The 57,671-nt window shown below is 47.3% G+C and carries 53 protein-coding genes and 1 pseudogene (2 of these 54 cut by a window edge); 24 read left to right on the forward strand and 30 right to left on the reverse strand.

Annotated features, from left to right (window positions below; all coding sequences use genetic code 11):
* The 8 genes from ACO6UX_RS13885 to ACO6UX_RS13920 form a co-directional block, all read right to left on the reverse strand.
* Nucleotides 1–823, reverse strand: the 5' portion of a protein-coding gene (locus tag ACO6UX_RS13885) for a TerB family tellurite resistance protein (RefSeq protein WP_422448503.1). Its footprint begins 392 nt before the window's first position; 823 of the gene's 1,215 nt are visible here — the first part of the coding sequence; the start codon lies at nucleotides 821–823; its stop codon lies beyond the left edge, outside the window.
* Between the two features lie 56 nt (nucleotides 824–879).
* Nucleotides 880–2,028: a TerB family tellurite resistance protein gene (locus ACO6UX_RS13890; protein WP_422448505.1), complete on the reverse strand. Its 1,149-nt coding sequence runs from the start codon at nucleotides 2,026–2,028 to the stop codon at nucleotides 880–882.
* Between the two features lie 35 nt (nucleotides 2,029–2,063).
* Nucleotides 2,064–3,710, reverse strand: a complete 1,647-nt coding sequence (locus tag ACO6UX_RS13895) for a dynamin family protein (RefSeq protein ID WP_422448507.1) — start codon at nucleotides 3,708–3,710, stop codon at nucleotides 2,064–2,066.
* A complete protein-coding gene (locus ACO6UX_RS13900) occupies nucleotides 3,710–7,252 on the reverse strand; it encodes a patatin-like phospholipase family protein (RefSeq protein WP_422448509.1) in 3,543 nt (1,180 codons plus the stop codon). The genes ACO6UX_RS13895 and ACO6UX_RS13900 overlap by 1 nt, the downstream gene beginning before the upstream one ends.
* A gap of 184 nt (nucleotides 7,253–7,436) precedes the next feature.
* On the reverse strand, nucleotides 7,437–7,622 hold the full coding sequence (locus ACO6UX_RS13905; RefSeq protein WP_422448511.1) for a hypothetical protein: 186 nt from the start codon (nucleotides 7,620–7,622) through the stop codon (nucleotides 7,437–7,439).
* 83 nt (nucleotides 7,623–7,705) lie between these two features.
* Entirely contained in the window at nucleotides 7,706–7,978 is a 273-nt protein-coding gene (locus tag ACO6UX_RS13910) for a hypothetical protein (RefSeq protein WP_422448513.1), read from the reverse strand.
* A gap of 251 nt (nucleotides 7,979–8,229) precedes the next feature.
* Nucleotides 8,230–9,549 carry a PD-(D/E)XK nuclease family protein gene (locus ACO6UX_RS13915; protein WP_422448515.1) on the reverse strand — a complete coding sequence of 440 codons (1,320 nt, stop codon included), beginning with the start codon at nucleotides 9,547–9,549 and terminating at the stop codon, nucleotides 8,230–8,232.
* Between the two features lie 247 nt (nucleotides 9,550–9,796).
* Nucleotides 9,797–10,843, reverse strand: coding sequence for a restriction endonuclease (locus ACO6UX_RS13920; protein WP_422448517.1), 1,047 nt, complete (start codon nucleotides 10,841–10,843; stop codon nucleotides 9,797–9,799).
* A 345-nt stretch (nucleotides 10,844–11,188) separates the two neighbouring features.
* On the opposite strand from ACO6UX_RS13920, the gene ACO6UX_RS13925 reads away from it, so the two are divergent.
* From ACO6UX_RS13925 to ACO6UX_RS13955, 7 genes are all read left to right on the forward strand, one after another.
* Nucleotides 11,189–14,569 (forward strand): DEAD/DEAH box helicase family protein, encoded by a 3,381-nt coding sequence (locus ACO6UX_RS13925; RefSeq protein WP_422448519.1) that lies wholly within the window; start codon nucleotides 11,189–11,191, stop codon nucleotides 14,567–14,569.
* Nucleotides 14,570–14,583: 14 nt separating this feature from the next.
* Complete coding sequence (locus ACO6UX_RS13930; protein WP_422448521.1) at nucleotides 14,584–16,161, forward strand: type I restriction-modification system subunit M; 1,578 nt, start codon at nucleotides 14,584–14,586, stop codon at nucleotides 16,159–16,161.
* A complete protein-coding gene (locus ACO6UX_RS13935; RefSeq protein WP_422448523.1) occupies nucleotides 16,158–17,321 on the forward strand; it encodes a restriction endonuclease subunit S in 1,164 nt (387 codons plus the stop codon). The genes ACO6UX_RS13930 and ACO6UX_RS13935 overlap by 4 nt, the downstream gene beginning before the upstream one ends.
* A gap of 115 nt (nucleotides 17,322–17,436) precedes the next feature.
* Nucleotides 17,437–20,616 (forward strand): DEAD/DEAH box helicase, encoded by a 3,180-nt coding sequence (locus tag ACO6UX_RS13940; RefSeq protein ID WP_422448525.1) that lies wholly within the window; start codon nucleotides 17,437–17,439, stop codon nucleotides 20,614–20,616.
* A gap of 11 nt (nucleotides 20,617–20,627) precedes the next feature.
* Nucleotides 20,628–22,268 carry a DUF3696 domain-containing protein gene (locus ACO6UX_RS13945; protein ID WP_422448527.1) on the forward strand — a complete coding sequence of 547 codons (1,641 nt, stop codon included), beginning with the start codon at nucleotides 20,628–20,630 and terminating at the stop codon, nucleotides 22,266–22,268.
* Nucleotides 22,268–23,170 (forward strand): hypothetical protein, encoded by a 903-nt coding sequence (locus tag ACO6UX_RS13950; RefSeq protein WP_422448529.1) that lies wholly within the window; start codon nucleotides 22,268–22,270, stop codon nucleotides 23,168–23,170. Before ACO6UX_RS13945 ends, ACO6UX_RS13950 begins: the two co-directional genes overlap by 1 nt.
* A gap of 148 nt (nucleotides 23,171–23,318) precedes the next feature.
* Nucleotides 23,319–24,524, forward strand: a complete 1,206-nt coding sequence (locus ACO6UX_RS13955; protein WP_422448531.1) for a PcfJ domain-containing protein — start codon at nucleotides 23,319–23,321, stop codon at nucleotides 24,522–24,524.
* Between the two features lie 5 nt (nucleotides 24,525–24,529).
* Here the strand turns inward: ACO6UX_RS13955 and ACO6UX_RS13960 are convergent, their stop codons facing one another.
* The 8 genes and pseudogenes from ACO6UX_RS13960 to ACO6UX_RS13995 form a co-directional block, all read right to left on the reverse strand.
* Complete coding sequence (locus ACO6UX_RS13960) at nucleotides 24,530–24,661, reverse strand: hypothetical protein (RefSeq protein ID WP_422449575.1); 132 nt, start codon at nucleotides 24,659–24,661, stop codon at nucleotides 24,530–24,532.
* A 69-nt stretch (nucleotides 24,662–24,730) separates the two neighbouring features.
* Nucleotides 24,731–25,164: pseudogene (locus ACO6UX_RS13965) on the reverse strand (PolC-type DNA polymerase III); the annotation flags it as partial.
* Nucleotides 25,165–25,854: 690 nt separating this feature from the next.
* Nucleotides 25,855–26,364: a hypothetical protein gene (locus tag ACO6UX_RS13970; RefSeq protein ID WP_422448533.1), complete on the reverse strand. Its 510-nt coding sequence runs from the start codon at nucleotides 26,362–26,364 to the stop codon at nucleotides 25,855–25,857.
* Entirely contained in the window at nucleotides 26,365–27,123 is a 759-nt protein-coding gene (locus tag ACO6UX_RS13975; protein ID WP_422448535.1) for a TniQ family protein, read from the reverse strand.
* Nucleotides 27,124–27,138: 15 nt separating this feature from the next.
* Complete coding sequence (locus ACO6UX_RS13980) at nucleotides 27,139–27,453, reverse strand: hypothetical protein (protein WP_422448537.1); 315 nt, start codon at nucleotides 27,451–27,453, stop codon at nucleotides 27,139–27,141.
* Nucleotides 27,454–27,582: 129 nt separating this feature from the next.
* A complete protein-coding gene (locus ACO6UX_RS13985) occupies nucleotides 27,583–28,266 on the reverse strand; it encodes an ATP-binding protein (RefSeq protein ID WP_422448539.1) in 684 nt (227 codons plus the stop codon).
* Entirely contained in the window at nucleotides 28,266–29,687 is a 1,422-nt protein-coding gene (locus ACO6UX_RS13990; RefSeq protein WP_422448541.1) for a DDE-type integrase/transposase/recombinase, read from the reverse strand. The genes ACO6UX_RS13985 and ACO6UX_RS13990 overlap by 1 nt, the downstream gene beginning before the upstream one ends.
* Nucleotides 29,688–29,713: 26 nt before the next feature.
* The gene (locus ACO6UX_RS13995; RefSeq protein WP_422448543.1) at nucleotides 29,714–30,772 is read right to left on the reverse strand and encodes a Tn7 transposase TnsA N-terminal domain-containing protein; all 1,059 of its coding nucleotides are present in this window, start codon (nucleotides 30,770–30,772) and stop codon (nucleotides 29,714–29,716) included.
* Nucleotides 30,773–31,148: 376 nt separating this feature from the next.
* On the opposite strand from ACO6UX_RS13995, the gene ACO6UX_RS14000 reads away from it, so the two are divergent.
* On the forward strand, nucleotides 31,149–31,367 hold the full coding sequence (locus ACO6UX_RS14000; protein ID WP_422449558.1) for a helix-turn-helix domain-containing protein: 219 nt from the start codon (nucleotides 31,149–31,151) through the stop codon (nucleotides 31,365–31,367).
* An 88-nt stretch (nucleotides 31,368–31,455) separates the two neighbouring features.
* Nucleotides 31,456–32,664, forward strand: a complete 1,209-nt coding sequence (locus ACO6UX_RS14005) for an NYN domain-containing protein (RefSeq protein WP_422448545.1) — start codon at nucleotides 31,456–31,458, stop codon at nucleotides 32,662–32,664.
* A gap of 106 nt (nucleotides 32,665–32,770) precedes the next feature.
* Here ACO6UX_RS14005 and ACO6UX_RS14010 read toward each other — a convergent pair whose 3' ends face one another.
* Genes ACO6UX_RS14010 through ACO6UX_RS14025 form a run of 4 tightly spaced genes read right to left on the reverse strand, consistent with a single transcriptional unit; the run spans nucleotide 32,771 to nucleotide 35,094 of the window.
* Entirely contained in the window at nucleotides 32,771–33,421 is a 651-nt protein-coding gene (locus ACO6UX_RS14010) for a DUF799 domain-containing protein (protein ID WP_422448547.1), read from the reverse strand.
* Between the two features lie 2 nt (nucleotides 33,422–33,423).
* Nucleotides 33,424–33,798, reverse strand: coding sequence for a DUF4810 domain-containing protein (locus tag ACO6UX_RS14015; protein ID WP_422448549.1), 375 nt, complete (start codon nucleotides 33,796–33,798; stop codon nucleotides 33,424–33,426).
* The gene (locus ACO6UX_RS14020) at nucleotides 33,799–34,119 is read right to left on the reverse strand and encodes a hypothetical protein (protein WP_422448551.1); all 321 of its coding nucleotides are present in this window, start codon (nucleotides 34,117–34,119) and stop codon (nucleotides 33,799–33,801) included.
* Nucleotides 34,120–34,134: 15 nt separating this feature from the next.
* Entirely contained in the window at nucleotides 34,135–35,094 is a 960-nt protein-coding gene (locus ACO6UX_RS14025; protein ID WP_422448553.1) for a CsgG/HfaB family protein, read from the reverse strand.
* Between the two features lie 560 nt (nucleotides 35,095–35,654).
* Here ACO6UX_RS14025 and ACO6UX_RS14030 point away from each other — a divergent pair.
* Together ACO6UX_RS14030 and ACO6UX_RS14035 are read left to right on the forward strand one after the other, a co-directional pair.
* Nucleotides 35,655–35,933 (forward strand): hypothetical protein, encoded by a 279-nt coding sequence (locus ACO6UX_RS14030; protein ID WP_422448555.1) that lies wholly within the window; start codon nucleotides 35,655–35,657, stop codon nucleotides 35,931–35,933.
* Nucleotides 35,930–36,214 (forward strand): CopG family antitoxin, encoded by a 285-nt coding sequence (locus tag ACO6UX_RS14035; RefSeq protein ID WP_422448557.1) that lies wholly within the window; start codon nucleotides 35,930–35,932, stop codon nucleotides 36,212–36,214. Before ACO6UX_RS14030 ends, ACO6UX_RS14035 begins: the two co-directional genes overlap by 4 nt.
* Nucleotides 36,215–36,346: 132 nt before the next feature.
* Here ACO6UX_RS14035 and ACO6UX_RS14040 read toward each other — a convergent pair.
* Together ACO6UX_RS14040 and ACO6UX_RS14045 are read right to left on the reverse strand one after the other, a co-directional pair.
* Nucleotides 36,347–37,464, reverse strand: a protein-coding gene (locus tag ACO6UX_RS14040; protein ID WP_422449559.1) for an IS3 family transposase whose coding sequence is annotated in 2 segments (ribosomal slippage) — nucleotides 36,347–37,233 and nucleotides 37,233–37,464 — 1,119 coding nt in all. Because the reading frame shifts where the segments join, the coding sequence is not laid out codon by codon here.
* Between the two features lie 107 nt (nucleotides 37,465–37,571).
* Nucleotides 37,572–37,748 carry a hypothetical protein gene (locus tag ACO6UX_RS14045; RefSeq protein ID WP_422448559.1) on the reverse strand — a complete coding sequence of 59 codons (177 nt, stop codon included), beginning with the start codon at nucleotides 37,746–37,748 and terminating at the stop codon, nucleotides 37,572–37,574.
* Nucleotides 37,749–37,833: 85 nt separating this feature from the next.
* On the opposite strand from ACO6UX_RS14045, the gene tnpA reads away from it, so the two are divergent.
* The 6 genes from tnpA (at nucleotide 37,834) to ACO6UX_RS14075 (ending at nucleotide 42,539) form a co-directional block, all read left to right on the forward strand.
* Complete coding sequence (gene tnpA / locus ACO6UX_RS14050; protein WP_422448561.1) at nucleotides 37,834–38,166, forward strand: IS66 family insertion sequence element accessory protein TnpA; 333 nt, start codon at nucleotides 37,834–37,836, stop codon at nucleotides 38,164–38,166.
* Nucleotides 38,163–38,531 (forward strand): IS66 family insertion sequence element accessory protein TnpB, encoded by a 369-nt coding sequence (tnpB, locus tag ACO6UX_RS14055; RefSeq protein WP_422448563.1) that lies wholly within the window; start codon nucleotides 38,163–38,165, stop codon nucleotides 38,529–38,531. The genes tnpA and tnpB overlap by 4 nt, the downstream gene beginning before the upstream one ends.
* A 36-nt stretch (nucleotides 38,532–38,567) precedes the next feature.
* Entirely contained in the window at nucleotides 38,568–39,401 is an 834-nt protein-coding gene (locus ACO6UX_RS14060; RefSeq protein ID WP_422448565.1) for a hypothetical protein, read from the forward strand.
* Entirely contained in the window at nucleotides 39,299–40,300 is a 1,002-nt protein-coding gene (gene tnpC / locus ACO6UX_RS14065) for an IS66 family transposase (RefSeq protein ID WP_422448567.1), read from the forward strand. Before ACO6UX_RS14060 ends, tnpC begins: the two co-directional genes overlap by 103 nt.
* A 453-nt stretch (nucleotides 40,301–40,753) precedes the next feature.
* Entirely contained in the window at nucleotides 40,754–41,641 is an 888-nt protein-coding gene (locus ACO6UX_RS14070) for a hypothetical protein (RefSeq protein WP_422448569.1), read from the forward strand.
* A gap of 337 nt (nucleotides 41,642–41,978) precedes the next feature.
* Nucleotides 41,979–42,539, forward strand: a complete 561-nt coding sequence (locus ACO6UX_RS14075) for a Smr/MutS family protein (RefSeq protein WP_422448571.1) — start codon at nucleotides 41,979–41,981, stop codon at nucleotides 42,537–42,539.
* Between the two features lie 4 nt (nucleotides 42,540–42,543).
* On the opposite strand, the gene ACO6UX_RS14080 is transcribed toward ACO6UX_RS14075, so the two are convergent.
* Nucleotides 42,544–44,238 carry an amidase family protein gene (locus ACO6UX_RS14080; RefSeq protein WP_422448573.1) on the reverse strand — a complete coding sequence of 565 codons (1,695 nt, stop codon included), beginning with the start codon at nucleotides 44,236–44,238 and terminating at the stop codon, nucleotides 42,544–42,546.
* A gap of 500 nt (nucleotides 44,239–44,738) precedes the next feature.
* Entirely contained in the window at nucleotides 44,739–45,347 is a 609-nt protein-coding gene (locus ACO6UX_RS14085) for an acyl-CoA thioesterase (protein ID WP_422448575.1), read from the reverse strand.
* A 461-nt stretch (nucleotides 45,348–45,808) separates the two neighbouring features.
* Here ACO6UX_RS14085 and ACO6UX_RS14090 point away from each other — a divergent pair, with 461 nt between their 5' ends.
* Complete coding sequence (locus ACO6UX_RS14090; RefSeq protein WP_422448577.1) at nucleotides 45,809–47,497, forward strand: hypothetical protein; 1,689 nt, start codon at nucleotides 45,809–45,811, stop codon at nucleotides 47,495–47,497.
* A 331-nt stretch (nucleotides 47,498–47,828) separates the two neighbouring features.
* Here the strand turns inward: ACO6UX_RS14090 and ACO6UX_RS14095 are convergent, their stop codons facing one another.
* The gene (locus ACO6UX_RS14095) at nucleotides 47,829–48,062 is read right to left on the reverse strand and encodes a hypothetical protein (RefSeq protein WP_422448579.1); all 234 of its coding nucleotides are present in this window, start codon (nucleotides 48,060–48,062) and stop codon (nucleotides 47,829–47,831) included.
* Nucleotides 48,063–48,119: 57 nt separating this feature from the next.
* Between ACO6UX_RS14095 and ACO6UX_RS14100 the strand changes: the two genes are divergently transcribed.
* Together ACO6UX_RS14100 and ACO6UX_RS14105 are read left to right on the forward strand one after the other, a co-directional pair.
* A complete protein-coding gene (locus ACO6UX_RS14100; RefSeq protein WP_422448581.1) occupies nucleotides 48,120–50,612 on the forward strand; it encodes a hypothetical protein in 2,493 nt (830 codons plus the stop codon).
* A gap of 78 nt (nucleotides 50,613–50,690) precedes the next feature.
* Nucleotides 50,691–51,773 carry an ankyrin repeat domain-containing protein gene (locus ACO6UX_RS14105; RefSeq protein ID WP_422448583.1) on the forward strand — a complete coding sequence of 361 codons (1,083 nt, stop codon included), beginning with the start codon at nucleotides 50,691–50,693 and terminating at the stop codon, nucleotides 51,771–51,773.
* 61 nt (nucleotides 51,774–51,834) lie between these two features.
* Here the strand turns inward: ACO6UX_RS14105 and ACO6UX_RS14110 are convergent, their stop codons facing one another.
* Together ACO6UX_RS14110 and ACO6UX_RS14115 are read right to left on the reverse strand one after the other, a co-directional pair.
* A complete protein-coding gene (locus tag ACO6UX_RS14110) occupies nucleotides 51,835–52,149 on the reverse strand; it encodes a DUF4286 family protein (RefSeq protein ID WP_422448585.1) in 315 nt (104 codons plus the stop codon).
* Nucleotides 52,150–52,220: 71 nt separating this feature from the next.
* Nucleotides 52,221–52,859, reverse strand: coding sequence for an O-methyltransferase (locus ACO6UX_RS14115; RefSeq protein WP_209203402.1), 639 nt, complete (start codon nucleotides 52,857–52,859; stop codon nucleotides 52,221–52,223).
* Nucleotides 52,860–52,988: 129 nt separating this feature from the next.
* On the opposite strand from ACO6UX_RS14115, the gene ACO6UX_RS14120 reads away from it, so the two are divergent.
* Nucleotides 52,989–53,267, forward strand: a complete 279-nt coding sequence (locus ACO6UX_RS14120; protein WP_163373176.1) for a SelT/SelW/SelH family protein — start codon at nucleotides 52,989–52,991, stop codon at nucleotides 53,265–53,267.
* A gap of 49 nt (nucleotides 53,268–53,316) precedes the next feature.
* Here the strand turns inward: ACO6UX_RS14120 and ACO6UX_RS14125 are convergent, their stop codons facing one another.
* From ACO6UX_RS14125 to ACO6UX_RS14135, 3 genes are read right to left on the reverse strand one after another with little or no spacing between them, the layout of a single operon-like run.
* A complete protein-coding gene (locus tag ACO6UX_RS14125) occupies nucleotides 53,317–54,000 on the reverse strand; it encodes a TIGR04211 family SH3 domain-containing protein (protein WP_422448588.1) in 684 nt (227 codons plus the stop codon).
* A gap of 6 nt (nucleotides 54,001–54,006) precedes the next feature.
* Entirely contained in the window at nucleotides 54,007–54,306 is a 300-nt protein-coding gene (locus ACO6UX_RS14130; protein WP_209203405.1) for a YciI family protein, read from the reverse strand.
* On the reverse strand, nucleotides 54,307–54,882 hold the full coding sequence (locus ACO6UX_RS14135; RefSeq protein WP_422448590.1) for a septation protein A: 576 nt from the start codon (nucleotides 54,880–54,882) through the stop codon (nucleotides 54,307–54,309).
* A 301-nt stretch (nucleotides 54,883–55,183) separates the two neighbouring features.
* On the opposite strand from ACO6UX_RS14135, the gene ACO6UX_RS14140 reads away from it, so the two are divergent.
* The 3 genes from ACO6UX_RS14140 to ACO6UX_RS14150 form a co-directional block, all read left to right on the forward strand.
* Nucleotides 55,184–56,074: a PHP domain-containing protein gene (locus ACO6UX_RS14140; protein ID WP_422448592.1), complete on the forward strand. Its 891-nt coding sequence runs from the start codon at nucleotides 55,184–55,186 to the stop codon at nucleotides 56,072–56,074.
* A 551-nt stretch (nucleotides 56,075–56,625) separates the two neighbouring features.
* Entirely contained in the window at nucleotides 56,626–57,252 is a 627-nt protein-coding gene (locus ACO6UX_RS14145; protein ID WP_269676060.1) for an L-threonylcarbamoyladenylate synthase, read from the forward strand.
* Nucleotides 57,253–57,476: 224 nt separating this feature from the next.
* Nucleotides 57,477–57,671 carry the start of a MutS-related protein gene (locus tag ACO6UX_RS14150; protein ID WP_422448594.1) on the forward strand. 1,755 nt of this gene lie beyond the right edge of the window, so only the first 195 of its 1,950 coding nucleotides appear in the window; the start codon lies at nucleotides 57,477–57,479; its stop codon lies off the right edge, out of view.

Genomic DNA, 57,671 nt, shown 5'->3' on the forward strand with positions numbered 1-57,671 from the left:
AATAAACCACCCTTATCTCACCACCACCATCAACAACTTTATAGAATTTGCTATTACTAAATAGTATTTCCCCACGATCTAATTTTGACTGTAGAAACGGTACAAGCATCTCATTCGTAATTACAGGACTAACAAATTCCTCTGTAATTTCTGCTTTACCGTGTGGATGCTCTATACGATGACGATAGCCATACTCTATGGGTATCCATTTTAAATTTAGAAAATCTTGCAGCTTTTCTTTCAACCAACTCTCTCTAAACTTTGATGTTCTCTGTAACAATTCATCCAAATCCACCTCATAATATTCCAACAGGTGCTTAAAGTACTCAGGATTTAACAGATGCGAACTAAAGTAGAGGCTGCTTTCTTCCCAATCTTTATGCTTGATATGACAAAAAAGATCAAAAACATCCCGTCGGGTACCATTTAGCACTTCCAATTGCTCGGTAATTTTATCAATAACTGCCTGTTCTTTTTCATGAATATCTTCATCCCGCATAGCCATCATATAGGCATCGAACAGGAAAAGTTGCGCCAATGGGTTTCGGCGGAAGGCGCGAAAAAAAGCCAGAGCCGTATCTTTATCCGGTGACTGGGCAAATGCCACCAAATCATTGACCAGCGATTGATCCAGATCAAAGGATTTAATCAAAATGGTTAAATACTCTTTTTCACTGTCAGTGATCTGACCATCGGCATTCATCACTAGTGCCAGACCATTCAAATATAAAAGACGATCTTCCAGAGAGAGTTCCTTTACCGGATGATGGGTAAAAGCATTAGATTCTTTCGTGACATCTTGGATGAAGTTGAGGATATCCATTTCATTAAGCCTTTAAGGATAAAGGCTCCCATGCATAACATGAGAACCAAAATTATTTACCTAACAAACCGGTACTTGCCCGTCACAAGAACTTCTTCAAAACTCACCCTAACAAGAGCGGCTCTATTGTCCTTTTCTTGCCTCCACAATCTCCCAAAGAACCTATCTTGAACAACTTCATCAGTAATATATCCATCATGAAGAATTAGACTTGTAGAGTAATAACTGGGATTCTCTTCACACAAAGGAAGATTATCTTTAGAAACACACCAAAAATCTGCTAATATCTCACCTGGTACATTTGCGTTAAGTTCACCCTTGCCAAGAGAGCAATTAAAAATCCTTGTCAGTGCGTCATACTCAATATCAGATGTAGAAATATCAAAAAAAGCATTTTCAATAGATTCTTCTACATTTTGTTTTTTGTAGATTAAACCATCTACAACTCTAAGCTCTCCGCGATCTAACTTAGATTGCAGATAGGGAACCAACATTTCGTTGGAAATCTTGAGCTGAATAATTGTTTCAGTTATTTCTTTATGCGGTATTTTCTCATCCAAGTCTGAATAATATCGTAGTGGAATCCACTTAAGCCCTAGGAAAGACTGCATCTTTTGCTCTAGCCATACCCTCTTTCTTTTTTCTGCTCCCTTTAATATTTCTTCAAATTCGACTTCAAAATATTCCAATAGGTGCCCAAAATATTCAGGATTCAAAAGGTGAGCCGTAAAATATACGCTTGCCTCTGACCAATCTTTATTCTGAAGGTAGCAAAATAGTTCAAAAATATCTTTTCGCAATCCCTTTAGAACCTCTAGTTGCTCACCTATTTTATCAATAACAATTCGCTCTTTGTCCTGCAACTGACCATCCCGCATACCCATCATATAGGCATCAAACAGAAAGAGTTGCGCCAGCGGCTTGCGGCGAAAAGTTCGGAAAAATGCCTGAATAGTGTCTTTATCTGGAGCCTGGGCAAAGGCAACAAAATCATTCAGGCAGGATTCGTCCAGATCAAAGGACTTGATCAGGATTCGCAGGTATTCCTTCTCTTCCTCATCAATCTCGGCATCGGAGTTCATAACCAGCGCCAGGCCATTCAGGTAGCTCAGACGCTCTTCCAGTGGCAGCGCCTTGGCTGGATGGTTTTCAAAGGAGTTCGCCTCTTTAGTGGCGTCGTGGATCATATCCAAAATATCAAACATGGTTCTTCCTTAATGTTCCCTTAACAATGTGTTTATCAGGAAAGGTTAATGGTGAGATGCACCAGACATTTATTGTCACTGGTGATCTGCAGTTCAACGGGTGCTCCGAAGGTAAAGACTTCATTTAATGCCAACCCTCCAAGAACGGAATTGGCATGGGTGCGGGTGATCATAATTTCCATCTCCAGATCTGAATCAATCACCACACCCACCGGGCTGATTTTCTGCACCTGTGCCGGAATGCGCTTGAGATCGGCATAGCTTGCCAGCTGTCGCTTATCTCCCTGCAACATGGCGGTAAATACCAGAGTTTGCTGGTGTGTTTCGCCCTGCTTCTGATATTGTGCCAATGGTTGCAATGCGGGCTGGTAATCAATAGACAGTTGCAGTGTTTCCAGCAGGGTTTCCAGTGTTTCTTCCAGCTCCTGCTGACTGAGTTTTGCCTGTTGCTGAGCTTGCATCAGCCTGTCCAGCTGCTGACGGGTTTTCTGCTGCATATCTCGCAGATGCTGCTGCTGACTTTCTGACAGCTGGTTATCAAATAGCAACTCGTTCAAAGTACCCAGAGTCAGTTTCTGGGTATGAGTGCTGCTCTGAATATCGCTGATGTACTGGCTGATCTGCCGGGTGATCTGACTATAAAGTGCCGTCCCCGGCTTGTGACTATTGATTGCTGAAAGCATATCGGTAAGCACATTGCCACTATCTGACACTTCCTCACCACTTTGAGCCGAATAGCCAATCACATCGTAATAAGCCAGCTCTGCCCGCTCCAGATCTTTGCGGGCATTGGCAATCACTTCCCGCACCTGGGATTCCGGCTTTTTATCCGCCTTGCTGAAGATAAACAACACCGGCTGACGGGATTCCAGACTGGCAATAAATTCAATATCCTGTTTCGGGATGGTGCCGTTCTGAATATCCACCAGCCAGATCAGATAATCTGCTTTCCGTAGCTGCTGACGGGCAATGTTCTCGTCGGTATTATCACTGCGATGGCTGATATTATCCGCTTTGCTGTAACCGGGAGTATCCAGAAAGGCCAGGGATGCATAGTTCAGCGACTGCCGTTCAATAGAGACCAGTTGCAGCAGATGACTGAAGGTGACACCAAAGCGATCATTAAAAGCGTGACAGATAGCTGCCAGGGCATCTTCATCAATCTCGGTCTTTTTGCCATAGCGGTTCAGGGCGGTAATACAATTTTCGGTACCCTGACTGATATAGGTGGGAATCGACGTAGTGGGTGTGGTATCTGTTGGCAATAACGACGGGCAGCCCAAAACCGAATTCAGAAAACGGGATTTACCGGCACTGAAGGCACCACCTACCGCCACGGTATAGCAACGCTCCAGCAGGGGAAAACAGGCTACTTCGGTTAGCCGGTCTTCCAACTGCTGCATACGGTTATAGAAACCGGCACCAGCTACGTGAATATTATCTTCTACCAGTTTCAACAGATCGTTGTCGATCAGCTCCCGGATACGGTCAAGATGATCCTGCCAGGGTTCCCGATGGCTGTTCTGGCTGATCAGTTTGGCGCACAGTTGTAGCCCTGCCAGCGGATTGTGCAGGTAGGGGTTTCCGCCGGGTTCATTAGCGACTGTCAATACTGGCTCTGAAGCTGCCACGGGGTCAATGTCCTGATGGCCATTCATCAGGGCTTCAAGGTCTAATTCCATTATGCGATCTCTGGTAGCTGTTGTTGCCACTTTGTCAGTTGCTGAGCCTGAACTTCCCGCTGTTCCTGCGACTGTTGCAACTCATCACGCAGGGCTTGTAACTGCTGCTGTCGGCTTTGCTGCTCATCGGCCAGTGCCTGCTGCAGATTTTGCGATAGCTGGCTGACAGCTCGGTGTAATTCAGTTTCCAACAAGGTTGAGACTTTATTCAGGGTCTCCGGGATAACCTGGTTATCAATAGCACTGCGAATCTGCTGTTCCCGCTCGGCTGCGTTATCTTTTCTGCCCAGCAACCCGCCAATAATGCCGGTGATAATGCCACCCATCGGCCCGGTCAGCAGCCAGGCCACGCCGGTACCAATGACCGACCAGGTTTTGGAAAACTGCTCTTTCTCCAGGGGCGGAATGGTCAGGTGAATGGCAAAATCCCCCTCAGCAGCGGCGAAGTTATCCAGTTTGGCCTGCAGTCGTTCCACTTCCTGCTGGATCAGCTGAACCAACTGTATTTGCACTACGGGGCGAACGCATTCTTGAACCACAGCACTGACCTGACCAGAACCCGCTGCCCGCACAAGTTCACCGTGGGCACTGTTCAGTGCCTGTCGAGCTTCTGCCAATAGTTGCTCTCGCCCGACGCTGCACAGGTTGTAACGCAGTTCTGAAAGATCCCGTTCCAGCTGTTGTCGGGCGCGGTGATCAACGGCTTCTGCTTCGGTAATCTGCTGTATCAGCTCAGGTTCGCTGGCACCGAGGGCATGGAGGGTTTGGTCAATCTGCTGCCGCACTTGTGCAGTGCAGTCCGCCACTGCCTGGCCATAACGGGCAGATAACAGGGACTCTTTATTGACCAATGCCTGATCCAGCAGGTCAGCAAAGGGCTGGATGGTACCATCCCCATCCCTGGCCTCAATCGCGGCGGGAGTATCGCAGATCAGCGCACGCTCTGCCAGTGTGGCATTTAACTGTTGTTGCAGTTCAGTAATTTGTGTTGGTGTTCGACGCCCCGCCTTAGAGATCAGACAGGCAATGGATTTCTGGTAATCAAACTGAATTTCTTCCAGCTGACGGATCACCGAATCGTCAAATGGCACATCAGCGGGCATCAGGTTTATAAAGGTATCACCCCGCCCCAGATACCAGGCAATGGCTTTCTGATGACCGTCGTTTTTCGAGTCAAAGCCCGGCATATCCACCAGCACCAGGTCAGTACGATGTTGCAGCTTCGGAATATTCAGAAACAGCTGGATATGGGTCAGGTCGTCAGTAATGCTCAGACTTGCCAATGTCTCCAGTGACTGTTCTACCTGTCGACCATCCAGATAGTTAAGTACCAGATACTCTTTCGGGTTGTAGGCAATTTCAGTGGCGATGGCGGTTTCCGGCGTAATATCGCTGGCCAGCAGTGATCGCCCCAGGTAGCGGTTAATCAGGGCACTTTTACCAGCGGAAAATTTACCGATTACCGGCACGATGACTTTAAAGTTGCTAATTCTGTCCGTCAGGTAATCCAGAGAGCTGTGGAAGGTATCGCTCATGCCCAGTGCCGTGCCGATTTCACGCAACTGTTCCAGAGTGGTCAGGTAACGCTGTGACGGTGTTTGCTGACCATTGGCTAACAATGCCATGGATTGACGACGGTCATTACGGCGCAGAGAGTAGAGCAGCTCCAGTCCGAGGTGTAGGCCAGTCACTGGTGTTTGCCCAGGCGAATGTTCGGCAATAAGCTGGTTTTCACCTTCAAGGGTTCGCTGAATGCCTTTTAACAGGCTGTGAAAGTCGTTATCACTTTTGATAACCGGGAATATCTGTTGCACTGCCAGCGGTTGAGCAAAAAGGCGGGCATGTTCTGGCTCAAACAGTTGTGCAGGTAAAACTTCAGCATCAGCCAGGTGCAGATCAGCCAGTGCGCTTTTGTAGCGATTGATTTCCGGCTGTGCCCAGCTACGGCCACTGGCCTCGTAAAAACTGGCTGTGGCATAAAGCAGGTTATTCAATGGCTGGTCGGCGGGGAGATTACGCACTTCATGGAACCAGTCATCCAGTGCCTGCTTCTGTTCAATACGGTCCAGCCGCTGATCAACCAATCGGAAGCGTTGTTCTACTTCTTGAGTCAGCGCCTGAAGACCATCGGCAAACAGCTTAAAGGTGGCCATGGTCTTCTGGTTCTGATCCTGCACAGCACCATAGAGCATATTAATATGCCCCATCAGGTACTGGGTTTTGTTGCTTAATGTGACCATCGCTTCCATGGTCAGCATCTGTTTATGGTTAAGTTTCTGGATCAGCGATTGGGTGGCATACAGGCTGGCATTGAGAGCATGATTAACTTCCGCCTGCTGTTGCCAGTTGCTGCCGGTAACGGTGCCCAGTATTCGTCCGAACCAGCTCTGTTCCAGCTGGTTGTTAATGCGGCCATCGGTTGAGGCCAGAGTGGTGATGGCTGTAAATGCTTCTTCGAGCAGCTCATCGGAGTTGGCTTTCATCTCGTCAATCATCTGATCCAGCTGGTGACTGATGATCTGTTGTTCCTGCTCCTTCAGGGTCACTGCCAACTGAGACATGATTTCCTGATAGTTCACCTGCTTATCAGCACTCTCAGGACCTCGCAGTTGCTGGTTCAGTTCAATCTGGTCACAAAAAACCTGATGACTGTCGCTAAACTCGCTGACAGCAGTAAAGAAACGCGCTTCATCCTCCAGAAACGGCTGAAAGCGCTTAAGAATGGTAACCGTATCTTCATAGCCTAAATCTATAAGCTTTCGGGCATTCTCTGGCGTGAAATTCAGGGCAGCAATCAAACCATCAAAAGCCTCGCTGGGAATGATGTTCCAGAATTTTATCTCGGGGTAATCACGCTGGGCAGTCGCCACTTCCGGTGAGCGGCTGAGGTAGATATTGATGATATGCGTGCACTGCTCTTGTTCGATCAGCGGCTGGAACGGCGTATTGTTACTGAACCTGCCCGGAAGCACACCGCCATCCCAATAGTTTTCACCCTCAATAGTCACCGGACTGAATACCCCCGGAATGGCTGAAGATGCCGTCAACCAGAGGGGAATATTGCTCTCTTCCACCGAGTTAAGGAGGGGTAACACCAACTGACCGTTACTCTGCTGTAGGGCACAGACATAAAACGGCATTGCTGAACAGGTAACAGCGCCACAGGCACCACTTTCATCAATCAGGCGCTTCAGGCCATCCTGAGAGAACCAGCCTTTGCCTTTGAGCATGTGGGCCAACTGGATAATGGTTTTGGCCTGAGCACCCGGAATCGCAAAACTGGCAGCCATGGTCGCCAGTTTTTGCGCCAGCTGTTCAAAATCAAATTGGAGGATTTTATCAGTAGCAATATCCAGCCAGAGCTGCTCTGCCCGTTCAAGATCTCCCTGAACAAACAGTGCACCGTTCAGAGAGCCAACGGAGGTACCGGCAACGGCCTGGATATTCTGATCCATGCCAAACTCGCGGAGGGCTTTCCATACGCCTATAGCGTAGGCACCTTTGCCACCGCCGCCTGAAAATACAATGCCGGTTTTTGACATAAACCCTGAAACCTTTATTCCCTGATTAATCGAGGGGCGGATTGTATATGAGGATGGATGTACAAGTTTTGATCTGGATTAATCTTGTGATGCAAGCCGCAGAAAAATAAACACTTTTTTACTTACATTGGGAAAGAGAATGGGCATACTTTGGTAAATTGATAAGCCCACAGTGAAAGCAGATTCAGCAGGCGAAAATCAGAAATTCATCAAACCCCATAAAAAAATGGCCGCTATCAAAGCGGCCTTTTGAGGATTTCTCTTTACGGTAATATTTGGTTTTATCCCTGCACACCTTCATACGGTACTTCGGGTTCCATAGTTCTTGTGCGGCGGTATCCCGTCGTGCCGGTTTTCGTTTTTTGGGCATGTTTTTCTCCTTTCATCACCTTTTCCGTGCCTGCAATGCAGACACGGGGAGAGCACTTTATCAAATAATACCGCCGCAGCAAATCACAGATCAGCCCGCTCTCTGGTGAACACACAAACCACACCCGCGCTGTTGTAAATCACCTCATGATTTAAATCACAATAAGTGGCAGCCACATTCAAGGGGAGTTGCTCACTGCCCCAGGAAGACGGCCGGAAATAGGATAGCTGTCCGTTTTTACACTGTTTAGCTTCTTCATCCGTCCGGTACACACAGATCGACGATTGATCAACCTTTTCTGGGCCACAACCCGCCAACATTGCCACCACTAACAGAAGAAAACTTACTCTCTTCATGATCCCCCCAAACCAGAAACAATACCTGCTGCCAAAAGCAACGTTACAGGCTGCAAGTCAATAATCAGGGCAAGACACGTTCTTTCTGATTTTCTGAACGTTTACCCACAATATCTTCCAAACCACTAACAGGCCATTACTCTATGTCGCTGAGCCTTTGATGTTGGCAAACAGCTTATGGCCAACGGTATTTTGGCCAAACTGTGAAGAAAAAGAAGAATTTCAGCACAGCCAGATTCCTTTTGACAGGATTAGTGCAACCCTGCCAGCACTGAATTTATCCAATCCAGCCTGCCCACTAATTCCTGAAGCAGGTTTTCCCTGATATTGGATTTGTCATCAACCCTCAATTTAAAGAGCGTCGTATATTGCCAGTTACTTTTCACCCGTCGACCAAAGGCGTCAACGATTGACCAGGCAAGCTCATCATTACGTACTCCAGATCGCTGTAGAATGAACTTAATGAGAATTTCTTCGCCATCCTCCTGCCGGTGCTGCTCAACAGTTAGATAAAAAGGCCATAATGGCTGATCCGTTTTTTGAAACTTGGCCCAACTGAACTGAAAGATATCCAGCATAGCGATTTTTTTATCAGAAGGCCTACAATCAAGCTGCCCCGGAAAACGCTTGTCAAGCAGCTCTTGCAACCACTCCAGCCGGGCATACTGAGCCAGGGTAGACAGCAAGGTAGCATTGGTTTTGAAAAACTTGCGAAGGAGCACTACCTGATCAAACGGCCCTGGTTCTAACTGCTTGTTCAGTCCAATCAAGCCAATATCATCCAGTTCCCAGATATTAAGCTCATTTTCACCTGTAGCCAGCACTACTTCACTGTATTGATCCACCAAATCCTGATGCCTGCTGGCCATACCTGCCATATGCCCAATGGCACTGTTGTAAACGTTGTCCAGTTCATAACAGCTGCTCAAATGAACCAAGAGATCTTTCAAAATCCATTGACAGGCATCCGAGCCGGTATCCTTTTCTACAGCTTGAGTCAGTGCATCAATCAGCCAGGAATGGGAAACAATAGCCCATTTATCCTGTTGGCTGGCAGCCAGTTTATTCCTATCTGTTTTTTCCTGGCCATCCATCAGAATACGGATAACCCGATACCCAGGGTCAGATTCAATTTTCTTCTCAACCCTCTCAGAATACGCGGCCAGCTGATTGTTTGTTTCGCCACTACCATATTTATACTCAATCACAACCACCAGCTTGTTATCGATATCGGTGGCCAGAATATCAATTCTCCGTTCATAGCCATCAAGTCCATACTCTTTATGTACGCTCAAGCCATGGAGATTCATACTCTCCAGCTCAAGTATTGAGACCGGGCTGGTATATCCCTCACTGGTAATCGCTCCCCGCAGCATGGATTTGATAAAAAAGTCATTTAAACCATGCCCTTCAGCGGGGTTCAGCAACCAGGCAATTACCGCTGAAAGTCCCGTCTCATTTAAATCAAGCACATCGAAAATCTGACGATTCTGATTATAACGGGCAACAATCGGGTAACTTTCATCGTTAACAAATTGTTCTGCCAGCGTTACTGCTTTTTGTAAGTCCATCACGATACCAATACGACACGGTTAGTAAGATTAATATTGTAAGTACATGACCAAATGAAATCATATATTTCCCTGTTCCCAGGCCACAGAAGACCTGGCGGCGTCCTGAAAAGCAAACGGTCATGTACTTAGTAGAGATATCAGCACTGATCGTCAGGCTAAATCACTATGATTTTTATTACGGGTTAGGAATGAGGAAAAAGAACAAGTTTAGGGACTTTTCAAAAAGAAGAACCCTCAATATATCTCAGTCCACTGTCGCAACTGTCCAGATACGTTTCAATGGCAACTCCGCCTTGATCTCGTCATCCAGCTTATCGTAATGGAGAAAAAGCTGTTCCAGCAGATCCTGCTGAGACCAGAGGCGGACACGGAAGAAGCTGGAAGCCAGCTCTTTCTGCACATTACTTTTAAAACCTCCCCAGGCGATAAACAGTCCACGGGTTGCATTAAACTTGGTCATAGCCCCCATCAGCTTGTCCACAGTAGGACGATCAATCAACCCTCCACCGGACTTCACTTCTACACAGATACTCTGTTCCCCAAAACCCATAGGCCCATCGCCTGCAAGGATATCTACACCGCCATCAGCACCTTCCGGACTTTGCCAGCAGGTGTAACCCTGGGCTTCCAGAATAGCTTTCACCAGCCGTGTCAGGTTATGGCCTTTGAACTTGGCTTCGATCAATTTGATTATCTGACCATGCCCCAACTCTTCCAGATCGGAATCCACCCGTTCATCACTGGCATCTTCATCGTCGGTACTGCTTGTCACACTGGTAACAATCTGTTTTTGACTTTCCGGCTGCCAGCCCGAGGCAGCCATTTTGCTCAACCGCTCTTCTGCATTATTGCGTTTGATCTGGCAGATAGTCAGAAAGGCCCCAAAACTGTACAGCAAATCCTGAGAAAAATGTAATCGAGGAACCCCTTCCGGCTCCCATTGAACAGAACGCCAGTGGAAGTAGGGATTTTCGGCATCCATCTGGTGCTGATAGTCCGAGCTAATCACACCCACATAGATCACCGGCTGCTGTTTTGAGGGGAGAATCACCCGGTCTCCCTGTTTCATTACATGGGCGAAGGGCCAGATCTGGCCCACATTATTACTTAGCCTTCGGGGTTTCTCATCACCATAGGTCTGCTGCAGCTGCGTCATCAGCTCACTGCGCTCCTGCAACTGATCCAGAGGGATATTAAGATCATCCCAGGTCAGGTAGATCCGTTTATCCTGAAGAAATTTCTGTTCATACTGCCCTTGGGAACCAGCCCTTACCAGCCAGACTGTCATCATATCTCCTTATGCTTGTTTCTGGTTGCCTTTATCTACTTATAACAAAACAGATAGCTCAAGTGTTGAAAAACCTCATTTTAGGGCTCTCGATGTCTACATACTTTGCTCTACGTCTAATTTCGAAATGGTTAATCGTGATTAACTCTGGCCATTTTTTCATTCTCTTACTGGAATACTGAAGCCAAATTATTCGTCGACAGCAATAGTCATCAAGTGTCGTGAACAGTAGAATATTCTGGTTTAAGGATTTACAGGGTTTGCAAATGAACAGCACAAAAAAGCGTTTTTTCATTAGCTGTATTGGTGGAAATGATTATCTGTGCTGTCATGGAAGGAATTAATTGCATGAAATCAGTGAACTTCGAGTTTCTACGCCCCGGCAATGAATCGCTGGCCATGCTTGCCGGTTTAGCAGAAGCAGTTCTTCATATTGACCCAGGCAGTACACTGACTCGACTACGCAGCTTTGTCGAAGAGATGACAAAGGCTATCTACAAGGAAGAGAATCTTCCAAGAATGCCCCGATCAAGTTTTTACGACCTTGTCTCCGACCCTGTATTTGTGGATTGCGTCAGCAAGTCACTATTACATCAGATTAATTTCATACGCATTCAGGGAAATGAACCCGCCCATGGCGGTAAGGGTGATGCCCGCACTGCTGTAATGGCACTCAGTACTGCCCATCAACTGGCTATGTATATGGCCATTAAGTACTATGGCAAGAGCAAAGATGATATTCCTCCTCTGAAAGAAATTCCTGACCCAAAAGACAATTTGGCTCAGTTAAAGAAGTCAGTATCCAGTTATGAGAAAGAGCTGGAAAAGCAGCAAGAAGAGCTACAACGGGTGATGGATCAGCTTGACCGTGAACGTATTCAATACGCTGGCAAATTGAACCCACCCGCCACACCTGGCATACAACAGCGTCAGCAGCAAAGCCAGTCTGTGGCAAACAGCCTGCAATGGGATGAAGCAAAAACCCGCAAATTACTGATCGACGTAATGCTCCTGCAAGCAGGCTGGGATGTTAAAGATACCGACCAGGTTGGTATTGAGCATAAAGTTGACTTTCCCAATAACCCCAAGGGGTATGGCAAAGCTGATTATGTTCTCTGGGACGACAATGGGCAACCTCTGGCCGTCGTAGAAGCAAAAAGAAGCAGTAATGAAAACCTGCAGGCAGGCCGTGAGCAAGCTCGGCTTTATGCCGATGCACTGGAACGAATGGGTCACCAGCGCCCGGTCATTTTCTATTCTAATGGCTATGAAACTTATATCTGGGATGATCAGCAGTACAATACCTATCGCCCCATATATGGTTTTTACAGCAAAGACAGTCTTCAAGGGCTGATCTTTCAACGCAACTACCGTAAGAAAGATCTGGAGCAGCACAATCCTGACCTGAAAATTGTTGACCGCCCTTACCAGATAGAAGCCATCAAAACCGTTGCCGAGCACTTCCAAAACCAACGTCGTAAGGCGTTAATCATTCAGGCAACCGGCACTGGAAAAACCCGGGTTGCCATTGCTCTGGCCGAGTTACTCATTCGCGCAGGATGGGCCAAGCGCACGCTTTTTCTCTGTGATCGAAAAGAACTGAGAACCCAGGCTGACGAGGCGTTTAAACAAAATCTGCCCTCTGAACCTCGATGTATTATTGGGGAAACCAACAAGATCGACCAGTCAACTCGTATTCATATCGCCACATATCCTGGCATGATGAATCGGTTTGCCCAGCTGGATGTCGGATTCTATGACCTGATCATTGCCGACGAATCCCATCGGAGTATTTACAACAAATACCGGGACCTGTTCGATTATTTTGATGCCCTGCAGGTTGGCCTGACAGCGACCCCGGTAAAGTTTGTCAGCCGTGACACCTTTACCATGTTTGGCTGTGATCAAACTGACCCCACCTTTGAATTTGGCCTGGATGCGGCCATCGAGAATGAACCACCCTACCTGGTACCTTTTCGGGCAAAAGATTTGACCACCGAGTTCCTGCGCGAAGGCATTCATTACAATGATCTTACTGACGAGCAGAAACGGCAACTGGAAGAAGACCTGGGCGAAGAAGAAGCGAAAAACACCCGGATTGCCGGCAAAGATATCGGGCGAAAAATCTTCAGCAAAGATACCGACCGCATCATTCTGGAAAACCTGATTGATAACGGTATCAAAGACGAAACCGGTTCACTGGTGGGTAAAACCATTATTTTTGCCCAGCGCCAGGATCATGCAGAACACCTGGAGGAGTTATTTTGTGAACTCTACCCCCAATATGGAAGCAAAGTCTGCAAGGTGATCCATAACAAAATCCCCCATGTTGACAGCCTGATTAAAGAGTTCAAAAAACCGGACAATGATTTTCGCATTGCCATCTCCGTCGATATGCTGGACACCGGCATCGACGTACCGGAAATTGTTAACCTGGTCTTTGCCAAACCCGTCAAATCCTGGGTTAAATTCTGGCAGATGATCGGTCGAGGCACTCGATTGCGTCCCAACCTGTTTGGCCCGGATAAGCACAAAACCGAATTTCTTATTTTCGATCATTATGGCAATTTTGAATTCTTTGATCAGGTATACAAAGAGCCACAGGATACGGGCGGAAAGTCATTGCTTCAAACAACCTTTGAGGCCCGGCTGGAACTGGCTCAGCAGGCACTGAAGAAAAATCATGTTGCAGCTTTTGATACAGCTATTGAGTTACTGCGAGCCGATATTAACGATCTTCCGGATGACAGTATCGCCGTCCGACGTGAACTGCGCCTGGTCCACCAGCTGCAGCAGACTGACCTGCTACAAAAACTGGATGCCAGAACACAACATATCCTCGCAGATACCATTGCGCCCCTGATGGCATCACGCCCCCTGCGGGATAAATTTGCCATTCAGCTGGACAAGCTGATCGCTACTATTGAACGCTGTCTTGTTGATCAAGCCAGCTGTTTTGAAGATGGACGAGATCAATTGCTGGCAGAGCTGGATACATTAGCGGTAAATATTCAGGCGGTTCGCCAGAAGGATAGCGTGATTGCCGAGGTACGTAGCGCTCAGTTCTGGCAGGCACCGAGTATCGATAAACTTGAGAACGCTCGCCGGGAGTTACGCGGGATTATGAAATACCGTCAGTCCGGTGGCGGTGGTGGCCTCTATTCCAAGCCATCAACCAGTACCAGGGATGGTAGCGTCAGAGAAGAAACCAGAGAATACAAGGTGACTGGCGCCAATGAAGCCATGATGTACCGTCGACGTTTAAAAGCCATTCTCGACGATATGATCTCCGCGAACCCGACGTTACAGAAAATACATCGAGGTGAGACCATTGCCGAAGGTGAGCTGAAAACCCTCACCTCAACCATACTGACCAGTCATCCCGGAGTTGACCCGCAAGTACTGAACGAGTTTTATGGTCGCACCGCTGATAAACTACAGATAACCATTCGTGAACTGATCGGGCTGGATCCAAAAGCCATAGAAGAGCACTTCAAGAGCTTTCTCCATGATCACCCGGAACTCACAGCAAAGCAGGTTCGCTTTATGAACCTGTTGAAAAATTACATTGCCCAGCACGGCAGTATTGTTGTAGACAAACTCTATGACGCTCCATTTACCACGGTATCCCATGAAGGTATTGATGGGGTCTTTAAACCAGACGATGTGGGCACCTTAATCTCTGTGTTGAAACCTTTTATACAATCTGACCCCACTCAGACCACTTAACGAAGAAAGACTGCATGCTAATCAAAAGTATCCGTAACGATATCGACATACTCTGGTCCAAGTTCTGGACTGGAGGTATCACCAACCCATTAACGGTCATTGAGCAGATCAGTTACCTGATCTTTGCCCGCATGCTCGATATGCAGGAAGATGTGGCCGAGCGAAAGGCTGCCCGAACTGGCAAAGACTTCCCCTTGCTATTTCCACTTTCCCCGCAAGGACAACTTCTGCGCTGGAAGAACTTCAAGAACCTCTCTGGAAGAGACTTACACAAACACCTGAAAGGCAAGGTTTACCCTTTTTTCAGCGAGCTGGGTAAAGACGGTGAGACCGGTTTTGGGCATATTGCCGAGTACATGGAAGATGCAGACCTTGAAATCAAGAACGAATCCGTACTGGTCAGTGCAGTGGCCATGGTTGATAAACTGCCCCTGACTCAAAGTGATGTAAAAGGCGATATCTACGAATATCTCCTCAGCAAGCTGACCACAGCTGGCATCAATGGGCAGTTTCGAACTCCGCGACATATTATCGATGCCATGATCAAAATGGTGGATCCTCAGCCAACAGAAACCGTTTGTGACCCGGCCTGTGGTACGGCTGGATTCCTTGCCCGAACCATGGAATACCTGAATCAGGAACATTCAAGTTCTGAAGAAGAAGGTGGTCGCTGGCAGGATGAGGAAGGCAACTGGCATTTCTCTGGTGATATGTTGGAACCCTTCCGCGCCCATATCAACAGCCAGATGTTCTGGGGCTTTGACTTTGATACCACCATGCTGCGTGTTTCCAGCATGAACATGGCTCTGCATGGCGTGAATGGTGCCAATATTCTCTACCAGGACAGCCTGAGCAAATCCATTAAGGAGAGCTTTCCTCAACAGGAAGAGAACTTCTTTGATGTGATTCTCGCCAATCCACCATTCAAGGGCAGCCTGGATGAAAGTAATACTAACCCGGATGTACTGGGTATGGTGAAAACCAAAAAGACCGAGCTGCTGTTTGTTGCCCATATTCTGCGGGCTCTGAAGCTGGGTGGCCGTGCCGCTGTGATTGTGCCCGACGGTGTGCTTTTTGGCTCCAGTAAGGCCCACCAGCAGCTGCGCCAGGGGCTGATTCAGAATAATCAGCTGGAAGGGATTGTTAGTCTGCCATCCGGTGTCTTTAAGCCCTATGCCGGCGTCTCTACCGCCATTCTGATATTTACCAAGGGTGGCTCAACCGAGCGCGTCTGGTTCTATGACCTGAAAGCGGATGGTTATTCTCTGGACGATAAACGGAATGAGTTGAAGGGTGAAGACAGCAATGACCTGCCGGATGCTATTGCTCAATGGAAGGAATACCGCAAGCTACTGGAAGCTAATGCTTCTGCTGAGGATATCAATCGGGTCTTTGGCGATAAGACTAAAAAGGCTTTTGTGGTTGACGCAGCAGATATTATCGATAACCGCTATGACCTCTCCATTAATCGTTACAAGAAAGAGGTTTATGAAGAGCAGAAGTACGATGAACCTGAAGATATTTTGAAAGCCTTAATTTCTCTGGAAGGAGAAATTTTGGCTGACCTGAAAAAGCTGGAGGGCATGCTGTGAGTGCCTTACTGGGAAATTTAGTTGATATCATTGGCGGCGGAACACCCAGCAAAAGCAACCCTGGGTATTGGGGAGGGGATATACCCTGGGCCTCGGTCAAGGATTTCAAAACCACCAGATTGGAAGTTACTGCTGATTATATTACAGAGCTTGGTGTATCCAAGTCTGCGACCAATGTAATACCAGCTGGAAACATCATTATCCCTACTCGAATGGCGCTTGGAAAAGTCGCATTAAACATTGTTGACATGGCAATCAACCAAGACCTCAAAGCTCTGATTGCTAAGGACGAAACCGTAATATTCAAACCGTATTTGTTGCGTTTTTTAGAGTCAAAAGCAAAATATCTTGAAGAGCAAGGTAAGGGGGCCACTGTTAAGGGCATCACCTTAGATGTTCTTCGTCATTTAGAAGTTCCTCTCCCGCACATAGACGAGCAAAAACGCATCGCCGCCATCCTCGATGAGGCCGATGAAGTTCGCCGCAAGCGCCAGAAAGCGATTAACCTTGCTGATGACTTCCTTCGAGCAGTGTTTTTGAAGATGTTTGGTGACCCTATAAGCAATCCTAAGAGCTACCCAGTCGGCTCTATCCGGGATCTGCTAGAGGAGGCCAAGTACGGAACCTCAGCCAAAGCTTCAGAGACAGAAGGCGAATACCCCGTTCTCAGAATGGGCAATATCACTTATCAAGGTCGGTGGAATCTTGATGATCTTAAATATGTAGACTTGTCTGAAAAAGAACAGCCAAAGTACCTTGCTCATAAAGGAGATCTAGTGTTCAACCGCACCAACTCACGCGAGTTAGTGGGCAAGACTGCTGTTTACTCTTTTGACTACCCAATGGCTCTGGCAGGCTATTTGATTCGTGCACGCGTCAATGAAAAGGGCAACCCCTACTACATTTCCGCATACCTGAACTCCAAACATGGCAAACGCACATTGATGAACATGTGCAAGAGCATTGTGGGTATGGCAAATATCAATGCCCAAGAGATGCAGGATATAAAAATCCTGATTCCTCCCATTGAGGAACAAGTAAAGTATCAGGAGATTGAGCTGACCATTCTTAACAGATTAGGTCAAATGAATAGCAGCTCTGATCAAATTGATGAACTCTTTAAATCACTAAGCCAAAAAGCCTTTTCCGGCCAGCTGTAAGTTAGGACATTAACCACAAATGGATTTGTTTGCGCCATTACAAGTCACAATCATGCTCCCCGCAAAATTTTCACCTAAGCAAAAAATTGGTGATAACGCTGTTGTACAGCAGCTTGTGCGACAAGTCTCCCTGACTGTTCAGGTTCAGGTTTCTGAGTACCCAGGCTACTTCAAACTTACCAGCCAGCTTGCCGGGACTCTGAATCAGTTATACCTGAAAAACCCGAAACTCAAGGGGCGCTGTCCCGAAGGTGTTGCAGTTCTCAAAGCAAAGCGGCCTTTTAACCTTGAAGACTTAACAGAAGATACCCAACTGGTATGGGAACACTTCCCGGATCGTGAAGTGGCTTCTAACCCTGATGATATACGCCAATCCTGGCGAGGTCAGTTTCAGTTCAAAGAGGAAAATCAGGAACACCATGAAATGGGGTTACGCAGACCTCAGTTAGGCGCCCTCCATGCCATCTCTGCCTGGTCTGCAACCGATCGTCAACTTGAACCTGCAACCATTGTTTTGCCAACCGGAACCGGTAAAACAGAAACCATGCTGGCTACTTTGGTCTATCAGCGCTGTGAAAAGGTTCTGGTTATCGTCCCTTCCAAATCATTGCGCCACCAGACAGCCCGTAAGTTTTTTTCTCTGGGATTTCTGCCTGAAATGGGAGTTATTCCCGGTAATATTCAGCTACCTTCTGTTGCGATTATAGAATCAGGCATAAGGAGCATTGAACATGCCCACCAACTGGCAGACAGTGCCAATGTAATTATTGCGCTTCCCAATGTTTTCTCAGCCAGTGATCCGGATGCCGTTGACCAGCTCTGCCAGCGGTGTTCTCACCTTTTTGTCGATGAAGCCCACCATATTTCTGCAAAATCCTGGCGGGATATCCGTGACCGTTTTGACGGTAAGCGGGTTATTCAGTTCACGGCCACCCCTTTTCGGAATGACAGGCAAGCCCTGGGCGGGCGAATTATTTATAGTTACACCATGGGAGAAGCCCAACGTGCTGGCTACTTTACCCATGTAGAACTTATCCCTGTTGAAGAGTATTACGAAGAACGTATCGACAGGAAAATCGCAGAAATCGCCGTTAATCGGTTACGGGAAGATATCAGCCAGAACCTTGATCACCTGATGATGGCTCGCACTGCCAAAAAAGCAAGAGCGGAGTCATTACAGGCTCTATACCAGGAGATAGCTCCTGAGTTTAACCCCATCGTTATCCACTCTGACTATGGAAAAACAGAGGTCTCCAAACGGCTCGACAATCTGCTATCTCGCCATGCCCGAATTGTGATCTGTGTGGATATGCTTGGTGAAGGTTATGACCTGCCTAACCTGAAAATTGCTGCTCTGCACGATCATCATAAAAGCCTTGCAATCACACTGCAGTTTATTGGCCGATTTACTCGTACCAGCAATCAGTCAATTCGTCATGCCAGTGTGGTTATGAATGTTGCCGATCCGGCCGTGGAGGGTGACCTTCAAAACCTTTATGCCATAGGCGCTGACTGGGATAGTGTACTGCGCCGCTTATCGGAAAGACGAATTGAACGGGAAGTGATACTGCAAGAAGTTGTTGAATCACTGAAGCATAAAGGAGATCTTCATAACCAGATTTCCCTGTGGAACCTGGAGCCCTCCTTTACCTCTATGTTCTTTCATACCCACTGTGAACAATGGAAGCCTGAGCTGTTTACAGAACACCTGCCCAAACTTGAGCAGTACTGGCATGCCATTTCCGAGGAGAAGAAGCTGCTGGTGATTCTTGCCATACAGGCAGCGCCGGTCAAGTGGGGCTCTTTCAAAGAGTTAAAAGACACTAATTATAAACTTCTGATTGCCCACTGGGATCAAGATCGACAGGCACTATTTGTATTTTCCAATGATTATAAGCTGTTTAGGGTTGAAAAAATGGCAGAGTCGCTGTGTGAAGGCCATTGTCGACTCGTAAATGGTGAACAAATTTTCAACGTCTTCAATGGTATCGAATACCCATTGGCCAGAAACCTGGGCGCGGCCCAAATTGGCTCAATCAGTTTTACTCAATACTTCGGCTCCAACGTCACCGATGGTCTTTCATTAATCGAAGCCTCGCAATCCAGTTTGAGTAATATTGCAGCTTTGGGTTATGAAAACGGTAACCGGGTTATCTGGGGATGCTCTCAGCGCAAAGGCAAAGTCTGGTCACCACAGAAAGGTGGCTCCATTGCCGACTGGTGTAGATGGGTAAAAGATGTCTGGGACAAAATCATTGCTGAACACACTGACGAACAGAATATCACCCGGCACTTTCTGAGACCTGAAGCACTTAAGGCTCCATACTCCGGCCACCCGATATCTGCTCAATGGGGCGAACAACTGTTAACTACATACGAAGATAAAATTGAGTTTTTCTTTGCCGATCATTCCGCCCCCTTTTATATGATAGATCTGGAAACTGACGGCAAGGAAGCAGACGGCAGCGTTCGATTGGTTTTCTCCAGCGAGGAGAAGCGTTCGGTCTATAAACTGGTGATTGATGAAAACATTAACTCCCGTGGTTTTGACTATCAACTGGTCGAAGGTGACGGAATTTCCATCAAAAAAGGGAGTTCTGTATCTGAGCCGCTATCAGATTTCATGATGTCCGACCCCATCATGATTTATTACACCGACAGTGCATTTTCCTATAATGATCGTATCGTACATGTAGGTGAAAATGCTGGCCTATATTCAGCAGAAAATATCTCGACCATGGACTGGGATGGAACAGATATCCGTAAAGAGTCCATGGGTAAGCAGAGAAAAAGGGACTCAATTCAATGGCGTTACTTTGATCATATCCTTTCAGACTACGATGTTATTATAAATGACGATGGCTCGGGGGAGTCGGCCGATCTGGTGGCATTGAAAGCACTGGATAACGAAATTCTTTTGACTCTGATTCATGCAAAATACTCAAGTGCCAATGATCCTGGTGCGAGACTCAAAGATCTTTACGAGGTTTGCGGGCAGGCACAACGTTGTATTCGCTGGAAGCATCTCAACCTGCAATCTCTATATCATCATATAAAAAAGCGTGAGGCGCACTGGCAACCGCAGTACTCCCGGTTCCTCAAAGGAGAAATTCGTGATCTGGCAGCCATTCGCGACCGTGCCAGAACAACATCTTTAAAATTCCATGTGGTCATTGTGCAGCCGGGGTTAAGCCGGAGATCGATTACCGAGGAGGGCCTTAAGCTCTTGGGCAGTACAGCACTGTATATTAAGAAAACCACAATGGCGGACCTGGAAGTGGTTGGATCAGAATAGGAAAATCAGCAATGAAACTGACAAAGATAGCACTGACAAACTTTCGCTCTTTCAAAGAGACCCAGACTATTCATCTAGCTCCGGTGACCTTGCTTTTTGGACCTAATAGCGTTGGCAAAAGCTCCATCCTGATGGCACTGGCCTATGTACAGCAAATTCTGGCAAAGGGACATTGTGACCCACAGAAGCTAGATGCGTTGGGCAGCAAAACCATTGGTGGATTCCGAGCATTGGTTCACGGTCAGGATCTGAAGAAAAACATCAAAATAAAGCTTGACTTTGAACCTGGTAAAACACCTTTTGTACACTACGGTGCTGATGTTTTTGATATGTCCAACCATATTCAGAGTTCATATCTGTTAATGGAAGACTTCGGAGGCAGTATAGATACTGGTGCCGTTGAGTTTGAAATAGCCTGGTCACAGCGTTATCAGAAAGCGTTTGTCAAGTTTTACCGAGTATGGATAAATGATGCTTATATTGGCTGCATTTCTTCATCTGAAGACCAAAAGAACACTGCGATTCAGGCTCTGAACACACTTCACCCATTGCTTATCCCCTACAACACAGATGACTGGCTCGAATCAGAATACGGTGAAGAGGATGAAAGGGAGCCACTTGAGGCTGACCAGTATCATACTGAGTTTGAATATGTCTTAGATAGTCTCAACCCCTCTCAGTTTGCAAAAACAACAAAAGCAGATGAAGAGGATGAAGGTCTTCATGTTCCGAGTCGTATTGGTCCGATTAGTGTGGCCTGCAGAAATGGGGCTATCCCCTACATGGGTTACCCGATGCTCACCAACCTTAATGGGCAGGATATTGATGATATTGAAGAGCACTTTAATTTTCTGGTTATTCGGCAGGTCTTAAGCCAAGCATTCGTCCTGCCCCTGGACAAGCTTCTGGAATACCTTGAAAAGAGTATACAAATTGGACCTCTTCGTTTGGTGCCAGACAATGACTACGTGCCTAATCCCCATCCAGAACAAACTGATTGGGTGGACGGAGCAGCTGCATGGGATTTGCTCTATAAAAACCCTGACAGTAATAAGGAAGCGGCAAGACTACTTCGTGAGACCAGCAACTGGTTTGCCTCTCCGGATAAGCTGGATACTGGCTATGAGGTGATGAATCAGTCCATTGCTGAAGCAGCAGGACTGGATAGTAATAGTCAATTTTCTGAACTGCTTAACAAACGCAGCATCTTCTTCAAGGAGTTGCGTTCTGATATTTTGCTCTCAGCAAATCAGCTTGGTACCGGTATATCCCAGGTTCTTCCAATCGTTGTTGCTGCCAATCATGACCATATTGGTTTAGTCAGCGTTGAGCAACCTGAGTTACATATTCACCCGAGGTTCCAGGTCCAACTCGCCGATGTTTTTCTCTCCAACAGGCACAAGCATTCATTTCTCGTTGAGACGCATAGTGAGCACCTTATTTTGAGGTTGTTACGACGAATAAGAGAGACATCAGAACAGGAGCTTCCATTAGAGTACCAGCGTGTTAACCCGAATGATGTATCGGTTATTTATCTGGATCCCTCAGAAAATGGCGTTAAAGTTAAGCACATACGCATTGATGAGGATGGGGAATTTATTGACCGCTGGCCTCAGGGGTTCTTTGCTGAACGTAGAGAGGAGTTGATGTAATGCTTCATGAATATGCTATTGCCCCATCTCTACTCTCTTATTGGGCATTAACCAAGCGAGATTACACAGAGTTTCTGAGAGAATATGGCTTGGGAAGCCCCAGAGTTGTCAGCTGCTTTCCAAAGACCCGTTCGAGTAAACTTCGAAGCTATTTTTTGAGAAATGGCCCCGCAGATAGCCAGTCTTTACAAAGTCAACGCTATGTCGTAATGGTTGAAAAACTGTTAGAGACATTGGTAGTTAGAGAGAATACCGCAATCAATGACGATGAATGGGAGCATCAGGTATTAATAGAAAACAGCCGAATTCCCTTCAACATTATTCTTTCTAAACAATCACTTGGCGTTGACCACAGCTTGACACCAGATAGTATGTACGACGCTGACAGCCCCTGGAACCATGAAGTTCAGAAAGATATCATCAGAACAAAAAAAGGATTTTCTGAAGCCGTTTATAACATGCTTAGGCTATCGACAAAACAAGTAGTAATTATTGATCCTTATGGTTGGACTGATGAAGCAACCGACCTTGTCACCTACTTAATAAACAACATGTCTATTCATAGAGTCAGCAGCAGGCTTCCGTACGTTCAACTTTTTTATAAGCAACATACCAAATCTCCAAACGCCTCTTTCGTAAAGAAGGCGATTCTTGAGGGCATTGAGACTGGCATGTCTCTTGATGTGAAGGTCTATGAGCTGGAAGAAACTCCAAATGGGGATGTATTCCACAACCGATGTATCCTTACAGAGCATGGAGGTATTTCCACTGGACACGGGATTGGAGTATCTGAAAAGGAGGTCCATACTGATGAGGCGTTTCTGATGAAGCCTAGAATCTATCAGAAAAAATGGGATCAATTCATAGAAGGCAACAACTTTACCATTTGCTCTCAAGCTTAATCACGCTCAGACAGCATATAACGATATCTGATTACGACTTAGCCGTCAGACATTATAGAGTAGAATACCTAAATTCTTCTGGAAGATATGATTTATAGAGAGTCCATGAACTCAATGGAAAAGCACTTAAAAGGACTATAACGCGTCTATGCAAAATACCGCCCTTTCACTCCCTGAAGAAAAAGAATTCACCTGGTGCGACTCCCATCACAGCCTTACCATCGACTGTTTACCTTACCTGAATTATCCCTGCAAAATAGTGGTGGGTGGCTGGCAGAAAAAGCTGGACTGGGTTTCCATTATTGATCATGAGGTGGAACAGCCGGAATTTCATAGCTCCATCGCTTTTGACCTCTCTTCCATGGCGCACTGTGAGGATATTCAGTACTGGCTGAATACCATCCCCGAAGAAGTCCAGCGCAACATTGATTTTTTTGGTGCCCATAAATTTTTTGTGCTGAAACTGGTAGCCCAATGGCAGGAAGCTCGGGATCTGTTTTTCAGCAACCCGGTGCTTCTGTGGTACTGGGTTGATTTCTGTATCAACCATAAGCTTGACGAGTCCACGGCCCGAAAAATGCTGGCCATGAAGCAGCATCAGATTCTTGCCGCCATGGGCATGTCAAATAGCAAATCCCTGAACCGTCTGGTGAAAAAAATTCAGATTGAATCCATCCAGCGATATTTCGCCAGTAAACTTCTGTCTATTATCACAACGCCAGCCTACCTGGTTAAACTACGACATCTGCCAGTTATCCGGCAGGAGCATATTGATGTGATGATCGCCATGCCGGAGCTGATTCACTCACGCCTGCTTGAACTATTGGCAAGCATGGGCTGCCGCTGGGCAAGGGCTCGATTGATAAATATCATTCAGGATTGCCTGCGCATGGATCTTGCCCTGAATAGAGAATTGGCCAACTGCAACTCTGAGGCAGAGCTTAATCGAATCCATGATCGGGAAATGGCAAGACGTAACCGTCATGGCATCGACCAGAGGTTTATCCTTCTCGATGAACAGGATAATCCGCTCCCGTTTCCGTTACCACCACACCCGGGTACTGAATGGATTAAACCGATTCTGACTTTTGAAGCACTACGGGAAGAAGGCATAAAAATGAAACACTGCGTCGGCTCTTATGTCCGAAATGTACAAGCAGGCACTCACTATATCTATCATATGGAAGCGCCTGAATGCCTCACTATCAGTATTACCATGAATAATGGTCGGCCTTTAAGAATTGAGCAGGTTGCTGGCCCCTGTAACAAAACTGCCTCAAATGAAGCCAGGGGAGTGATTGATAGCTGGTTTCAGCAGGTCATCAATGAATACCAGGGTCAGGAACCGGGATAGCGCACTCAGGCAGGCTCTGCCCGAACCTGCTTTTGCAGAAACGTATGCACCGAACCTTTTGCCGTACGCCCCAGTTTCTGCATCAGGTTAAACGGTACGTCAAAAAGTTGATATTGCTCCCCCAGGTCTTCTAGCATACGTAACCATAGATGGGCGGTCATTTCCGCATCGGCCAGTGCCCGGTGAAAAACACCATCAGTCGGTAGTCGCTTATATCGCACCAATGTTCCCAGTTTATGGTCGGGAGCGTTCTGGTATAGTCTCCGCGCTGCCAGCATTGAGCAGGCAAAGGCACCGGAATATGCAGAGCCTGCCAGCACCATCTCATTATCCAGAAACTTTTTGTCAAACGATGCGTATGAGCCACCAGGTTATGTTTACCCACAAAGCTGGCAAACTCCCGGATCACCGATAAACAATCCGGCGCGGATTTCAACATGGCATTGGATATACCGGTATAACTGGAAATAAAGCCATTAATCAGAAAACCCGGGTTCATTAGCTGCTGAAAACGGTCAGTTATCCTGCCATGTTCGATCAAAACTGCACCGATCTCTATGGCTCTGTCACCCATATTGGGCGACAATCCGGTTGTCTCAAAATCCAGGACAACAACGGTATCTGCGTTTTTATGGCTCATCAGTCTTTAGCCTGAATATAAATCATTCCCTGGAAATGAGTATTCCTAATGATATTTACTGCCAGATTACCGCAAGGCCGCAACAATATTCAGGAAAACCTCACAACCACACACTATAACATATTGATATTACATCAAATAAAAGAATTACCACAGAATGAAATATGCTTAACGTCTGTCATTGATAAAAACCGGACACCTTTGTTGAAATATTATCAGACACGTTTATCGAAAACTTTCCGGACATATACCCTGACAAAAATAGAGGAAGCGGACACTATTTATGAAAAAAATGGTGTTAGAATGCCTGACTCACAGGGCATTCCGGACACTATTTTGAAAAACAGGCGGACACTTTTTGTGATCACGGACACCAGTATGTGACTTTTAGCATAACCCCCCCATCTTTCGTCTTTATGGTGGTAACCACCAAATCTACTTCTTGATTCTTTGAACTTTCGGCAACTTTATGCTTGTGAGTTTGAACTTTCATCTTCTGTTTTCTGCACTTTCCGAAACTTTATACTGGGAACTTTCGCGATATTTATGTTGGATTTTTCATTATTAATTTCATCCAAGCACTTGAGTAAATTTTGGGCACACAAAAAAAGCACTCTAATCTGAGCGCTTAATGAGATTTTTTTTAAAATCGGGAGGTAGAATAGAAACGTTCAGTGACGAGATATGAGCTTAGCTGGCTTGCCACTCCTTCATGGCCTGCCCCCATAATCGAGTGAAATCTTTGTATCGAAATCCATGATACTCAACCATACGACATCTGACATTATTATAACTGGGCACAACTCCTTCCTTCTCGAGATCTACGATGATCTTCAATATCTGGTCAGTAAATTGATGGTATCGCTTATCACTCTCTACCTTTCGCAAGCCCTGATTCTTTTGCACCAGAGCACGAGTCAATTCAGGCAAATGATAAGAAAGAAAACTAACACCCACCTCCAGCTTGCTGGCAATTTCCGGCAATGGCGTAATTTTTTCTGATAAAGCATAGGTCTGCAGTCGTTTTTCAATCTCCTCCATCTCCAGTGTCGAGTTAAACACTTTTCGAACAGTTAATCTGGCCTCAGTCAGCTGCGGTGCAATATCCTGATGATTCAGCAGTAACTGTGACGGCAAAACATTCACTGCCAGGCAAAAATCAAGAAAACTGGTCAGCGTTGGTCGATAACGACCAGACACTCATTGCGAAATCGTTCTGTCAGAGAAGCACACGGCTTCGGTCAACTTTGTCACAGCACCGCACCCGGAACGATTGACAACCATCATCACCCCATCCTTAAATTCCTGACTGACATCAATCTCCAACAATTGATGACGGCACTCAAAAAGGTCATAAAAATATTGTTCCCTGGAAGTCACCTCTCTGGCCTCACCTCCCATATAACCGAGAAAACCACCGCACTGAGTACACCAGCCAACCCTTCTTGATGAAGGAAGCGCCTGCTGGGTGGCGCCACAATCCGGGCATTTACTTACGAGCCTCAACTGATGAACAGGACAGCTTTTCACTTCCATAAGGGAAAAAACCAGCGGATCATAAACAGGCGTTGATTGTCGTATAGCATCCAGATAACACTCAGGGCACCAATGTTTTTCCTGCCGGATAACTCCTTTACCCATTGAATCAAACAGCCCCCTGAACGGCATCATCGTATGTTGTTCCAGACCTTTCATACCAGTAAGTCTCGACAGAGCCTCACCGTACTTTTTGGCATGATTCCGATAACTATTCAGCACCGAAAGCCCATCTTTGGAAAATAACGAATTTCGGGCAGCCCCAAAACCAGCTTCAGGATTTACCACATAGTCGATGAAAAACCTTGGACTACAGAAGTTCTTCAAGGAAATCCGGTTTATCAGACTACTCAGCGCCTCTACCATAAGCGCTCCTGGTGAAATCCCTTTGACTGGAATTAAACGACTACTCGAAACCTTCATGAAGTACGTACCTCCTTACGCTACCTTATCCCTGCCAGGCTTGCGCTCACCAGGCTTTGTCGAGCCAGATTTCGATTCTTTTTCAGGCTCCCCCATCAGAATACTCCAGACCTCATCCATACTTACCGAATTAATCAAGGCCTCACCCGCCCTGATATCTTTGGCAATGCGCTTAAGCGCTATTGGCTCCAAGCGCTCTACTTCAAAATCTTTCCAGCTGACATAATCTCTATTGTCGTTAAGCGCACGGTTGAGCGCTCTCTCCATCCACTGTTTCAATATGCCCACGCAACCACAGGAACCAACAAACAGATCTTCCAGCCTACCCATAACACCGTCGGATAATTTCGCCGGATAAAAAGCAAACAAAGAAAGGAATGCTTCTTCAAAAGCTTCAATATCGCCACTTGAACTGGCAAGGTAAGGTGAGAAATTAATGACTTTGGTTCGTCTGGCCAGCTACCCACTTCCTTCCAGAAACCTCAATAATTCATAATTCCCATCCATAACCAGCTTGAGCTCCCCCTTGTTGGAGATGGACTTCAGGGTTTCCATATAGAGATTCATGAGGTACTCATCCCTACAACTCATGAGAAAATGGTGCGCCTCATCTACAAACAAATAGCGCACCTGGCGAGACTCAATCGCCTCCTCCATCGCGCTCATCAACTCCTGCTCCGAGTTTTTACGGGCAAGTACTTTCTGCATTTCTTTAATGGGAAATCTTGAGCTGTCACTCAGCATCAAATTCCGTCTGGTCATACCAATATCGACACACTGAATCAGAATCGATCTGGCAAGAGCGCCCCACTCGAACTTCTTACTGCGAGGACTTCTCACCTCTTCATACAATACCGGTATTTCCGGGCAATTCTCCTCCAGGGTCGTTGCATAATGAGCTTCCAGCTTTTCATACTTCCTGTGATGCACCATTGATTTACCGACCCCGGTAGCACCTGGGATAAGGATGATCTGATTTGCGTCAGACGCCAAAGCCAGGTCCAACGCTTCTGACACCTCCGTCAAACGCGGATGAGTGACAATACCCTCCGTTTTGAAGTAGCTTTTCCTGCTCTTCGAATCGCTGGCAAGAATACTTTCAGGGACAGCACACTTAGGTGATAAGGCAGCTTTCTTTGCCATTAGAATTTCTCCGGTTTATGGCTTGATGGATCCATCTTCTTATTGAACAACCCTTTTGAGGGTTTTAATTCAGTCTGAACAACAACCTCAGCTTCACGCTCAATCTCCCCCTTCAGCTGAGCTTCCTTGCTATTCACAAGGGACTGGGCTGCCTGATGGCTTTCCACGACATCATTTGCCGATTTCGTCTGAAAAAAGCGTGCAGCACTGATCTCTTCACGAGAAAAAACATCGTGATATTTATCTTCCTGCTCACGGCGACAGGCAAGAATCCACTCCCCCCCCAAACAGACTGCGATATAGCTATTATCCATTGGGTCATAACGGATCGGGACACTCTTCCCAACCCACTTGGGATCATTAAGCTTCTTATGCGAAAAGAGCTTGTTATTAAATTTCACCCCTCTGCTAACCAGAATTTTTCGCATCAGCTGACTGTCTTCAATGAGTGTCAATGCCAGGAATTCCTCACTGTATTCAATATTCCTGACATCTCTGACGCCATGTTTTTCAATACTCTCACTTAGAGCCGTGGCTGGAGAAATCCCCATGGCACTATGAGTTTGGTTTATATAGAGCTGAAAAAGAAAACTCTCGAGCGCTTCTTTAAGCCTCTTGATATTCCAAAGTGCCAACCGGTAAGGATTAACCTCTTTGCTCATCTGGCGAATATTTCTGGTATTCTGTGTATTGCCCTCCATTTTATAAAAAAAGGAGGTATTAAGAGTGCCGAACATCCGCTCAATCAACGAACCGACTTTCGCCTTACCTGTGCGATCTATGATCGTGACACCATATCGGGCACAAAGTTTCTGGAAGTACACACTTTTAAACTCAGCCCCACCATCCACTACCAGCTCTTCAGGGAGCCGCCCGTTACGTCGTACACAATCTCTAACCACCATCATCAAACTGGCTCGTGACGGGTTATCAAAAGACAAATAAACTCCAAGTGGTGCGCGGCTATAGGCATCAATCATCAATGAAAGCCAGATTCGATTCACATTTTTTTTCTTTGCTTTGATATGCTCTCTAGCCTCTTCAGCACTCAGAACTCTCAAAGTAGACAGGTCAATCAACGTATGATCAGTATGCGCTCTCTGATATGCCCGCTCACCATGAGGATCAGAAGTATCAATTGAGGGATCCAGACCCGGCCGCAAATTATTAGCAGCTTTTGAACCATGACGAGGCAGTGCTAATTTATGCGATTGATGAGCAAGAATTCTCTGCCTGAATGTTTCCAGACAAACAGTACCAATACCTAATTCCGCACACTCAGCATCAAAGCTCGCATGGACATCACTAATATTTTTAACCGTGGGCGTTTTGAATTCGGTCTCAATATACTTTTCAATTAGCTCCTCAGTCTGCTGAGAAAACCTCTTCGATCGATTACCCTTGCCAGCATCATCATCCAACAGGCCGTAATAACCACAACCGAACCTTATCTGTGCCTTTTTATAGCGCCTATGGTAATTACGTACACCTGGCGCAGGGCTCCGGTCTTCACCTGAAGGGTAAAATTGCTATATGAATAGTGGTCAATACGAGGCTGATCATTACCAGTAATCACTTCAACCATGACAGAGTTGCTGGGGGCATCAAGAGACAGCACCCTCCAATAGCTATCACCATGACGGTATTGGTTACCAACTTTTATTTCATGGACATTCGAAAACAACAGGTCAGAAGCAACCATCGACCTTTGCTTGTTAATGAAACTTCTTTTCACCTCATCAGAAGCAAACAAATGGCACTTAGCAGGCCTTGATAAACGCTCGTTATCCAAATCTGCAAGCAATCGTCCCTGCCCAACCATCCATAAAATGTCATCAACCTTAACTGAATCGTGATAACCCAGAAGATCTGATACCGAGATCACTTGCTGTTCACGAACAGTTTTAAGCACAGCTTCCTGTCGTTCCTCATCAACCGCTGATGATCTTCCTCTCATAAAATCAGCAACATGACAGGCGTTATCAATTCTAATAGTTTTCTCACGGTTCCTGATGAAGAACTTATGACCAAGACCAGTGCCTTCAAGAACTTCATCAATGGCAGGATACATCCAGTCGCCATCTTCCAGCTGATAACGTCCTGGATGCTTTTGACTAAGCTTAATAATTGTTTCATCAGAGTCCTTGCACTGAATGAAACCAATAAAGTCTTTACTGATCACAAAAAAATCGGGGGTGTAGTCAATTGATCTCAACACTCCATTTTTATCAGGAGCCTTGATTTTAAATTTACGAGGCTGGCACCTGAAAAGAGTGATGTCAGGATTAATTTCAGCCAACAGCAAATACGACAGCTCAACGTGAAGACTCTCAAACTGGATGATCATTCCATTCTTATGGCTTACAAATCGTCCAGATGTGGTGTATGCGTTGCTTTTAACAGTTCGGGCAGGATCGGAAGACAGAATAAGCGCTACCATCGCCAACCCGGATTCAGTCACACCTCTCGACTTGCAATACAACAGCACTTCTTCATCTGATAGCAACGCAGACTCCTATTTTTTAATTTTGTTATCCTATTTTTCAGATTTCACAATTTTTTTAATCATCTCAACTGCCTTTTCTCAAAACAGAAGTTTGACTTTAAAATCAAGCAGGTGTTATTATGGGCTAACATCCCATACAGATAATTTTCTTATCAATAAAAACAGCAAGTTAAATATTAACTGTATCTAAAGTGTAAATGTTAGGTAAACAGACCTAATACCTTATAATAAGCACAACTTTCAGCTTTTATGCTGAAAGTATAGACTCGTTATGAATATTGACCAGCCAGGCAAGAGCAGGTTCATCAAAACCGTTCGTAGCAACCTCATTTCAGCATTAAAAAAAACACCCTCAACAGAAAGATCCGACTCATTTATGACTCAGTCAGAACTAGCCAGACTGCTACTCATAACTCCTCAACAGCTGTTCAAAATTCTCAATGAAGGGAATCCAACCCTTGGAACGATCTGGCAGATCTGCAACACATTGAGAATTTCACCACAATCACTTTTTGAAGGTACTGAGCTGGAAGACATGAATCGTATAGATCCAAATATTGAGCAGATATTGAAAGACAGGGAAAAGAAACATTAGGTCAGATTACTAGCCATCCAAACAACTCCAGACATATACTTCACTCCAACTCAATAACACCAATATTCAACAAGGATGACAGCTCAACATGAGCCGTTCAAAAATCGCCGCATTTATTGATGTAGAAAACCTTACCCACTGGCTTAAGGAAAAAGGCCCCGAAAAGCTGGTTACAGAGCTCAGCTCGACTGGCCAGCTAATTGTCCGGAAGGCCTATGGTAACTGGAACACTCCTAACATTCAGGGTTTTCAGGCAGACCTGAATCGTCAGGGCTTTGAGCTGATGCACAACTATCATCCCGTTGCCGGAAAAAACTCATCGGATATTCAGTTAACCGTTGATGTAATGGAAAGCGCCCTGCGGCTTACGGATGTAGAATGGTTTGTCCTGGCCACCGGTGACTCTGACTTCTCACCGTTGTTCCGAAGATTAAGGGAGATGGGCAAAGAAGTTATTGGAGTAGGCCCTCGCTCTCCTCTCAGTGAGTCGGTAAAAACATCCTGCACCCGCTATATTTTCACAGACACACCAGAAAGCCTGGATGCTGATACCCGTTCTGAAGAACTGAAAAAAGCCATTGATCTTACCTTGCGTACTCTCAAAACTTTTGATGGCGCAGCTGACTGCTCCGTTTTGAAAACCCGTCTGATCTCAATTGACAGCGCCTTCAATGAAAAAGCCTTTGGATTCACCTCATTTACCGATTTCCTCAAGGATATTGACTCCATAGAAATCAGCCTGCATGAGAAGAGGAAGTGCTGGCAAGCAAGCCTTGCTACTGCTGCTAATAGAGTCACTCCAACTCAACAAACACAGTTACAGCCACCTACACAACCTCAGCCTGACAAAGAAAAACTCGCAGAAACCTATCTTCAGATTCTGAAAAAACTACAATGGCCACAAATTGAAAAAAACACACTCACTAAAGCATTGACCTTGGCAGCCACACTTTCTCCTTTGCCAAGAAAAGATTTCCCTGCCATTCTGGCAAAAACCAGCAAAGGACAAATCTCTGAAACAGATGCAAAAAAGGTAACCAGCTTACTTTATAAAAGTCACCTGCTTGATATCTCTCACACAGATCCGAAAAATAGCCCCGCAACACAGTGCTACCAACTAAAACATAAGAAAAACTATCTTCAGGAAATTGATCAGGCGATGCTTTCCAGACTGCATAATGCCTGTCAAAACAACCAGCAAACCTTGAGCTATGCCGTTGTTCAAACCATGACTTTTAACAAATACCCTCAGGATCTATTCTCGAAATTGTTACAGGATACGCAAGGGGTACCATAGCCTCTTCAACCTCGTAAAAATGATTAAAAAAACCCCAATCATCCAGAAATGAGAGGGGCTATTTCTTAACATTATAAAACTCGGTTAACAGAAGCTGCCCAATAACTCAGGACTTGGGCTTCAGGTAAGGACCGTTTGGTAATTTCGTCGGATCCAGATACAGAACCTGATAATTAGCCTGCTGTGTCAAAGGCAAATAATTAGGAGCAGCCCTGGTAATTGCAGCAGAAACAGCCATCACCACCAAATCAGCCAGAGGATTACCAGAAGAGTTATTCTGTTGCGGTGTGTACTGCATGGTTTTATTGGCAGTCCATAATTCCTCACCGGTCTTACCACTGACAATACGGTAGGTAAAGCTGACCGTCACGGTTGTGCTCAAAACAATATACTGTGCATCCCACTTATTAATGGTCACATACAAAATGGCGTCAGCACCAAACATATTACCCAGTTGAACCGGGTCGGCCGAGTGAACCAGATCGGCATCGTAAAGCCCTTCACCTTCCAGAACCGTCTTTACCGTATTCACCGGAAAAACATAGTACCCTTTCTCGGCTAATGGCACAGAAATGGTGGACAGGAAGTAATTTGGCGCATCAACGTCAACAGACTCATTAACAACCGGTACAACCAGTAATGAGCTGGGGTTCGCCTGCTGAAAAGCACTGAAATCAACCTTTGGGGCCTGGGCAGCACAGCCAGCTAACAAGCTGACACCCAGTATAGTCAGCCATTTTTTCACATTGGTAATCATTGTTAACTGTCCTTCTGGCCGTCAGCCTTTGGCTTACTCGTCAGGTTATTAATCATGGCATCCATAAGATGGCGACTTTCAGGCCAGAGATCCCTCTCTCTGGTGTAGTAAATAACAGCTTCATCGGTTTTACCCTGTTGCAACATCAGGGTTCCATACTCCGCATACATACCCGGTGCTACACGACCATTAGCCTCTTCTATCGCCTGCAGCAATTGCTCAGACAACACCGCCAGCTCAGCAGGGTCTTTGTAATAACCATAAAGCCCGGATTCGTACTCACCCCAATGATACAACCCCTGATTGGTCTGACACCCAGCCAGGAACAGAGAACCGGAAACTACCGCCACCGTGATTAGTTTTTTTACGTTCAACATTTAATAGCCACCGATCGCAAATGTCTTACTGACGCCTTCAGCCACGTAGAACTTCTCACTTAGAACCGTCTTACCTGACCGTTGTATTTCCAGAAAATGGGTTCCAGCCTCAATACGCAACCCTGATTTTCCAGCAGAGAATTGAGCCGCAGCTCCCATTTGAATTCCATCCAGTATTACCAAATCACCCTGTCTGGCATCAGTAAACATAATGAACGGCCGGTCATCCAACGCCTGAACATTTTCTGTCGGCGTATTAACACACCCCGTAAGGACAACAAAGGACATGAAAACAGCAAATAATGTAGAAAACTTAAACATTCTGAACAGCCCCATTTATTCAACAATTTCCAGTTTATCCAGACTGTGGCCGTCTAATGATCCGCTGATCACTCGCACGACACTGCCTTCATTATTTTCGTTATCACCAAACGTTGATATCACTTCAACTCTGGCTACCTCAGCACCCGGTAGGGTGACAGTAAAGCCAGTTTGTTTGGATTTAATCTTTTTCCCGGCAGTCATCACACGCAGCTGCTTTCCTGCAGAAAGTCCCTGACTCTGACCACCACTGATGAAAATCTGTCCATCAACAACATCGAGGATATAGGTCTTCCAGGGTCGCTCCATCATTTTCTGGATCATGTCATCGATCACTTCGCTAATGGCTGCGGCAATCGCTTTATCAGTTAATGTACCGTCGTAAGCAGCACGGGAGCCAAAACCGGCAACTGATGCACTTTCCAGCGTTGCTTCACCAGCCCCCGAGGCAGAGAAGAAAGCCTGCCCGGTGTTCACATCCACCAGTCGCAATTCAACTTTTGCATGGGCTAACTGGGTTTTGGTACTACTGAGAAACCCGCTTTCTCCGGTGACATTCCGGCCAAACTCTGTCAGGGAACCAACAACCAGCGTATCCACACCCACCAGCTCACCACCCGCACCGAACATCTGTCTCTCTTGTTCTATACGTGAAAGGTCCGGACGCTCAAAAACCACAAAATTACCGGAATTAATCAAACGGGTTGAGAGCATATCACTCAACTGTTTGCCCAAAGGGTCCATATGATCATCACGCAACAGCGAACGGCCATAATTGGTTTCGTTAGTCATCCTGCCAATGGCGATTTTTCGCTTAAGAGAGAGCGCCTGCCTTTGGGCCAATTCTGTCGCCTTTTTTTGAGCCGCAATCTGTTGCTCCTGACTTACAGGTGCTTCTTTAACTGCCACATGCGGTGTCTGCGTTGCGCAACCAGCCAGAGCAAGAGCGACGGCAACGGTAGCTATTTTTTTCATATCTGGAAAACTTTCAATGTCAGGGGTACGGAAATATATCTGGCAAAAATTTTACAAGATTATTACGAGCAGTTATATCAAAATCAAGTGCAACGGAAATCACGCATATCACCTGTAAATGTACAATCGTACTATCCAAGAATTATCGAAAATTTCACACAAAGCTATCTGGGACCCTGCTCCCCACAGTCAATAAAAGGCTGTGGTACAACCCACGGGCGGTAGCGTCTTTGCGAAAAGCTATCCTTTCAAGTAAAAATAAACAAACGTACTATTATTAACCCGAACAACTCTAAGGCAAGAGACCGCAACTAGGGAAAAATCATGAAATCCCCCGAAGCCATTGAGCCCAATGGCTTCGGGGGATTTCATGATTTTTCCCTATTATCTGGCGTAATCGGGTTATAAGAAAACCGGGGTCGGAAAACTCGGGTCGGAGAACCCGGGTAGGGTCTTGAATCTTGAATTGAGGATATTCTAAAGGTGGAACTGGATTTACTGGATAACGTGGCTTGCTAACCATATGATGACAAAATGCACACATTCACTATACTAACCCTATGAAATGCTTTAACTGGAACCCTGACAAGAATCAGCAGCTGATAAGTCAGCGGGATAAATCCTTTGAAGAGATTATCTTTCATATCCAAAGCGGCGACCTGCTTGATGATATCACCCACCCTAATACGGTGGACTATCCTCACCAGCGGGTGTTTGTGGTCAATGTGCAGGGCTATGTCTGGCTGGTGCCTTATGTAGAGAATGAAAAGGAGATTTTCTTGAAAACCCTGATACCGAGCCGAAAGTTTACCCGCGATTACCTGGGAGGTGATTCATGAAAAAAAACAAGCTGGATCAAGAGGAACAGGCACTTCTGGACGCCTTTGAAGCGGGGGATTATGAGTCTACCCTGACCCCGGAACGCAAAGCGGCACTAGAGAGTGTTGCTAGCGAGAGTTTTAAAAAGGATAAGCGCATCAATATCCGTATCTCCCAACGTGACCTGCTGGCCATTCAGTCCCGTGCCCAGCGTGAAGGTATTCCCTACCAGACGCTGGTCTCCAGCATTATTCACAAGTACCTGTCTGGCTCGTTGCTGGATGTGTCTTCCCGATCCTGATTATGCTGACTCCCGATCCCTCCGCTTCCCTATGGCAGCGGATAAAATTGATGACCAAACATGCAACACGCAAGAACCGCTAAATGACTAACCAGGCATTACTGTAGTGGTCAAGTAAAAATGGACACCTGATTAAGCCGCTTTACTGAATTCCTGTTGCTCAAAGTCCACAGGGCTCACGTAATCAAGATAGGAATGAAGTCTGCGGTTGTTGTAGAACAAAATGTAATCAACAACCGCTGCTTCAACATCTGCTCTTGTTTCGAAAATATAATGGTCAGTCCTTTCCCTTTTCAGACTTCCAAAGAAACGTTCGGTCACCGCATTATCCCAGCAGTTTCCCTTACGGCTCATACTGCAGATCATGCCGTACTCTCTGAGCTGAGCCTGATAGTCCAGAGAAGCATACTGACTCCCTTGATCTGAATGGTGGAGTACTCCCAGGCCAGGCTTACGACTCCACCACGCCATTCTCAACGCCTCTAACGGCAGTTCTGTAGTCATGCGACTGTTCATTGACCAGCCCACGATTTTCCTTGAATAGAGGTCCATAACCACTGCCAGATACAACCATCCCTCGCGAGTCCATAAATAAGTAATATCTGTCGTATAGACCTTATTCGCCTTCGTGACTGCAAACTCCCTGTTCAGGAGATTTTCTGCAACTGGAAACTTGTGCCTGCTATTCGTCGTCACCTTGAATTTTTTCGCATACTTCACGACCAGCCCCAACCGTTTCATCAGTGTTGTTGCCTGATGGCGACCTATGCTGTAACCCTTGCTTCGCAGTGCTTTTGCCATTCTTCGGCTGCCATATGAGCGATCAGAGTCGACAAAAATCTGCTGCGCATCAGCCTCCAGGCGGAACTGTTCAGCCCTGGAGTTCTCCTGCTGAGTCTGTTGTTTCTGCCAGCGGTAAAAGCCACTGCGCCCCACTTGCATCACTTTGCAGAGTACCTGCACCGGATAGACCACCTTCTCCTGTTGTATGAATGCAAACCTTACAACAGTTCTTTCGCGAAGAAGGCCGTCGCCTTTTTTAGGATTTCCTGCTCCATTTTCAACTGGCGATTTTCAGCTTCCAGCTCTTTTATTCGCTGTTGATCAGGCGTCAGAGCTTGCTGCCCTTTGCCAGGAAAAGACATTTCCTTTTTTTCATTCTGCTCACGTACCCAGCGTCTTAGGTTACCATCATGGATACCAAGACTTCTGGCCACTTCTGTAGCAGCCTGCCCCTGTTCAACTACCATAGCAATGGCTTTACGCTTAAATTCCGGAGAATAATTCTTACGCTGCTTTGTCACTTTCTACCTCGTCATCAATGGTACTATTGTGCTTAACGAGGTGTCCTAAGTCATTAAACCACTTCACTTTCATGGTCTCTTTTTTTAGCACGGATATCTGCTGCTTTTTGCTTCAGCCTTTCTTCAATCTTTTTGTAGATCTGGGTTTGAAATAATTGGCCGAAAATCTTTTCCCGATCCGCGGAATTGGCCATGAGCAGATCACGAAATTTACCCTGAGGCAGAACCATAACCGTAACCGCCAAAATAACCCACGTCCTACCCCGGTGAGATTTGATCGTGGATCATAAAGCCTCTGATTACATGGAGGCTCCGATGACCACCCCAGAAACCACTAAAGAACAATGGCTGCAACGGATCGAAGCCTGGCATGACTCCGGGCTTAGCCAAAAAGCCTGGTGCCGACAAAACGGCGTCAGACCATCACAGCTTGGTTATTGGAAAAAGAAGCTGTGGGCCGGGAACGCGCCTGCTTCATCATCAAATACCCGTACAGCCTTTGTACCTGTGTCACTGGCTCAGCGTCAGGATCAAACTGGCCAGGCATCCTCAGTCTTAACAGTCTCACTGCCTAATGGTTTGAGTGTTTCTGGTATTGACCACAATAATCTGACCCTGGCTGGACAATTGATCGGGTTACTGCAATGAATCAGCCTGTCATGCGCCCGTCGTCCACTTTGCCTGCGGTCTACCTTTACCGGGATCCCATCGATTTTCGAAAGTCCTTCAAGGGGCTGGCGGTCCTGGTCGAGCAGGAGCTTGGGCATAATCCTTTTGACGGCCATCTCTATGCCTTCACTAATCGCCACCGCAATAAAATCAAATGCCTGTTCTGGGAAGACAATGGCTTTGTACTTTATTACAAGAGCCTGGCAGACGATAAATTTCACTGGCCCAAACCCGATGACGAGCTGATAACCTTAACGGGCCAGCAGCTCAATTGGTTGCTGGATGGCTACAATCTTAATGCCATGAAACCCCATAAAAAAAGGCATTATGATAGCTGTTTTTAGTCTGAAAACTCAGACAGTTATGGTAAAATGACGGCCATGAAATCACTCATTGATACCGTCAGTCATCAGCCAAAATCCGCCTTGAGTTTACTGGTCGGAAATGCTGGAACAGCCCTGGATCTGGAGGCCTTGCTTGAGGCCATCCAGACCATCAACGGTGTCATTCTTGAAAAAGACAGCGCCCTTCTTGAAAAAGACAATGCTCTTCTTGAGAAAGACGACATTATCCAGAAAAAGTCCATCGTCATAGAAGAACAGAAAAAACGCATTGCCATTCTGGAAGAATACCTGCGTCTGGAACGTGCCCGCCTCTATGGCCACAGTTCTGAAAAGTTCAGTGGCCAGGGCGAAATCTTCAATGAAGCGGAGTTAGCCGATTGTGGTGCTGACCCGGCTGAAGAAGACGCCCTGAATGAGGAAGAACCGGAAACAGGGGAAAGCCCAAAGCCCCGCAAGAAACGCAAGGGACGTACACCGCTGTCACCGGCACTGCCGAGGGTGCAGGAACGTATTGAGCTGCCCCCGGAAGAGAAGCAGGGTGCTATTGAGACCTTCTTCACCAAAGTCCGGGAAGAGCTGGATATCATTCCAGCCCGGGTTCAGGTGAAAGAGATTCTGCAAGAGAAAGCGGTATTTCTTGAGAAAGCTGAGCCGGGAGAGGCATCGCAGGAAAAACGCGTTATCAAGGCGGCGGAGCTACCCAAACATCCCATTCCCAAATCCGCAGTGACCGTCAGCATGCTGGCCTGGATCATCATTGCCAAATATTGCGACGCCTGGCCGGCCGCACCCTGCCATTGTACCGGCAGGAAAAAATACTGGCACGCTATGGCGGCTCCATTACCCGGACGACCATGGCCAACTGGCTGATCCGGTTGTCCCTGCAACTGCAGCCCCTGATCAACCTGATGGCAGACCATCAGCGGGCCGGGCACATCATGAATGCTGATGAAACCCGGATCCAGGTACTCAAGGAACTCAGTAAGGCCATCCACTCGGATAAGTACATGTGGGTGACCCTGGGTGGCCCACCGGGGCAACCGGCGGTGTTGTTCCATTACGATCCTTCCCGGGGCAAGGAGGTTCCCCTGCGCCTGTTCGAAGGGTTCAGCGGTTACCTGCAAACTGACGGCTATGCCAGTTACAGTGCTGTGTGCAAGCAAGAAGGCATTACCCAGGTTGGCTGTTTTGACCATGTGCGCCGCAAGTTCACCGATGCCAAAAAAGGCGAAGCCAAACCGGGCAAAAAGGTGAACAACAGCAAAGTCAGCAAGGCTGATGTTGCGCTGGCCAAAATCCGCAAGCTGTACGCCATCGAAGAAGGTGTCAGGGGGGCACCTGCAGCGGAAAAACTGGCTCGCCGTCAACAGGAGAGCAAGCCTCTGCTGGATGATCTTCACCAGTGGTTGCAGAAAAACATTACCAGGCTGGTACCTGACAGCCTGACTCATAAAGCCATGAGTTATGCGCTGAACCAGTGGCCGAAACTGGTCGTGTACTGTGAAGATGGCGACCTTAATATAAGCAATGCAGCGGCGGAAAATGCAATCCGCCCCTTTACTATTGGCCGCAAAAACTGGCTCTTTGCCGATACACCAAACGGTGCAAGGGCCAGTGCCATCTTTTACAGCCTGATCGAAAGTGCAAAAGCCAATGGGCTGGAGCCTTTTGAATACCTGAACCACATTTTAAAAGAACTGCCTTATGCCGAAACGGTTGAGAAACTGGAGCAGCTTCTACCCTGGGCAGTGAAGGCATCTCAAGAATAAGCCGATCCGGCGGGGTTGGCTATTACGCTGGTTAAATTGGCGTTTACGTTTCTGTACTTAATATGGGGAACCTGGAGATATTCTGTCATGACAATACACGCCATGACTGCCAGAACTTGATGACTATAAAGTCAGGAAATATCCATTTGAAAGTACAACATTTGCCGAAATAAAAAAATTTTTATGCGTTCTAATCTGTTGAACTTTTATAAGATTTCTAACGTTGAAATCTATCAATACGACGGTGAATATATAAACGTCGTGGCAAGCTGGCTGGTGTAACGGAGAAACTTTAATACAAAAGAGTGGTCTTAATCTGTAATTCAATAGTTCAATAGTTCAATGAATAGACTTAACTTAGAGTCAACGTTCGTTTCTGTTGATTCCTGTCTACAGGATTCTGCAGAGACACCTTTTATACCACCTTGTTGTGTTACCAGTTTACAGCCAAGGATGGTCGGCTATTATACGCAGATACTGGGTCCATACCGTCACGGATATTTAAATGAGGTAGTAATAAGTCAGAACACACCATCTTCTCCACGTTCGATTAATGATTTTTCAATTTCTCTTTTACCACCCACTGCAAGCGAATTAGTGCCTCCTGAATTATCACCAGAAAACCTTGATGAAATTTCAGGTTGTGACTCAGCCAGTGAATCTGTTGATAATGATTTTGCATCCACAGATTTAACCTCAACAAACTCTCAACAAATAGCTCAGCAATTCCCCCGGGAAAGTTTGTTAGCTGATCTTTCTCAGCCATCATCACGTCCAATTGCTGTTGCTGGTCCGTTGAATAAAGACACACAAAAGAAAGCCATAACGAAAATTATTGAGTTTAAAGCACCTGAATTGTCCGGTTCTGGTGAACCCCTACACCCCACACCCGCAGCAGCCCACGATCAGTCCAAGAAAGGGAAGGCTTCAGAACAGTCCGAGCAACGGAAGGCTTATCAGAAAGCTTACCGTAAGTCCGAGAAGTATAAGGCTACCCAAAAAGCTTACAGACTGTCCGAGAAAGGGAAGGCTACCAAACGAACTTACAGTCAGTCCGAGAAAGGGAAAGCTGCCAGACGAGCTTACGAACAGTCCGAGAAAGGGAAGGCTGCCAAACGAGCTTGGGCACAGTCAGAGAAAGGGAAGGCTTATGGACAGTCCGAGAAAGGGAAGGCTGCCAAACGGGCCTGGGCACAGTCCGAAATAGGGAAGGCTTACCAGAAGGCTTACCAGAAGGCTTACCAAAAGGCCTTCAAGATTTTCGGTGATGTAGAACAAGCAAAAGTCGCTGGTAAGCAAGCTGCAACCTTTATAATAGAATCAAATAAAGCAAAAAAATAAAATTTGGTTTCAACTTGAATTCAAGTCCATTTAGAAATCTCTTACTAGCAGGACTTGTTGCGCTCGTTGCTTTTTATTTCAACTGTGCGACGGTATCCCGCCGTGCCGGTTTTCGTATTTTGGGCAATCAAGGCACGCCATCCAATCAAATGGCTGTCAAGATAAGGTTCATTGTTATTTGTGCTAACTTCAATAGTCCGATAATTCAATGAGTCACTTTAACAAAACATCTCAACCAGAAACTACTCTCAAGTGGTTTGATGATACTGGCACAATTAGTACAATACCTTTCCGGTTAACTGTTAACCACCGTACTCAGCGATAAGTAGCCATTTTTATGCCAGAGCGAGATGACGAGCAAAGCTTTCAGGAAGCCATGAGGGATGTACAACCATTGGTTGGCAAAAAAGGCAACAAGACGCATTCTGGCATCCATCGCAAGACGAATTCAGATATTCCACAAAGCACTCTAAGGGCTCGCCGCAAGGCTGCCGAGCTGGACAAGCCATCCTCTGGTGCTGCACTCTCTGACGCCTGGATTGAGCCTGTCGATCCTGAACAGTTTATTGAATACTCTCAGCCCGGAATCCAGACCACAAGGCTCAGGCAACTGCGTCAGGGGACGATCCCGGTTCAGTTTCAAGTGGATCTGCATGGCTATAAGATTGATGAAGCCAGAGATCTTATCCATGAGTTCATTCAGGTTTCCCGCTACCGTGGGCTGACCTGTGTACGCATCATTCATGGTAAGTCTCACCGCAGCAAAGAACGACAATCGACGTTAAAGAGCCATACCAATCACTGGTTAAAACAGATACCGGATGTTCTGGCATTTTGTTCTGCCCCGCCTTCCGAAGGTGGCACCGGTTCTGTTCTGGTTCTGCTGAAGAGGAAATAAACCGCTAACTTTCCCGGTGCAGATAGTCACCAAAATAGATGGCCGGTTTTTTCATTCTCAGCTCATTACGTTCCCGGGTTACATTTTCAAACTCTTTTGCCAACGGCATAAAATGGTAAAGGTTGCAGTCATCTTCCGAAGTACTCATCAGGGTTAGTCCGACAGGCATACCATGAACTTTATCATGGCCAACAGGCAGAGTAATTGCAGGCACATCAAGCAAGTTGGCCAGACTGGTGAGCTGACTCAACTGCAATGAACTCCGTAAGTCAGCCATACCGTATTGTTTTTCGCCCCTGATAATATCTCTGCTCACTTCGGGAATCGTGGGCATCAGAATAACGTCAACGCCTCGATCTTTGAGTGATTTAAGGTGCTGTTTGAATTGCGCACGGTTTTCTCTGGCAACGCGCTTCATCCGATCAGTAAACGATTTGGCCAAATTCATATTCAGCTTGAGTTCCGGATCGGCCTGGTTCCGTTGATCATCCGATAACGCGGTTGAATTAAAGGCTTGCAGTTCTTCAGAGCCAAAAAGTACCACATGGGACAGGGCCAGTGCCCTGGCATTCCCGGGAGAGTTCTCAAGATCCATAAGGTGGACTTCCTGCACATTTCTGGCCTTGCCATATTTACTCTGCCAGCAGCCAATGGCCTGCTGGCATTTTTCTGCAACGGCCGGATTGGCAATGCCCATGGCATCCAGATCAATCGCCACACCCAGCTTCTGGTAGTCCAAACAGCGTTTATCTGGTCTGACACTGCTGGACGCCAGAAACGCCTTTGCAATATCGCCCACCTTAAGTCCTAAAATTCCTGACTCTACCATTGACTCCGGGTTATCTTTATAGGCTCCCCCTGTCTGATCAAGAAACGATTCAGCACGACTTTCTTCCTTGCCACACTTCCCCCCGACAATGCCCGTTGCTGCCGCGGGTATGCGGACAGAACCACCACCATCACTGCCGATGGCAATGGGCAACAGACCACTGCTGACCGCAACGGCACCACCAGAAGTGGAACCACCGGGAATTTTAGGTCGGCCATTTTTCCCCAGATAGGTATTAGCCAAAGGACCATCTTTGGGATTGATACCACTGGCACCGGCACCCAGTGCATGCTGGGTGTTGGTTTGCAGCAGGCAAAATTCATCAGAAGCACCAAGCATATCGAGAAACCTTGTGGTTACCGTTTGCTTAACACCATTCCCTTTCATTCCATGGGTTGCTGTCATCCCCTTTAAGTGAAATTCAGCCTTGACCGAAACGGGTATTTTATTATGTTGGAAATCAGCGGCTTGCAACGGCTGCTCAAAAATACCCTGTTCGCTGATACACCCTCTCTCTGACTCTGATAGTTGATCTGATTGGCAGGCTTTTTTAATAGCATCTGACATATTCTCAGCATTAACGCCACACCAGTCAGACAGTGGCTTATCCAGATGGCTATCAGGCTCCCGGTCAGGCTTGATTTCAGATAACAATTGCAGATATTCATTGTCGTTTATTGTCTCTTCATCACCAGCGGCCCGAGACGTAACAGCACTATCCGAACTCGCCTGGTTTATCCTCTGATCACTGAACGTCACTCTTTCGGGCATTGAATTCGATAATCCGGAAATAAACCGCATAATCGGTGTAACGATTTCAAAACGGGACATTCGTTCAAGAACATATTTCAGAAAAGGCCCTTTGTTCATGCGGCCCGAAGGAACCAGATTCTCAGCCCGGCATTGAGGGTATTGTTTAATTATACGATGGCAGAAGAACCCGGAGTCATTAGCCTTTGATTGTGAACAGAACTCACATGCAAGAGCTGCTGACTTCGATGCTGATAGTGCAGTTGACGCATCCATTTTGACCCCATCTTCTATATGTCTGCTTAAGTATCTATGTGTGTGCTATCCCTGAAGTGAATAAGTATGAAATAACTGTCATGTGAATGAAGCCACACATGATGAAAACTGAACCGTCGCTCCCAGCGTTGCACCCAATCAGTCTGTCTTCTGATAAAACGAATACAATAACGATGCGGGTTAAACAGGGAACTTGTCTGTTCCAGTCCACTGACCAGACCGGGCAACAGTCCAGCCTGTATACCAAAAATTTTTTCGCCAAAGTTCGGACAATGAACAGTAACATTAGTTCATTGCCAATATCCCAGATTTTGCCCTGTGAACTTTGAAAAAGTTCGATGAAGTTAGCTACTTGCTATCCCGCCCGCTTCAATTGTCTGAATATGGGCTTTCACTTCCTCTGGAATACTGGTCTTGCGATTGGTCAAAAAGTTAAACATAACGCCCGTTGCGGTACCGGTTGTGGTCACTTTGTTCAGGCTTTTACTGAAAATCGCATACTCCATGGTAAAACGGTCTTCCTGCACATCACGAACTCTTGAGCCCACCAGCAAGGTGTCTGGATAGGTAACCGGAACCTTGTAAAAGCATTGGGTATGACTGATCACCGGGCCAATACCACTGCCTTTCGCTTTTTCCATCATCTGCATTTTGCCGAAATAATCGATCCGGGCTGATTCAAAATAACGGAAATACACGACATTATTGACATGCTGAAGGGCATCCATATCCCCCCAGGCTACGGGTATCTCAGTGATAACGGTATAGTCTTCCAGCAGGTGCTCCACAGTAATTACTCCTTTTTTCTTTCTATTATTGTGTGCATTTAACAGGAATGCGCGTGCAACCATAAAGGGAATTCGGGTAATTAACAACAGATCGGTAACCTTCTGCTCGGTGCCTACACGCCAGGTCTCACCTGGATGGGCTGTAAAACCGGCCTTTCTACTCACCTTCTCTCTGAATACGCTTTTGATAAGGTGTGCCGCCAGGCTTCGGTCATCCTCTCTATCCGTCGAGGTAAGTTGATTGCCAGCACCGAGCCAGGCTCTATTACTCTGGCCAGTCCAGGGATATTGACCTGAGCAGGTCGATTTAGGAATTGTTACGAAATCATTTCCACATTTTGAACTCGATCTCCGTTCATCCTGAGTGCTGAGCTTGTCGAAGTATCGAAGGGTGATTGGCACAATACATGAGGCCGGAGTTCACGCCCTTCGACAGCCTCAGGACGAACGTAGTTTTGAAACCCAGAAGTGTGGTCATTATTTCAGAACAGCTCCTTAACCGGTCCCCTGCTCCCCATATTCCGGGGAGCAGCCGCTTTTTTCGCGCCATTTGCAACCCTTTCCCCATTTATCTGTCTATATTGTCTGAGGCTTCATGAAACGCTGGATTCACTGAGGAAGTACCGATGGCAATAACAAGATGGCTGATTTTCACTCTCCTTTGCGGGATAACCGCGCTCGCCGCCGCTTATCCTGAAGCTGACCAACAGGGCGCTGTTTATAAAGGGCTGCAGGATGTCCATACCATCGCAGAAATGCAGGGAATCAACCCCCGGGATACAACGGTCCGATGGGAAATCGGCGACAATAATCTGCAGGAGTGGCTGCTCGCTCCCTGGAACAAACTGAAAGTGGACGAAGCCCTTGCCGTTTACCAACAGCAGTACGGCTCTATCACCCAGACGGCTGCCAGAGTGGTCATTGGTGCCATCAGCAATAATTTTGATGCCTCTGGCCATCTGATTACCGAAGCTGAACGCCAGCAGCTGTTAGAGCGGGTTCAGCAGACTCAATATCTTCAGAGGTTTCACCCCAGAGCCCGGGCCATAACCATCGCCGATGCTGATGCGCAGTTTTTCCCCAGTGATGTATTTTTTACCAATAATCTGGCTCAGGCTTCCAATGTTGCCGCTAACCAGAAATCATCCAGTACGCTTATTCTGAGAAATACCCCGGTCTTTGTGCTTGGTCAGTTAACGACTATTGACTCAGCAGGTCTGGAGTCTGCCGAAGATAGCTGGGTAGCCCTGTGGCGTCCGGAGTTTGGCCTCAAGTTCACCAAGGCAAGGCATATCGCTTTTGTCGATGACTCTCTGGCGGGTGAACTTCCCGTTTCATCCCGGGATCCTGACAACCAACTGAAACTGACCGTCACCAGCCGGGTCAGAAGTCAGGACATAAACCTGCGATTGCCTTTAGGCACCCCGGTATACAGCCTGAGTGGCAGGTACTTTTTCGCAGCGCGAAACCATCAACCTCCGGCATCCCGGCAGATAGAATCGTCAGAGTTACGGCTTTATTCTGCCCAGCTGTCCCCGGAGGAATTATCGGTTGATCCTGCGGGAAAACTGGATAATCAGGTGATACAAGTGCCAATTCCCCTGAGTTACCAGAACTATCTGAACCAGCTGAGTAATACCCTGTTAAAATACCCGTCAGACTATGTTGCGCCGGAACACAATGAGAACCGTTACTTTGCCTTTGGCGAAGGCACCATTGGCCCTGACGGTGAAAGGGGGATGGACGCTTCCACCTTCGTCCTGAAGCTCATTCAGCCTTTTGGCAAATGGCTTCCCAGATATTCCGTTCATCAGGTTGAAGAAGGCATCAAAAACCGTTTGATCATGACCACTCAAAATGCATCCCCGGAGGAAAACTATCAGGCCATGCTGAATCATTGCCAGGTGGGTCATTTTGTCTCCGTGGGACGTGGCAGCAATATGGCCTGTCTGGGCAGTATTACCCTGGATCAGCTGGGACAGCTCAGTGACCAGGCCTATGCGGATGCGGTAACTACCGGAGGGATGACAGATCAGGACCGTGTCCCACTACTGGCACTCAGCACCGTCGGACTGACAACCATAGAGGATGTTATGATCAATAAACCGGCAGGTTCTATGGAATTCCAGGCAACCGGTGAAACGCTGCCGCTGTATCTGGCGGCAAAAACGTCAATGCCCGTCTGGTATATTACTGGTAAGGCGGCAGTCTACCCCGTCTTTAAATCGGGCTATCTGAGCAGCCTTATCCGCGATGGCAGATCACTGACATTTTACCGTTATTTTGAGCCTGTAGGCGCGACACCCGGTGATTGAGCTTCCGGGCACAAACTTCAGGTAGCAAAGGAAGGCGCATTCCTGCCTTCCTGCTGTCTCATTCGGCTGATACATCACATTCCAATGAGTTTGATGAATACAATCTCCGTTCACCCTGAGCGGAATCTGGACGTCATTGATAGAAGGAAACCATCAATGGAACCTATTAATTATTTTGAGGTCAAATTCCGGAATTTCCATTCCATGCTTGAAAGGTTTCATTCTGAGAGCAACAGCACCACCTTTCTACCCTTCGGGATCGATTGATCGACGAGCTGGTTCAAGCGGGACTCCTCACCGCTCCCGAAGTGCATTTAACGGTAAACAAGTATCAAACCATCAGTCTCAGAGAAGTACGACGCCGCTCCATGTCGATAGTAAATGCGTTGAAGATGCCTTTTGGGAAAAACAACCATTTCAGGGTCGTAAAGTCACCTCGGCTGTTGTCCTTAACGCCTATGGGAATGATACAACGTCCCTTCGACCTGGCTTCTTCCTGCAAAAACTGTGCTTGCAGAACATTCTCCATGGCAATAGAAAAGTTACCCCGGATCAGGTCATTCAAGAATTCAACCGTAAACCGGATCGAAATAATAAGTGCAAATTAGCCTTGGCACGCTTTATGCAGCACTGTCTCCATAGGGGCATGCCGGTGAAGGGCCAGAGTGTCACGCCGGATATGGTGGTTAAGTATTTCCCGGATGGTCCGGAAGGCAAACTGGGGTTAGCAAGGTTCAAAGAAGAATGTTGCCTGAGTGGCCTGCCGTTAAATGGCCAGCAGGTCACGACGGAAGCAGTGTTCAGGAATTATCAGGCCATCAGGGCAACACTGGAGCTGGCACGCTTCAAATCGGAATGTTGCCTGAGGGAGTTGTCGTTGCATGGTCGGCGGATCACACCGGAGGCAGTGGTTAGAGGTTGTCAGGCTGCCATGGCAACACTGGAGCTGGCGCACTTTAAGGAACAATGGTGCCTCAGGGGTCTGCTGTTGAATGGCCAGCAAATCGCACCGGATGCAGTGGTTAAGGATTATCAGACCGCCAACGCAACACTGGACCTGGCACGCTTCAAGCAAAAATGTTGCCTGAAGGGCCTGGCGCTGAATGGACAGCCGGTCACACCGGACGAGGTCGTTCAGAGTTACCCGGATAGTCCGGAAGGCAGGCTGGGGATAGCGCGCTTCATAACGGAGTGTTGCCTGCAGAACCTGCCACTGAATGGTTGGGAAGTCACAACAGATATGGTGGCCAGGAATTATCAGGCAGCCAACGCAACATTGGAGCTCGCCCACTTTAAGCAACACTGTTGCCTGATGCGGCTGCCGTTGAATGGTCAGCAGGTCATACCGGATGCAGTGGTTAAGGCTTTCCCGGACAGTCGGGAAGGCCAACTTGGCAAGGCACGCTTTAAAGCAGAATGTTGCCTGAAGCGCCTGGTGTTGAATGGCCAGTTCGTCAATCCGGATGAAGTGTTAAGGGGTTTTCAGGCAGTCAATGCAACACTGGAGCAGGGACGCTTCAAAGCGGAATGTTGCCTGAAGGGCCTGACGTTGAACGGCCAGCAGGTCTCACCGGATGCTGTGGTCAGGGATTATCAGGCAGCCAGGGCAAAACTGGAGCTGGCACGCTTTACAGCGGAATGTTGCCTGAGGGGCCTGACGTTGAATGGCCAGCCCGTCGCACCGGATTCCGTGGTTAAGAATTATCAGGCAGCCAGGGCAATACTGGAGCTGGCGCGCTTTAAGCAACAATGTTGCCTGAAAGGCCTGGCGTTAAATGGCCAGCCGGTCACCCCGGATGAGGTGGTCAGGGATTTCCCGGATAGTCCGGAAGGCAAACTGGGAATCGCGCGTTTTAAGCAATACTGTTACCTGAGGGGCATTGCATTGAATGGTCAGCAGGTTACATCGAATGAGGTGGTCAGGGGTTATCTGGCAGTCAAGGCAACACTGGAGCTGGCACGCTTTAAGGAACAATGCTGCCTGAAGGGGCTGCTATTAAATGGCCAGCAGGTTACCCCGAAAGAGGTGGTTAAGGGGTTTCAGGCAGCCAGAGCGACACTGGAGCTGGCGCGCTTTAAAGCGGAATGTTGCCTGAGGGGCCTGCCATTGGGCGGCCAACAGGTCTCAACGAAAGCGGTGGTCTCTGCTTATCAGGCAGCTTCAGCAGTACTGGAGCTGGCGCGCTTCAAAGAGGAATGTTGTCTGAGAGGCCTGACATTAAATGGCAAGCTGATTACAACGGACGAAGTGGTCAGGGGGTTCCCGGAAAGCCCCGAGGGCAAACTGAGATTAGTGCGCTTTAAGGAAGAATGTTGCCTGAGGGGCCTGACCTTGAATGGTCAGCAGGTCTCATCGGATGCGGTAGTTAAGGGTTATGAGGCAACCGGGGCTGTGCTGGAGCTGGCGCGCTTCAAAGCGCATTGTTGCCTGAAGGGCATGCTGTTGAATGGTCAGCCGGTCACACCGGATGCGGTGGTTAAGGTTTGTGAATGCGGCGGCTGGTTACTTCAAAAAGCCATTTTTTATGCTCAGCTGGCATTGAATGCCAGGGAATTGGACATTACCTGTCCGGATGACCAGGAAGTATTGGCAGCGTTTAATGAAGTCCCCGGTAATCATTCTGCAAGGCAAACCAGGTATCTGATGCTAAGGCTGCAACAATCTCAGCGGGACCATGAAACCGGTGAAGCCCGGAGTTTGCTGCAAGAGGCCTGGCAAATTTTGAACAGCGTATCGGTCAAAGGTGCAGAGGAACTTCGACTGGAATGTGTATTGACATTCATGGCTATGTATTATGGGCTGCCAATCAATCACCAGAAAGTGTCAGCAGAGCAGGTATTGCAATCCATCAAAACCCTGAGAAGTTCAGTTCAGACTTTACGCCTGCATTTCTTCTTCATGGCACACTGCTGCATCACGAAACAACCTGTAGATGGACAGGTAATCCATGAGGAACAGGTTCTGGAGTGTCTGCACAGTTTTTCTAAAGGTAGCAAAATGTCCCATGCTTTAGGCTGCTGGTTTGAACAGTCCGGCCCCGAAGCCAATGTTATGGATGAGATACTGTTGCTTCGGGAAAATACCATAGCCCTCGACAGTGATTGGCAGCTGTGAGCTGAGTGGTCGACCAGCGTCTGACGTGACAACTCTGTTAAGAAGCCAAACCAGAAGAATTTAACCCTGGAGCCTGATATGAATCGTGTTAGAGGTGTCTTTCATCTGCCCCGTGAGACTGTCAACCCGGATCCCGTTCATGAACCTCATGATAAGGTCCCGGCGGTACCTGAATTCACTGAGGCGGCGAGCAGGTTTCTGAATTCGGCAGAGATAGACGAGTTCGTTGGCAACGCCAGGTCCGTTGCGGCCGAGTTGCTTGCTCCCGATGGTTCCCTGGTGGATAGCTGGAACCTGCCCCATCAGCTTAACCCGTTTCATATTGCCTGCCTGGCGAAGAATAACGAGCTGCTGGAAGCCGCGCTTGAAGCCCCTCAATGGTGGAACATGATTGATCAATGCACCGCTGTCATTGATGTGAATGAACTGGCCGTTACTGCGGGTGATAAGAAAATGCCAGTCATGAACGGTGACCCTCCATTGCATTTTGCCCTGTCTAATGGCTGGAATGCCGGGGCTATAAGACTCATTAACGCACTTCTCAGCGCCGGAAAAATTGCCGATACGGTGAATAACACCGGCATTAGTACATTAAGCCTGGCTGCGGCCAGGAGCAACCTTAATGTAGTATCCGAGCTTTGTGATTATCTCTGTCATGAATTTCGCCAACTTTACTCCCAACGCTTTCTGATGCACCGCACAAACAATCAAAGCAATCTGCTGCATCACGCTGCACAGCAGCCAGATCCGGAGGTCTTTGAGTTTCTGCTGAAAGAGCAGCTTGCGGGTACTGGACGATCAACACTGCATCAGCCGGATGAGAGCGGGAAGACTCCGGTTGACCTGATTAAGGATTTATTGCTTGAAAGGCGCAGAATTGCCTTGAATGAAGCTGACAATTCCATGATGGCAGTTTACGCAAAGCGGCGAAAAATTGATTCGCTCCTGGCATTGTCAGACTATAAGAAGCAATTGGATAGCAATGATAGCCTGACGCGGAAATACTTTAAGGATTGCGGCTATCCTGATGGTCCATGGCAAAAGTTTTATATGGAGAATATTCTCGAGGCTGAACAATTGCAGGCTCAATCCTCCTGGAATTCCAGCTGGTCAACCCCCGGGACATCTGCTCTGATTTCTGAGCAGCCTATGAGCCACTAATCCAAAAAACGGTCCAGAAATAACTAACCTGATTTTCTCTGCCCGGCCCCGGGTTTGACGATCAGTCGTCTTCCTTTAATACACGACGATATGCTGTGAACTGATGACCAAACGTGTCAATGCCCTCCTGGCGAAGTGCAGGAGCAAGATGTGCCAGGTAGTGATCCAGCGCACCCTGCCCGGACACTCGATAGCGAATGGAAAAACCGGTTGAATAAGGTCGTGCTGTCAGCTGATCATCTACCGTCAGCTTCAGTATCTCCGCACTGTGAAACCCTTCGGCCTTCAGCACAGCATCAACATGTGGCTTTAGCCAGGCCCTGAACTCATCCACAATTTCATTATCCACCAGACAATTGACTTCATAGATAATCATGAACGCCCCCTTCTTAAATACTCATTTGCGAGTAATGGATAATAGTGGATAAATGGCAGAAAGGCAGAAGGTCAGACTTTTCGCACAATATTTAAACCATGCCGGATGGGCAGCAGCACACTCTCAAGGTTTGGGTGCTGATAAATGTAACGATTCAGATCGGCAATCACCTGATCACGCTCCTCCTGAGGGTCAAGCACCTTCCCTTTCCAGAGGGCATCATCAATCACCACAAGCCCGTGAGGGTTCAGCATGGGCAGTACCAGCTCCAGATAATCGCGGTACTTCTTCTTGTCTGCATCAAGAAACACCAGGTCCAGTTTTTCCGCTGTTAATTCCGGGATCGTATCCAGCGCCCTGCCAAAGAGCACTTTGACTTTATGACCATGGGGAGACCGGTCAAAAAACTCCTGACCAATGGCAATGGACCGTGGGTTGGTTTCACAGGCATACACCACGCCATCATCGGGCAAACCTTCTGCCATGGATAGCGCTGCGTAGCCGGTAAACATACCAATTTCCAGCACGGTTTTACTGCGGCTGATCTTAACCAGCATTTTCAGGGTCTGCCCTACCAGCCGACCGGAGAGGTTAACGGGGTAACGGGTTCTGTCCACCGTGGCCTGAGCCAGCTCGGCCAGAAGCGGAGACTCACCGGACGTCATCGTCTGGCAATAGTTTTCTATTGCTGGATCAACCATCCAATCCATGCACTGTACCTTTCTTGATAAAAGAACCTTAATAAAAGAACCTTGATAAAAAGGGCACTCTCCATGAAGATGAGGCCACAATTTATCAAGCGTTGAAAAAAACAGCGGCGAATTTTAAGCGAGGGAGCCATGACAGAAAAGCCCGTTATTGAGATAGAGTACTGCAGTCAATGCCAATGGCTGTTGCGTTCTGCCTGGCTGGCACAGGAGCTGCTAAGTACCTTTAGTACTGATATAGGGGAAGTTCGGCTAAAGCCGGGAACAGGGGGCATCTTCATCATCAGGCTCAATGGCGAAGAGATCTGGGAACGGAAAAAGAACGGTGGATTTCCTCAACCCAAGGAAATCAAACAGAAAGTCAGGGACGTGATTGCCCCTGAAAGAGATCTTGGCCACAACGACCGTTGAGGGAGGTCAGATTCATCTAACCTCACCTCTGGAAACTCTAAGATAAACCCTAAACCCAGGCGCTCTCTTTCTTGCGGATTTTCAACATCGGCAGGAACAAACCAAGCAGAATACCCAGCAGTATTGTACCACCACCAAAGAGATACCAGCGCAGGCTGGTGTCTCTGAGCAGCTGACGGTTTTCCGCCTGCAGCACCTGCAACTGGTTCTTCAGCCGTTCGTTTTCCTCAACCAGCTGCTGGTTACGACGATCTATCGCCAGGGGCTCAGCAGAAATATCCTGAAGTCGTTTCAGCTCCACCTGCTGGCGATCCAGTTTATTATCCGCCTTGTTGAGTTCGGAGGTTACCTCTTGCAGCTGACCATCCCGTTCAATCAGGCGTTTTTCCAGCGCTTTATTGTCCGCCGCCATTTTTCTGGCCCGATCCAGGGCCGCAGGTAACTGGCGAAAAGCCGGTGGGTTGGTCATCAGGTATTGTGTCGGTACATAACCTTCCTGATCACCGTATTTCACTTTACTGAAGCCCTTGCCGGAATTTTCTTCCAGCAGTACCAGCGAAGTGCCGGTCTTCAGTCCACGGTGCAGAATCCGGTATTCATTACCGGGTCCGCTGCGCATGGGCACATAGGTAATATCAGTGATATATCGTGTCTCTGCACAGACCTGCCCGATCCATAACAACCCGAACAGAACAGCCAGCCAATGTTTTTGCATTTTCACAGGTATCAGCATCTCAAATCACGGCAGAACTTTTTTAAATGGCTTAACGATAACCTGTCGATAAACGCCAGCCTCAATATAGGGATCTGCATCTGCCCAGGCCTGGGCTTCGGTTAAGCTGGCAAATTCGGCAACCACCAGACTCCCGGTAAAACCAGCCTCTCCCGGATCATTGCTGTCTATGGCAGGACAGGGACCGGCCAGCACCAGCTGCCCTTTATCCTTTAATTGCTGAAGCCGCTCAAGGTGTGCGGGGCGCGCCTTCATTCGCAAGGGCAGGCTATTATCGACATCTTCACTGAAAATAGCGTAGAGCATTTATTTCTCCTCAGTCTGAATATGTTTTGAAATCACCAGAAACTGACCAATCACAAACAGGAATGTCAAAATAAGGCTGCCAAACACTTTGAAGTCCACCCAGATATCGTGGAAGGTAAACGCCACAAAAAGGTTGGCCGCCCCCAGAAGAATAAAAAATACCACCCAGCTGATGTTCATCTTGAGCCAGATATTGTCCGGCAGTGTCAGGGCGTGTCCCATCATCCGCTCCAGCAGGGTCTTTTCACCAATAAACTGACTGCCCAGAAAAGCAACCGCAAAGATCCAGTTGACGATTGGGGTTTTCCACTTCAAAAAAGCTTCATCGTGAAACGTCAGTGTCATGCCCCCAAACAGCATAACCGCCGCGAGCGTAACCACATGGCTTTTTTCCAGCGCACGGTTTTTCAGATACAGGCTGCCGTACACCAGAACGGAAGCAACCATCAGCACCAGAGTTGCGCTGAACGGTCCACCCAGTTCAAAGTCATTTGCCCCCAGACTGACCGTTCTCGGGTCCATTTTATAGACGACAAAGAAAAGAATCAGAGGAATAAAGTCAATTATTTGCTTCATATTTGGCCAATCAGAGTAGAATAGGAGGCACCAATCAGGAGGCTGTCCGAGAATAGCGCCCGTAGCGAGGACGGCAGAAAATTGAGGATAAAAATTCGGTTTTGTGAGGTGAATAGCGGGGCTATTTGCCGAACAAAAGCGGATTTTTAGACCAATTTGCTGCCGCCACAGTAGGGCAGTCTATTCTCGGACAGCCTCCTAGTCACCCCGTTAGTAAATAACGGTCAGGGAGTTTGAGCCTGCTGGCAATAACAGTCAAACTACATAATAAACTAATTGAATTTCAGGGTAAGAGGCAATTTTGATTTCCATTGATTTACACAGCCACACCACCGCTTCTGATGGAACTCTTGACCCAGTTGAACTCTACCTCCGGGCTCAGGAACGACAGGTCCATACCCTGGCCATTACCGATCATGACACCGTTGCTGCCCATTACTTCCTCAGAGACCACCAGCCTGAGGGGGATATTCGATTAATCACCGGCATTGAGCTCTCCACTACCTGGTCGGGTGCTGAAATTCATATTGTCGGTTTGAATTTCTCCCTTGATCACCAGGACCTGGAGCTGGTCATAAAAGCCCAGGGCGAGTCCCGCAGAAAACGCTCACATCATATTGCCGAACGGCTGGCCCGCCGTTTGCCAGAATGGAATGCCGATCAGATTTTCCGCAAAGTCCTTGAGGTTGCGGTTGAACAACAGCAAAACAGCCATCATGGCTTTATGCTGAAACCGGACGACGTGCAGATTGGGCGGCCACACTTTGCCCGCTGGCTGATCAGTGAAGCACGATGCCATGATATGGATGCTGCGTTTCGCAAGTACCTCGATAACAGCAAAATTGGCAACCTTAAAGCCTTCTGGCCAAAGATGAGTCAGGGCGTTGCCTGGATCCGGGCACTGGGAGGAACGGCCGTTCTTGCCCACCCCGGAAAATACCGGATGACCGCCACCAGACTCCGGGCTCTGATCAAAGACTTTACCCTGGCAGGCGGGCACGCCATGGAGGTTCAAGGCTCTAACCACCCACACAGTCAGGTAGAGCAAATGGCACGCTATTGCCGGGAGTTTAACCTGATGGCATCACAGGGCAGCGATTTTCATAACCCGGACTACCCGTGGGTTGATATTGGTCGACTGCCTCCCTCTCTCCCTGCCAACCTGAAACCGGTTTGGGATATCTGGACATAGCACCTGCTGTGGCCGGGGAAGAAGGTGAAATCATTACCGTGTTGTCTGGGTAACACCCGTGAGTAATCACAAACAGAAATGTGAGCCCCACTGGCCAGCTCTTCTTTCCTGCTGACCTCAGTGTTATGATGCGCCACCGCTTTTGCGCAATCACCACCGTGCTCTTTCGCTGAAGCATCACTCTTTCGGCTGAAGGCTATTTTTTTAGCTAAAGACCCTTTTCTTGCTGAAGGCTCTACTACATGGTTTCAATGAGTTTGACGGGTTGTCGTGCCTCCGCACTCCGTTCGTCCTGAGCCTGTCGAAGGACCCATAGGGCCTAAAGGCGGAAACTCCGGACTCTGATAGATCGTGCCAAGCACCCTTCGTCCGTGCATCCTGAGCGGGGTCGAAGGGCGCTCAGGGTGAACGGAGATCGTACACGTCAAACTCATTGAAACCATGTACTACCCCTTCATCACTCTGAGTTATGGCCGACAAACTTGTTTGCTTGTCACCACCCACACCCCGGGCCATAGGTAGAGTGAATAACCCTGATGCTGACGATTACCATGAGCCAGTTCTTTCAGATTCACCCCGACAACCCGCAACTGCGCCTGATCCGTCAGGCTGTCGATATTATTCGCGATGGTGGTGTGATCGCCTACCCTACCGACTCAGCCTATGCCCTGGGTTGTCACATTGGCGATAAAAAGGCGGTTGAGCGCATCCGGAAAATTCGCAGGCTGGATGAAAAGCATAATTTTACCCTGGTCTGCAGAGACCTCTCCGAACTTGCGACCTATGCCCAGGTGAATAATACGCAATATCGAATGTTGAAAAATCACACACCGGGCCCCTATACCTTTATTCTGAAAGGGTCCAGGGAAGTGCCTCGACGGTTGATGCACCCGAAGAGGAAGACCATCGGCATACGTGTGCCTGAAGGTGCCATTGTGCAGTCATTGCTCAGCGAGCTGGGCTGCCCCATTATGAGTTCAACGCTCCACTTGCCTGGTGACGAGTTCCCCATGATGGATCCTTACGATATCCGCATGACGCTGGAACCCCAGCTGGACCTGATTATTGATGGCGGGTTCTGTGGCATGGAGCCGACGACAGTGGTCAGCCTGATGGAAGATGTCCCGGAACTTCTCAGGGTTGGCAAAGGTAATCCTGAGCCTTTTATGATTGATTAGTTTTTCTTGCGGTAAAGCAAGTATCAGCTGTTAGTTCACACAACTATCCATGACATGCCATGATGTGGAATTAACAGCAAATCTATTTTTCTACTATTCAGAAAAGTCGTCTAGGATAAATAGTCTAATTCAAAAGCCTGAATCCCATACTGCATCCAACAATCAAGAATCAATTAGTGAATATGTGAATAGTCGAAATCAATCAACAAAGCATTTATCAAACCATGCCAATATCAGCAATCAAAAAACCGGAAACCAAAAGATACCAAAATAAATTATTCATAATAATCTTTGGATTTCTTATACACCCTTTAGATATTCAGGCTGAACTTGGTATAAAAAACACCTATCAAACATCACAACAACACTTTTCTCAAGCCTACCCGGACACTAATGAAAAAATTGAATCAAAAGAAGTT

The organism is Endozoicomonas sp. ALB091, from assembly GCF_049310265.1.
GTDB lineage: Bacteria > Pseudomonadota > Gammaproteobacteria > Pseudomonadales > Endozoicomonadaceae > Endozoicomonas.

Coding starts and splice junctions, on each gene's coding strand:
- ACO6UX_RS14135 (WP_422448590.1), bottom strand. CDS start 54,882: ATGAAGCAAATAATTGACTTTATTCCTCTGATTCTTTTCTTTGTCGTC.
- ACO6UX_RS13945 (WP_422448527.1), top strand. CDS start 20,628: ATGAAACTGACAAAGATAGCACTGACAAACTTTCGCTCTTTCAAAGAG.
- ACO6UX_RS13925 (WP_422448519.1), top strand. CDS start 11,189: ATGAAATCAGTGAACTTCGAGTTTCTACGCCCCGGCAATGAATCGCTG.
- ACO6UX_RS14030 (WP_422448555.1), top strand. CDS start 35,655: ATGAAATGCTTTAACTGGAACCCTGACAAGAATCAGCAGCTGATAAGT.
- tnpA (WP_422448561.1), top strand. CDS start 37,834: ATGACCACCCCAGAAACCACTAAAGAACAATGGCTGCAACGGATCGAA.
- ACO6UX_RS14005 (WP_422448545.1), top strand. CDS start 31,456: ATGAGCCGTTCAAAAATCGCCGCATTTATTGATGTAGAAAACCTTACC.
- ACO6UX_RS14025 (WP_422448553.1), bottom strand. CDS start 35,094: ATGAAAAAAATAGCTACCGTTGCCGTCGCTCTTGCTCTGGCTGGTTGC.
- ACO6UX_RS13985 (WP_422448539.1), bottom strand. CDS start 28,266: ATGGCAAAGAAAGCTGCCTTATCACCTAAGTGTGCTGTCCCTGAAAGT.
- ACO6UX_RS13890 (WP_422448505.1), bottom strand. CDS start 2,028: ATGTTTGATATTTTGGATATGATCCACGACGCCACTAAAGAGGCGAAC.
- ACO6UX_RS13910 (WP_422448513.1), bottom strand. CDS start 7,978: ATGAAGAGAGTAAGTTTTCTTCTGTTAGTGGTGGCAATGTTGGCGGGT.
- ACO6UX_RS13895 (WP_422448507.1), bottom strand. CDS start 3,710: ATGGAATTAGACCTTGAAGCCCTGATGAATGGCCATCAGGACATTGAC.
- ACO6UX_RS13960 (WP_422449575.1), bottom strand. CDS start 24,661: ATGCTAGAAGACCTGGGGGAGCAATATCAACTTTTTGACGTACCGTTT.
- ACO6UX_RS14090 (WP_422448577.1), top strand. CDS start 45,809: ATGGCAATAACAAGATGGCTGATTTTCACTCTCCTTTGCGGGATAACC.
- ACO6UX_RS13950 (WP_422448529.1), top strand. CDS start 22,268: ATGCTTCATGAATATGCTATTGCCCCATCTCTACTCTCTTATTGGGCA.
- ACO6UX_RS14000 (WP_422449558.1), top strand. CDS start 31,149: ATGACTCAGTCAGAACTAGCCAGACTGCTACTCATAACTCCTCAACAG.
- ACO6UX_RS14060 (WP_422448565.1), top strand. CDS start 38,568: ATGAAATCACTCATTGATACCGTCAGTCATCAGCCAAAATCCGCCTTG.
- ACO6UX_RS14020 (WP_422448551.1), bottom strand. CDS start 34,119: ATGTTTAAGTTTTCTACATTATTTGCTGTTTTCATGTCCTTTGTTGTC.
- ACO6UX_RS14100 (WP_422448581.1), top strand. CDS start 48,120: ATGCAGCACTGTCTCCATAGGGGCATGCCGGTGAAGGGCCAGAGTGTC.
- ACO6UX_RS13915 (WP_422448515.1), bottom strand. CDS start 9,549: ATGGACTTACAAAAAGCAGTAACGCTGGCAGAACAATTTGTTAACGAT.
- ACO6UX_RS14125 (WP_422448588.1), bottom strand. CDS start 54,000: ATGCTGATACCTGTGAAAATGCAAAAACATTGGCTGGCTGTTCTGTTC.
- ACO6UX_RS14045 (WP_422448559.1), bottom strand. CDS start 37,748: ATGGTTCTGCCTCAGGGTAAATTTCGTGATCTGCTCATGGCCAATTCC.
- ACO6UX_RS14070 (WP_422448569.1), top strand. CDS start 40,754: ATGGTCGGCTATTATACGCAGATACTGGGTCCATACCGTCACGGATAT.
- ACO6UX_RS13905 (WP_422448511.1), bottom strand. CDS start 7,622: ATGCCCAAAAAACGAAAACCGGCACGACGGGATACCGCCGCACAAGAA.
- tnpB (WP_422448563.1), top strand. CDS start 38,163: ATGAATCAGCCTGTCATGCGCCCGTCGTCCACTTTGCCTGCGGTCTAC.
- ACO6UX_RS14080 (WP_422448573.1), bottom strand. CDS start 44,238: ATGAACAAAGGGCCTTTTCTGAAATATGTTCTTGAACGAATGTCCCGT.
- ACO6UX_RS13975 (WP_422448535.1), bottom strand. CDS start 27,123: ATGAAGGTTTCGAGTAGTCGTTTAATTCCAGTCAAAGGGATTTCACCA.
- ACO6UX_RS14115 (WP_209203402.1), bottom strand. CDS start 52,859: ATGGATTGGATGGTTGATCCAGCAATAGAAAACTATTGCCAGACGATG.
- ACO6UX_RS14105 (WP_422448583.1), top strand. CDS start 50,691: ATGAATCGTGTTAGAGGTGTCTTTCATCTGCCCCGTGAGACTGTCAAC.
- ACO6UX_RS13900 (WP_422448509.1), bottom strand. CDS start 7,252: ATGTCAAAAACCGGCATTGTATTTTCAGGCGGCGGTGGCAAAGGTGCC.
- ACO6UX_RS14130 (WP_209203405.1), bottom strand. CDS start 54,306: ATGCTCTACGCTATTTTCAGTGAAGATGTCGATAATAGCCTGCCCTTG.
- ACO6UX_RS14120 (WP_163373176.1), top strand. CDS start 52,989: ATGACAGAAAAGCCCGTTATTGAGATAGAGTACTGCAGTCAATGCCAA.
- ACO6UX_RS14110 (WP_422448585.1), bottom strand. CDS start 52,149: ATGATTATCTATGAAGTCAATTGTCTGGTGGATAATGAAATTGTGGAT.
- ACO6UX_RS14075 (WP_422448571.1), top strand. CDS start 41,979: ATGCCAGAGCGAGATGACGAGCAAAGCTTTCAGGAAGCCATGAGGGAT.
- ACO6UX_RS13955 (WP_422448531.1), top strand. CDS start 23,319: ATGCAAAATACCGCCCTTTCACTCCCTGAAGAAAAAGAATTCACCTGG.
- ACO6UX_RS13980 (WP_422448537.1), bottom strand. CDS start 27,453: ATGGGTAGGCTGGAAGATCTGTTTGTTGGTTCCTGTGGTTGCGTGGGC.
- ACO6UX_RS14145 (WP_269676060.1), top strand. CDS start 56,626: ATGAGCCAGTTCTTTCAGATTCACCCCGACAACCCGCAACTGCGCCTG.
- ACO6UX_RS14015 (WP_422448549.1), bottom strand. CDS start 33,798: ATGTTGAACGTAAAAAAACTAATCACGGTGGCGGTAGTTTCCGGTTCT.
- ACO6UX_RS13920 (WP_422448517.1), bottom strand. CDS start 10,843: ATGATGACAGTCTGGCTGGTAAGGGCTGGTTCCCAAGGGCAGTATGAA.
- ACO6UX_RS14010 (WP_422448547.1), bottom strand. CDS start 33,421: ATGATTACCAATGTGAAAAAATGGCTGACTATACTGGGTGTCAGCTTG.
- ACO6UX_RS13930 (WP_422448521.1), top strand. CDS start 14,584: ATGCTAATCAAAAGTATCCGTAACGATATCGACATACTCTGGTCCAAG.
- ACO6UX_RS14035 (WP_422448557.1), top strand. CDS start 35,930: ATGAAAAAAAACAAGCTGGATCAAGAGGAACAGGCACTTCTGGACGCC.